This is a genomic window from Microcystis ichthyoblabe FBCC-A1114 (genome assembly GCF_050500245.1).
GTDB classification, from domain to species: Bacteria; Cyanobacteriota; Cyanobacteriia; order Cyanobacteriales; family Microcystaceae; genus Microcystis; species Microcystis ichthyoblabe_A.
In genome coordinates, this window is sequence record NZ_CP191408.1 from 1,675,119 (window position 1) to 1,732,789 (window position 57,671).

Sequence of the window (57,671 nt, forward strand, 5' to 3'; positions counted from 1 at the left end):
CCCGTTGGCAAGGATTCCAAGAAACTGCTAATCATACCACCCCTTTCGCTAACGAGTTACAAGCCAGTTTAGCCAAAGCAGTGAGCGCCGGCAATGAAATCGCCGTCATGGAAGTTAGTTCCCATGCACTGGCCCAGGGACGGGTACAGGGTTGTACTTTTCCTGTGACGGTGTTTACCAATCTCACCCGGGACCATCTCGATTATCACCTCGACATGGAGGATTATTTTGCCGCTAAAGCTAAATTATTTAGTCCCGATTATCTGCAAGGTAAGGCGATTATTAACCTTGATGATGCCTACGGTCAACGTTTAGCGGCCTCCCTCTCTCCTCAACAGGTTTTAACCTATAGTGTGTGCGATGCTCGTGCCGATTTTTATACTAAAGATTTACACTATCAACCCACGGGAGTGGAAGGGGTGATGGTGACTCCCCAAGGGGAAATAGCCTTTGCTTCTCCTCTGGTGGGTCAATATAATCTGGCTAATCTCTTAGCGGCGGTGGCGGCAGTGTTAGAATGTGGTGTAGATTTAGAGACAGTAATCGGTCAAATTCCCCAGTTTTCAGGAGTACCGGGGCGGATGGAACGGGTTAGCATCGCTCCCGACCAAGATATCAGCGTCATTGTCGATTATGCCCATACTCCCGACAGTTTAGAGAATGTTTTAAAAGCAACACGTCCCTTTATTTCTGGTCGGATGATTTGTGTTTTTGGTTGCGGCGGCGATCGAGATCGGACAAAACGGCCGTTAATGGGGAAAATAGCGGCAGAATTAGCAGATTTAGCCATAGTTACCTCCGATAATCCCCGCACAGAAGCTCCCGAACGAATCCTTGAGGATATTATCGCTGGCATTCCCCCAGAAATTACTGTTCAGGTAATTAGCGATCGCGCTTTGGCCATTGACACGGCTATTCAAGCAGCACAACCGGGAGACGGAGTAATTATTGCCGGTAAAGGTCACGAAGATTATCAAATTTTGGGGACGGAAAAAATCCATTTCGATGACCGCGAACAGGCCCGGGCCGCTTTGATGAAAGGGAAAAAGTGATTAGGGGTGTTGAATTATCAAGAAAAGCTAAGATTAGTTGACAATTAGCAGAGGTAGCCAATTTTAAAATCTGTGGTAAGCTAAAAGAGTTAAGGAAAAAATCCCAGTTAACAAGCAAACGCCATCTTGATAAGTTGCCCCTGCGTTAACTAAGCAATGACACAAAAAAGCGTTACAGGCGCTTTGAATGTCTCATATCTCTGGTTTTGGACTTTCGGAGATACCTCCTCTTGAGGAGAATCTCTGAGGGTGCATTGTTGAACTGTCTTAGCAAAAAAGTATCGGTCAACTGGTGACTCTATATGACCTACTCCTACTGCCTTAATCCCGACTGTCCTCAACCGAAAAACGCCGCAACAGCGTTAATCTGCGAGAGTTGCGGTTCAAAACTGCTTCTGCACAACCGCTATCGAATTCTAGGCATTTTAGGGAAAGGAGGGTTTGGGGCAACCTTTGTCTCATCGGATTTGTCCCTACCAGGTACCCCCCTATGTGTGGTCAAACAACTGCGACCTTGCACTGATGATGCTAATGTTTTTAAGATGTCCAAGGAACTTTTTGAGCGAGAAGCGGAAACCCTAGGAAAACTGGGGGTTCATCCGCAGGTTCCCCGATTATTGGACTATTTTGAAGATAATCAACAGTTTTATCTAGTTCAGGAATACGTTAAAGGTCATAACCTCTACCAAGAGGTAAAAAAACGTGGCCCGTTTAGCGAAGCGGGAGTCAAACAAGTTTTAAGTGAACTTTTGCCGATTTTGAAATATATCCACAAACAAAGGGTAATTCATCGGGATATCAAACCCGCTAACCTAATTCTTCGGCACACGGATCGAAAATTGGTTCTGATTGACTTTGGGGCTGTCAAAAATCAAGTTAACACTGTTATTGCCAATGTCAATTCTCAAGACGCTTTGACTAATTTTGCCGTGGGTACCCAAGGTTATGCCCCTCCCGAACAGATGGCCATGCGTCCGGTCTATGCCAGTGATATCTATGCCGTGGGAGTTACCTGTATCTATCTACTCACGGGCATATCTCCTAAGACTATCGAAGTTGATGTCAATACAGGTGAATTACTCTGGGAAAAATTAGTCAAGGTGAGTCCTCAGTTTGCTAAAGTCCTGAAAACAATGCTGCAAGTCTCCATCCGTCATCGCTACAAATCCGCCCAAGAGGTAATGGATGCTTTAGACATGACCGCTTATGCCGATAGTCTAGCCCAAAGTTTAATCGCGGCTCCAATGGTTACTTCCCCGAAACCACCACAAGATTCAGGTCAAATAGCCACTTCTTCCGTTTCTAGCTCTCTCAACTCTAAATTTCGCTCCAAAAATAAAAATCCAGAGACCTCTCCAGATAATCTGCCGGGGGCGCAGATGGCCTTTTCAATAACTAATACAAATATACTGCCGAAAAACAAAGACCACAGCAGCCCAGATATAACCTTACCGAAGAGAAAACGCCGCTTAGATGAAAAAGCGATTCTCTATGCTTACAATAACGGCCGGCGCAATTTCGCCCAGGAGGAATTATCGAATCTCAATCTGTCTAAAGTACAACTTTTGCGGGTAAATTTCTTTCAATGCAAATTAACAGGAACTAATTTACAAGGGGCGGATCTGTCCAATGCGGATTTGGGCCAGGCTAATCTCAGTCAAGCGATTCTCAAAAATACCAATTTAAATAATGCCTATCTCGGTTATGCAGACCTGGAAGAGTCCGATTTACGCGGGGCTAATCTCACCTGCGCCCGTCTTCGCTACGCTAATCTCAAAGATGCTAATCTTTGCGGGGCTAATCTCTCTGATGCCCAAGTAACTCGAGAACAAATCGCTATGGCAAAAACCAATTGGTTAACAGTTATGCCCAATGGTAAACGCGGTTGCTGGTAATCTTTTTTCAGTGATCAATAATCAGCAATCAGTAAAAAGACAAGGAAACTTCGATTTAATACTGTCACTTAAAACTCAAATCTGATAGCTGATAACTTACCCACTGATAACTGATCACTGATCACTGATTTAACCGCGGCTTTCCTTAAAGGTTTTGTAGGCGGTTTCGGAGTCGAAAATATGGCAATAATCAACGATTCGCTTCATTAATGCCCAAGAAAACTGGGTTTCTTTCAGGTGACTACCCCAATTTTCTTGGAGACTAGCGTGAACTTTGCGGAGGTTATAGGAAGGAATCGCCGTCGAGATATGATGGGGGATATGGACATTAATATCGTGACAGAGAATTTCTACCCAACGGGGATAGCTACAGTGAACTGTTCCTTCTAGTTGCGCTAAAGCTTGATTCCAGTCTTCAGGATGGAAAAATTGAATATCGGGGTCTGTGTGATGGACAAGGGTAAAGGTACTCATCCAAAAATGATAGACAAACCAAGGTACCACCCAAAATTTAACCAATCCCCAGACACCAGTGTAGAAAATGAGGGTTGGGAAAAAAATAGCGGCAAAAACTAGGACGACAATCATCGAAAAGCGGGCTTTTTCCCGTTCGTTCTCCTTGAATTGTTCGATATTAAAGTGTAGAATAGCCCAGTGGGCGATCGAACCGAGCCACCAGAAACGTCCGCGAATGCCGCGATAAAAGAGACGCACTAGGGGATTGGCCGAGTTAAAAGCTTCTAATTCCCACGGATCCCAAGCATTATCTATCGTTACCATGTTAGTTTTAGCATGATGGCGATCATGGAGGAAACGCCAGCAGTGGAAGGGATAGATAAGGGGTAAGAGGAAAATATGACCGACAAGATCATTAACCCAGGGTCGATTAGAAAAAGACCGATGACCGCCATCATGGGCGATCACAAAGAATCCCGTTAAAGCTGTACCCGTGAAAATCCAAGCTAAAGGCAGTAAATACCAGGGAGAATAAACTAGCATTGCATAACCGGCAATGACCGCCAAAATATTCGTAATTACACCAAACCAAGCTTTAAGCGGGTCTTTCTGGAAATATTCTTTGGGAATGCTTTGAATAATATCTTTCAGTTTAAAGTCTGGCTCGATCGAGGTGATCAACTCCCCATGCAATTTATCCGTCGTTGCCGTCATGAAATCTCCAATTACACTTAGGTGAACCCTTGACAATAAATCAGCTAGGAGGTTTAGCCAAATTCTGCTCTATACCACAAGCCAATTTTTTTGTCAATATATTTTTAACTTTAATTAATAAACTTCCGGGAAGCTTAATAATCCTTTACTTTATATAACATAAGAGGGGATTTTCTGTTTTGGCAAAATTTGACGGCGGGTACATCTCATTTTTGTAAATCTACCAATTGGGATTTTTACGGAGAAACCCCCCTGCTAAAATCGGGCGTTGTTTCTGATTTTACCACTCAATCCCAGCTTTTGGGGGGTTCTACCCCCCAAACCCCCCGTTGGGGGCGTGGCGCCGCCCCCAAACCCCGGAGCGCATTAGTTTTTCGGTGGGATGCTTACACGCAGCTGCTGATACATTTGTTATCATCTAAGAGTCACTGATAATTGCTGATTGTCGGTATTCCTGCAAATCTGCGATGCACTCTTGACGGCTGCCTTTTGCCCTTTGCCTCTTGCCTCCTGCCTTCAAAAACTGATAACTGATAAAAAAACAAATATTGACTATTTTTAGACGTTTTTTAACGACTAGCTGTGTTTTCTAGGGATTTAATCTCCTCCTGTACCTTACGGTGTTCGCGATTTAACTGTTTTTTGACCGATTCGGGGAGTTGTTCCTGTTTTTTCAGGGCATTATTAAAGTAATCTAATGCCAGTTTCAAAGAGCCAGTATTTTTATCCGTATTGCCTTGAATTCTCAGGATTTGACCCTTAAGATACATTAATTCCGGATTCTCGGGGGTCGCTTTCAGAGCGTTATCGATAAACCGCAAAGCCTGATCATACTGCTTTAAATCCCGGTAAGCTAGAGCGATACCTCGATCGACCAAGTAATCAGGACTCCCATAGGTTTCTAGCCGTTGAATTGCCTCTTGAGGACTAGAAAAGGGCAAATTAACCGCTAAAATCAAATCCATATAACCCTTTAACAGGTTCAATTCCGGATCCGTAGGATTAACCTTTTCTGCGGTTTCCAAATACTGAAACACCTGTTGTAATCTGGGGATGGCCGATACTGCACCTTCGGTTTGAAAAACGTAGGTTCCCTCCAAAAAACTCCCCACCGCGAGATACAAATTTCCCCTTAAAGGGTCGCTGTCCTGCATTTGTTTGGCCGCTGCCTTAGTTTTCTCGGAGTAGGTTTTGAGGGTGTTCCAATCCTGGTCGGTAAAAGCAAGAGAGGCACGCATAGCATGAGACAAAGGTTCTTGGGGTTCCTTTTCTGTGGCCTCAACAATTAATTTTTTTGCCTCTAGATAATTACCTTGTTTAAAAATAGCGTTAAAAGCGGCCTCGGTCTTATCACCAATCGGTCGGGGATTGGTTTTGCGGAAAGGATCTCCAGCTAACCCTGGACTAATCCAGTTAACCACTACCATAACAGCCAGCGAAGCACCGATCGCCATTTTTTTCGTTAAACCTAACCTCAGCACCATGGTCAAAAGTCTCCTTGAGCGAATGAAAAAATCTGTCACAATAGAAACGGGTTTCTAGACTTAATTTCCAGTTATTTTCCTGTCAATGCTTTATCTCAAAGATGTGGTTTATCATCCTCCCGCTGCCCTCAATCCCATTTTACAGGGGATTAATCTCGAATTAGCATCCCAAGAATTAGGTCTGATTGTCGGGCCCAGTGGTTCCGGAAAAACGACTCTTTTGGAAATTCTAGCAGGCTTTGCCGATAAAACGGCAGGGACGATTCACTGGCGCGACCAAGAATTAACGGTGCTGCACCTGCAACAATTAGGAGGAATCGTTTTTCAGTTTCCTGAACGTCATTTTTGCGGTAAAACCATCCTTGAGGAGTTGCGTCTCGGTCATCCGGAGATTAAAAGCGATCGCCTAACGGCGGCCTTAAAGGAGGTAGGATTAGAAAACATTCCCCTGGATACTTCTCCCCACAATCTTAGTGGTGGTCAACAGCGTCGTTTATCCCTCGCTGTCCAGTTAATCCGGCAGCCTAATCTGTTACTTCTCGATGAACCTACGGCCGGTTTAGATTGGTCTATGCGTCGTCAATTGGCTAAACTTCTCGCTAGTCTCAAACAACACTGGACTTTATTAGTAGTTAGTCACGATGCTGGGGAATTATTGCCTATTGCTGACCGTCACTGGAAAATTGAACAAGGACATTTGAGGGAAGTAATAAAGTAAAAAAACAGATAGTTGAGGTTTTGGGGTTTTGAGGTTTTGGGGTTTTGGAGTATTAGTTGAAATTTCCCCACTTCCCTATCTCCCCATTCCCCCATCTCCTATCTCCTGACTTGAAAGAGTATGAATTGTCTCCTAGGCACTTCTTAAAACTGGGGAACAGGCGTTCGTTATGTATGTATTATACATATAGGTTATGTATATATTGATTGTATATATAAGCTTGGGCATAATATAGTTAGTTATAAATAGTTGACTAGACAAAAAATGTCCATATAATGAATGGTTATGCGGTAACTCTCGCTATTTTTAGCCTTGATTGTAAATTCTAGATAGTTTAAGCGATCGCCCCTTAAGAAAATGGCAATACAAACAACCTTTGCAGAGATTCTAGAAGCAGCCGAGCAACTTCCCCTTGAAGATCAAGAAAATCTCATTCATATTTTACAGAATCGTCTTCGAGATCAAAAAAGAACAGAGTTGGTTAGAGATGTTCAAGAAGCTCAACAAGAATTTGCACAAGGTCAATGTCAACCCCTGACACCTGAACAAATCATGGAGGAAATCCTTTCGTGAATTTTGTTTTATTACGCTCGAATATATTTATTAGAAATGCTCGAAAAGTTGTGAAAAAACAGGCTTTTTTAGTTCAAAATATCCAAGAAACTTTAGCTTTATTATCCGTAGATCCATTTCAACCTCGATTAAGAACACACAAATTAAAAGGGGAGCTTAAAGACTCTTATGCTTGTAGTGTGGGCTGTGATTTAAGAATTGTCTTTAAATTCGTTGAATATGAGCAGAAACAGGCAATTCTTTTGGAGTCAATTGGGACTCACGATGAAGTTTATTAGTGCGGATGATTATTACACTCAGTTTGCAGAAACCGAACCAGAATCAAGATAAAAAACCCTAAGATGCCTCATTAACAGATATTTCAGCTTTTTTGAGGGCAATTTGCCATTCTAAGTCGGCTATTTCTCGATCGAGTTCGGCAATTTCACTAAGTAGTCATGCAAAATAAATTTCCTAGTGAAGACAGGCAAGAGGCAATAGGCAAGAGGCAAAAGCTTTATCGAAATGTGTAATTAATTTTGCTTAGGTACTTATTAACTTGCTTTAAATCGGCGATAATTTCTTGTTTACTGCGTTTTCTACCGTAGATAGCCAGTTCATCCTCTTGTAATTTCTCAAGGATAGAGTCTAGGGAAGCGGTTAAATCGGCCGAGGGACTATCCATAATACCTAGACGCATCAATACCTGTACCGCTTTGACAACGTCTTGCTGATAAGCTTCTCTAGAAGGGTAATCTTGGGGGTTTTTGAGATTTAAAGCGTCAATGATATTCATATTCCATACTGTGATTATGTCACATTTACATACCTCAAGTTTCTAATAAATTCCCTAACAGGGATTGCAATATCTTTTATTCTAGAGTAGAAATGCTCGACCGAGAAAATATTGATAGAGTATTGATAGGAGACTGGGGAAAAATTCAACTTTAAGAGGATTGTCACTGATGACAGCAGTTACCGAGAATGATCTGAAAAGGTTAGAAGATTTAATCGTTAGCGGACAGAAAGCGATCGAATCCCGACTGACAGCGATCGAGTCCCGACTGACAAACCTAGAAAATGGACAGAAGGCGATCGAAAACAGTTTAGGAGAAATTAAAGGGGATATTAAGGCCTTAGATGCCAAAGTTACATTTTGGTGACAGGAATGCTGACTATTGCCAGCAAAACAGTCTTTTTCCCCTAGTCCCTAGAATAACTTATTCGATCTGCGCCACCCTGTCTAAGGGAGCATCGAGACTGGTAAGACGGCCTAAATAAGTCAGTATATGCTTCTGCTCGCTGTCTATCCCGGGGAGAAATCCCTGTGGCGTTTCTCCAGTGCGAAATCTGGGCTAAAAATTGGCCTAGTCAGGAAATCTTGATCTTAAATTCCCCAACAATTGCGCTAGGATCGGCTCAATAGCACAGGAAAGGCGATCGAGTGGGATAACCGATCCTGTGGCTTGAGAAGGTGACTGTATAATTGTTAGAGTGTCAATAGATCAATTCCAGAGGAATCATGAGCAATATCCAAGATAAAATTCAAGAAGAGCTAGAAAATGCCAGAGCCGTCTGTAGTACGGAAGGTGCTACCTCTGGTGAATGTGCCGCCGCTTGGGATGCGGTGGAAGAATTACAAGCAGAAGCCGCTCACCAACGTCAAGACCACCCCCAAAAAACCAACTTCGAACAGTATTGTGATGATAATCCCGGTGCCGCCGAGTGTCGCATTTATGAAGATTAATGGAATCGGGCAGCGGTTTTTTCTCTCCTCACAGTAGAATCCTAGCTTTAGGGCGATCTCAACTATAAAGAGATCGCCCCTCGTTTTCTTGTTTGTTGGTCAAGCTGTGGCCGATTTTAGCTGCTGCGTCCGAAGACAGTAAAATGTTGACAGTGTAATTATGTCTGAATAGTTTATGAATCAACTTTGGTTTCGTCCTCTCGTTTGGATAGATTATCGTTTAGCCGTCCTATTTACGGTGATTATTCCGGCAATTTTGTTGATTTGGTCTTTATTTGCAAAAATCGAATCATTACAGAAATTGTTGATTATCTATTGGCGAGTGGCTAGTCTTTTATTAATTACTGTATATTTAATGATCGCTTCCTGGCCAATTGGTTTTGTTACCAGTTTTTTAGCTAAGATTTTAATCCCGATTTCCCTCTGGTTTTGGGTGGATATTAACGATGAAATTAAAGATTTACCCGCTAGTCCGATTAAATTTGTCACCACTGCTTGGCGTTGGGCAGTAACTATCTATTCTCCTCTGGGCGCGATTTCTACCTTACCTTTTCTCTCCTGTGCTATGTCAGGGGAATTGCTAAATTCTCCCTATTGTCAAGTTTGGCAGGAAGCACCTTGGCAGTTTCGCGAGATTTTTCATTCAGAAGCTACCGCTAATGTTTTGGGCTTTTTTGGTTTGGTTGGTCTCTCTTTTTATACTCTCTATTTTGCCCATTTTATTCTTATTCGCCTTGGCAAACAGGGACGTTCAGCTTTACAACAGTAAGTCTTTAGCTATCGATAATTAGCCATTTTTCTATGAATATTGGTCAACAACTCGAACAATACACCCTCAAAAATCCCCACGAGGTTTTATTGGTGACTATTGCTGTGGATGGGGAGGAGGAAGAAATCTCTATTTTTAAGGGTTTTTCTAGTTCTCTTACTCGCAGCACCCCCTACGATCCCGATATTCCGATCATTCCTGAAACGGCGACAATTATTAGGATAGATCGTCTTGCTAGTCCTTATCATCCCCTTAATCCTCGCTATATCCAAGAAAACCTTAGCTTAGAGGAAATGCAATTTTTACTGATTAATTGAACGGGTAATTTTGCTTGGATAATATCAGCACCCATCTCGATGGATTTAACAGCTTTTATTTACCTTCCACAAACCTTGTCTATCTAGACAAGAGGTAAATTTTGTGGCGTTTTATGGTAAAATTACCGGGGAACGATAATCTCTGCCAGCATTCAAGCTGTCAAAGTGGATTTCATCCTCGGTATCGATCGAGAACAATCAAAAAACTGGAGAATAATCTGGAGAATCTATGCAACTTAAACCATCTAAACAAGAACTATTACAAATTGAGTATTTAGCCACCACTGCCACCGGTAAAAATATAGTTAAAGATCAGGGAAAAGATGTGATTGAAGGATTAACTAAAACCCCCAAAAGTTTACCATCTAAATATTTTTATGATCGGCAAGGTTCCCAACTTTTTGAAGAAATCTGTCAATTGCCAGAATACTATCCCACTAGGACAGAAGCGGCTATTCTCCAAGAATATGCTCAAGAAATTGTCGCCTATACAGGTCCCTGCGAATTGATAGAATTAGGTAGTGGTAGTTCCACTAAAACTCGTCTGTTATTGGACGCTTATTATCGGCAACAAAAATCCTCTAAATATGTACCTATCGATGTTAGTGAAACTATTCTCCAAGCTAGTGCCATAGAATTACAAAAAGAATATCCTAATTTACCGATTCAGGGGTTAATTGGAACCTATGAACAGGCCTTAGCTTATTATCAAAATGCTTCCGATAATACCAGAATGATTTTTTTCTTGGGAAGTTCGATCGGTAATTTTTCTGCGGCTGAATGTGATAAATTTTTAGGAAAAATTGGCACTGTCTTAAAAGCTGGAGATTATTTTTTATTGGGGATTGATCTCCAAAAACCGTCGGCAATATTAGAAGCCGCTTATAATGATGCTCAAGGGGTGACAGCCGCTTTTAATTTAAATATGCTTTCCCATTTAAATTGGCGTTTTCAAGCTGATTTTAACCTTGATTTATTTAGTCATCAAGCTATCTATAATCAAGATAAATCTCAAATTGAAATGTATTTAATTTGTCAAAAAACTCACCCTGTTCATCTCAAAAAACTCGATTTAACAGTTAATTTTCAAGCATCGGAGAGTATTTTAACAGAAATCTCGCGTAAATTCAACCTAGAAACTATGCAAAAAGACCTGGAATCAAAGGGATTAAACCCGCTCAAGGTTTTCACCGATCCTGAAAATTTATTCGGTTTAATTCTCTGTCAGTTATCCCTATAAATAACGAAAACATTATCATTAGTAATAGAGGCATAAAAACATGGAAAAGATTCAGGCACAGGCTCCTATATCTCTAAATAAATGTAGTCGAGAAAATCTACTGGACTATTTTGAAAATGCTTGGCAATTAGAAGATATGCTGTTAAAAAGCATCATCAAAGAAGAAGCTTTTTATTGTAACCCTGACGATTTAAGAAATCCCCTAATTTTTTATTTAGGTCATGCTGCCGCTTTTTATCTGAATAAATTGCAGCTGGTTAACCTATTAAAAAAAAGCCCTAATCCTGACTATGAATTATTGTTTGGAGTGGGAGTAGATCCAGCAACTCCTGAAGAATTAAACTCTGCTATCGCCCAAATTCAGTGGCCCAGGGTGGCTAAGGTTTGGGAATATCGGCAACAAGTCTATGAAATTGTGGTCGAAATAATTAAAAATATCCCCCTCAATCTTCCTATTCATCCGCAGCATTCTCTCTGGTCATTAATGATGGGAATTGAGCATCAGCGTGTTCACTTTGAAACATCTTCAATGTTACTCAGACAACTGCCCTTAGATTGTCTGCAACGTCCTTCCGGTTGGCATTATGCCCCTTCTTTTGGTCAAGCTAGTCCTAATCAAATGGTGGAGGTTTCTGGGGGAATAGTAGAAATTGGTAAACCCCAGGATTCTCCTGTTTATGGTTGGGACAACGAGTATGGTTATCGTCAAATTCAAGTTAACAATTTTCTGGTGAGTAAATATATGATTACCAACGGAGAATTTAAAGAATTTGTCCATAATGGTGGCTACGAAAATCCCAGTTATTGGGATGAGGAAGCTTGGCAATGGAAAAATCATTATCGAGTCAAGTATCCTAAATTTTGGCTGGTAGATGAGGGAGGAAATTATCAATATCGAGCCATGTTTGATGCTCTCGATTTACCTCTGGATTGGCCAGTAGAAGTGAACTATTATGAAGCGATCGCCTACTGTCGTTTTCAAGGTCAAGGAATACGTTTAATGACGGAAGCTGAGTGGAATTTAGCCACCTATGGCAGTCAAAAAAATCGATGTTATACCCTAGAAAACGATAACTTTGATGACTATAACCTCAATTTAAAATTCTGTTCTCCCACTCCCGTAGGAATGTTAAAAAATTCTGGTAATAACTCAGAAATTTATGACTTACGCGGTAACGTCTGGGAATGGCTAGAAGATGATTTTAATCCCTTAACTGACTTTCAACCCCATTACCTCTATGCTGACAATTCCACTCCTTTCTTTAATAGTCAACATAAAATGATGTTAGGAGGAGCTTGGGTGACTAACGGCACAGAAATCCTACCCTACTATCGCAATTGGTTTCGCCGGAATTTTTATCAACACGCTGGTTTTAGAATCGCACAAAGTCTTTAGGTGGGGTGTGGGGTGTGGGGTTTTACCCATTTTCAGGGGGTCAATTACCTAATTTTCAGGGAAAAAGTGCCTAATTTTCTCCCCCGATTACTGCAAAGGCCAGCACTTTTTGATATCTTGAGATTTATCGGGCCAATTCTAGGTAATTGCCAATTAAAAAAAAATTCCCGGAAGGGTCGCCCCTCGATCGCTACAATAGAACCTAGTAGAATGCGGATAAACTCGATCGCCATGAATCAACCTGCAATTTTTCATCTCGCTATTCCGATTACCGATGTGTCCACAGCTAAAAGCTTTTACTGTGATGGTTTAGGTTGTTTAGCAGGAAGGGAAACCGAGAAAGCGATAATCTTAAATTTCTATGGTCATCAGGTAGTCGCTCACGTCACCGAAATGCCTCTTACTCCCCAAAATAGCATTTATCCTCGCCATTTTGGTCTAATTCTGCCGGATGCCAGGGATTGGGACAATCTTCTCGAAAAAGCACGAGTCAATCAACTAAAATTTTATCTAGAACCAAAAACTCGCTTTAATGGGGAGATAACCGAACATAAAACCTTTTTTCTAGAGGATCCTTTCTATAATCTCCTCGAATTTAAACATTATCGCCACTACGAAGCTATTTTTGCCAGTCGGCAATTAACAGCGATCGGCGATCGAGCTTAAAATAAACAACAGGTGACTTTTTTGTAACTGGTTAGTCCTATCTTTAACTGCGACAAAAATAGGGGAACTTCCCTCGGATTCTCTCATCGAAACTAAAAGAACCTTGGCTGGCAATGATCAATTCTTAGGAAATCTATGAAAAAACTCTTATTGTTAACCCTATTTATTATCGGTCTAGGATTTGCGCTCTTTCACTTTACTGGATTAGCAAATCGGGGCGAATATCAATCAATTTTAATCGACTTTAAGGACGATATACCGGTCAGCGTCCTCGATGAGCAGTTAAATACTGTCAATAAAAAAGCGGGAAAAACCACCAGTTTAAATAGTATTTTTTCCATCGATGAACATCTTTACATTATCGATGGAGATAGCAAACTCCTGAAAACTCTCCGCAATTCCGAGCTAAAAAAACACACCGAGTCGATCGAACCAGATTATATATATCATGCTTTTATCGCCCCCAATGACCCCGACTATAGCAAACAGTGGAACCTGCGGGGAATTAACATCGAACGCGCTTGGGAAGAAAATCACGGTGAGGGGATCACCGTCGCTGTTATTGATACAGGTGTATCAAAAGTCCCCGATCTGCGAGAAACCGAGTTTGTGGAAGGCTACGACTTCGTCAATGATCGCAGCAATGCCGAGGACGATAACGGTCACGGAACCCATGTAGCGGGAACAATTGCCCAATCGACCAATAATAACTACGGGGTGGCCGGCATCGCCTACAAAGCCAAAATTATGCCCCTCAAGGTGCTTTCCGGGACGGGTGGGGGAACCGTGGGCGATATTGCCGAAGCGATCCGTTTTGCCGTCGATAATAAAGCCGATGTCATCAATATGAGTTTAGGGGGTGGAGGCGAAACCCAAGTAATGAAAGAGGCGATCGAATATGCCTATAGTAAAGGTGTGGTAATCGTCGCCGCTGCCGGTAATGCCGATGATAATTCCGCCGCCTATCCTGCCCGTTTTCCCCACGTTATCGGCGTTTCTGCGGTAGATGCCTCCGGAAATAAAGCCCCCTATTCTAATTTCGGGGCTGGAATCGATATTGCTGCCCCCGGCGGCTCCGATACGGGTAAAATTATCCAAGAAACCATCGATCCCGCTAAGGGAGGGGAACCGGCGTTCCTCGGTTTTCAGGGAACCAGCATGGCAGCCCCTCACGTTGCCGGGGTGGTAGCTTTAATCAAGGCTGCGGGAATTAAAGAACCCAATGCAGTTTTAGAGGTTTTGCAACAGTCGGCCCGTAAGATCAATGATGATCCCTTTAATCATTTTGGGGCCGGACAATTAGACGCGGGCAGTGCCGTACAATTGGCCCTGAAAGGACAGATTACTTTCCAAGATTTTTGGCGTTGGTTGCGCGATAACGGTTATCTCAATCCCCGTTTCTGGATTGATGGCGGTGCGGTGGCGGTTTTGCCCAAAATGGCTATGGTTTTGGGTTCTTATCTCCTCGCTTGGTGGCTGAGAAATTATTTTCCCTTCCCCTGGAACGGATTTTTGAATGCTGGTCTAATTTTTGGCAGTTCTGGCTTATTTTTCCTCAGAGGTCTTTATATCTTCGATTTACCCCAATGGCCTTTCCGAGTGATGGGGAGTTCTCTTTCCGACCTAGGAGGCGTTATTCAGGGAAGTTCTGCCCTTAATCCGCTTTTTGCCAGTGTTATCCTGCCCTTTGTCCTGATTGCTCTGCTTTTGGGTCATCCCCAGGCAAAATGGTTAGCGGTGGGGGTATCTTTAGCCATGGCGGTGAGTTTAGGTATCAGTGCCGTTATCGATCCTACTCTGGTCTGGTTAGGTTCTGGTAGGATCGCTCAGGCATTTTTGGGCATAAATGCGCTTTTATGTCTCGGTTTAGGTTATTTAGCCCTGAAAAGTGCTACTTCATCCCGATACGCTTAAACAGGGGTTACAATGGGACAACAAAGGTGATTTACCGTTCAAAACCTTTTTGGTTTTGGTATCTTCCTTTTGTTTTGCATTGAGTTCTCCTACAACAGCAGCCTCGGACATTAACCGAGGTTTTTTCTTTATGGTGTATCTTAGTTTCTAAGGGTTTTTTGGGAATTCTCAATGCCTATGCCGAAAGTTTTCGCCAATATCCCCTCGAATCATCGAGTTTATCCATTGTCTCTTTTCTCAGGTGTCTATCGTGTCAAATCATAAAATTCTCGTTATCGATGACAGTAAAGTGATTAGGATGCGCGTTCGCGATATGTTACCGGAGGGTAACTTTGAATTCCTCGAAGCTAAAGACGGATTAGAGGGCTATAATCTCATTCGTACCGAAAACCCAAATTTGATTATTTTGGACTTCCTTCTCCCAAAAATGAGCGGTTGGGAGGTGTTTCAGCAAATCCAAAGCGAAGATAATCTCAAAAGTATTCCCCTAGTGTTAATGTCAGGAAGGAAAGAGGAGGTAGTAGAGAAAATACCCGAACCTTTCCAATATTTTGCCTTTATTGAAAAGCCTTTCGACCAAAAACAATTGCTACAGGCGATTAAAGAAGCGATGGCCAAGGCAAAACAGTATTCTGCCAAACCAACAGTTTCTAACCCGAAACTAGAGGAACTCTCCGGGGATTATAGCACTGATATTCAGAATCTCCATGGCCAAATTGCCCAAATGCAAACAGAAATGGAAACTATCAAAAAACAAATGTCTCAATTAGTGGCTTTTATTAAGAAAAAACTAGCCTAGAACTATTCATCCCGATCTTTGATGATTTGGGTAAGCAGTTATCCTTATCCGGTGTCGCTAATCTCTGGCTAATCTCCTATCCCTTTTCAACAGGATTTAGTATAATAGGAAGTGGTATTTATTTAGTGAGTGACTAAGAAGTTATTAATTCACTGATAACTAATTATGAATTGGCAAGAAATAGCAGGTAATTGGGTTTTTCTCCCCCGTCGTCCCCGGGGTATCATTCACTTTTTAGGTGGGGCATTTGTGGCGGCGGCACCGAATATTACCTATCGTTGGTTATTAGAAAGTCTTGGGAATTCAGGATACGCTATTGTCGCTACTCCCTTTGTTAATACCCTCGATCACAAATCGATCGCCCGCACAGTTTTAAACCGTTTTGATAATATTATTGAACGTCTGCGCTGGAATCATAGTCTGCGCCAAGGTTATCTCCCCATCTACGGATTGGGTCACAGTATGGGGTGTAAACTACATTTATTAATCGGTAGTCTCTACGAAGTGGAACGGGAGGGAAATATCCTCATTTCCTTTAATAATTATCCGATTCGTCGGGCTATTCCCTTCATCGAACCTTTGCAAATTGACACCACTTTTAACCTCGAATTTACCCCTTCCCCCGAAGAAACAAACGAGTTAATTTTCCAAGATTATGCCATTCGTCGCAATCTTTTAATCCGTTTTCAAGACGACACGATCGATCAATCTCTGGTATTAAATCCCCTGCTAAAAAAACGCTTTAATGATTTAATTGCCCTGCGAACTCTCCCGGGTAATCATCTCACTCCCTTGGGTCAAGATGTCAGTTGGCAAACCGGAGAAGTATTTACTCCCCTCGATGCGATCGGCCAATGGTTAAAACAGGGACTTGCCCGGGATAATTCCCGTCTCAAAGATGAGATTCTCCAGTGGTTAAATCCCGTCCTTCCCGCCTCTCGTTAGCTTTCCCCTAGATTAATCCCCAGGGCCTGTAATTGCGCCTCTAAGCGGGCTAATTTTGCCTCAGCTTCCTGGGCCCGTTGTCGTTCCTGTTGGGCTTGCTGTTCGGCGGTCCTGGCCCTTTGTTCGGCTAATTCCGCTTTTTGCTTGATTTCTAGGGTGGTCAAAAACCGGGAGCCATCGGGATAAAAAATAGCTAACTGGGGACTCTCCAGTTGAAAACGAATCTGTAGAAGCGGACTCTGCCAATTATCGATCGCGGCAATCATCTCCAATTGATCACCCCTGCGCCACCAACCCTGTAGATAATTAGCATCGGGATCGTAGAGATAATATTCTTCTACGCCAAAACGCTGATAAAATTGCCATTTTCGGCGCATTTCCGCTTTAGTGTTGCCCGGAGAGAGAATTTCAAAGACCACCTGCGGCGCAATCTGGTTTTCTAACCATTGCTTATAGGAACCTCGATCGCCCTTGGGTCTGCCAAACACCACCATAGCATCCGGCGCTTGACAGATTTTATTATCCCCCTCGACCGGATACCACAACAGATCGCCGGCGATAAACACATTGTCATTGTCTGCGAATAAACATTCGAGATTTTCCTTAATCGTCACAATCCAGCGAAACTGTTTGGTATGATCGGCCATCGGTTTACCATCACTATCGGCATAGATAATCTCCGACTCAGAGAAAGATTGGGCTTTTACCATCGTTCTACTCCCTAGCGTACTAACTATTTAGTATAACATTAAATTCCCTGACGAAAGAGGGCAAAGGCCGAGGTATAACCGTGTAAAAAAGTGCGCCCAGCCACCGGCCCGATTTCTCCATTGCAAAAGAAACCGGCAAGGGGAACATTGGCGAAATAACGCTGAAAAAGACCCGAATCAAAGTCCGGTTTTTCGTAGAGATTTTCCCCGCGACCGAGACAGGAAAAGATTAAAGCACCTAGTACCTCTGAGCTATTAGGTTTGTCTCGGGGAAAAGCTTGCAGAAGTAATTCTAAATCTAGAGCGGAAGTGTCGGCATCGCGCAGGTGAAATTGTACCCGCTGCCCCGGACGAACTCGATCGCCAATTGCGATCGCACCTTGACGAGGATCTACTCCCAAAACACTGCGAATTAAGAAATCCCCGGGCCGCAACTGCATTTTAAACTCATCCCTAGCAATACCGATAAAAAGGGAGTTTTGCACTAATTCTCGGTCTTTTTCCCTTAAGGAGGGGATTAAATCCCGCAGTAGGTTTAAGGGTGGTTGCGGAGTCCCATCGGCCCCTTTACCAGTCATGGAGATGATAATATTGCGTTCTCCCTCACTCACCTGATAAATCGGTCCGATGGGACGACAACCCTGGGCGACGATAGTTTCGACGATAATATTGCCAGAAAGGGCGATTCCTACGGTTCCCTGACGATAGAGATAGCTATTACGCGGTTTTTGTTGATCGTGGTAGAATAGACCCCCAGAACGTTCGATCATGCCACCACTGACTAAACCGCCGATTTTGGCCGAACCGGGGTAGGCAAAATCCAAACCCTCTAACAGATCATTGATGCGACTGGAAAAAGGATCGGCTAAAAGGATAAATTGGGGATTTTTGGCCGCTTCTACCCCTAATAATTCTGTCCAACTAGAGGGGGAACTGTCGAGATCGGGCATTTCCGCCGCTTCGATATAGAAGGGCTGCACTTCCACATTAGGCAAATGGGCGACGGTGAGACTTAAAGCCGGACTCGCTTCGATTTCTCGCGCTTTTTCCCTGTCACCCATACCGACAATCCCCGCCCCACCGCAGCCGATCAGGACAGGAACGGGGAGTTTATCCAAGATTAAGGGAACTAAACGGGGATAGTCGCTGGCATAGGCAGAAGAAATAAAAATTATGGCTAGATCTGCCGATCCGACTAACTTATCTTGCACTTTTTCCACTACTTCCGTCACCGCTGCTTCTAGGGAGGGACGGGTTGACAGGGCATTAATCCACTCGATGCGATCGCTCATGTTTCTTGACCCCAAATTTGGTCTCAATGGTCAAAGATGATCATCTTAACAATAAATTAACCTAAAAATCCTATCCGCGCCCCTAGATGGCGCAATAAATTGTAGAATTGTCATGACGTGAGCCAATAGGGCCGCAAGAGATTGTCAGTTATTTTAATCATATTTAATCTTAAAATAGAGAATTGTCCCCGCTAAGATAAAAGTAACAAAATTAGCAATAATAATCGGTTTACTGTTCATATAAAGGCCGTAGATGAGCCAAAGAAAAACCCCCAGACAAAAGCAAATAAACATAGTTAAGGACAAGTCCTTAGCCGAACGATAACGCCAAGTTTTAATCACTTGGGGTAAAAAGGAGACAGTGGTTAATATTCCCGCCACGATCCCGATTAGTTCAATAATATTCACCGATTATCCTCTTGGCTCAGTTTCTCTCATTTTAAACTGTTGACTATCTAAATTGCTGGTTAAGACGGATCTCTCGACATCATCGGGTAAAGTGTTGGTAAATGTGACATTTTTTCCCATTGTTTCTATTGAGCGACTACTATCACCGAAGTGCCGATTTTTACCTTTTCAAATAAAGCTTTTATATCTCGATCGCGCATCCTAACGCAACCGTGGGAGACGGCCCGGCCGATGAGATTTTCTTGGGGTGTACCGTGAAAACCGATAAAATTCGCGCCATCGGTCCAAAATCCAATCCAACGGGCCCCTAAGGGGTTGTTTTTTCCCGATGGCACCAGTTGACCGGTGAAAGGATGTTCCCAGACTGGTTCCCGCACCATCTGAATCACCCTAAATTGTCCCGTCGGGGTTTCCCAACCCGGACGACCGATCGCCACTGGGTAAGAAGCGATTATTTTCTGTCCTTGGTAAACAAAAACCCGTCTTTTTTTTAAATTCAGCAGCAAACGGGTTTCCGTTCGAGTTACCGTGGTTGCGGGAAAGGAATTGACGGGACTAATGGGGGGATTGAGGAAAAATTCCCCTATTCCTAGACATAAACAGAGAATTGGCAGAAAAACTCGCATCTGATAGCAGCAAAGTCAAGATTTTTTATCTGCATTCTAATCTGATTGTGATGAGATAAAACCAAAGTCGATAGGACGATCCCGAGGGGGAAGGATAAAATCGCCGTCGAGTTGGGCTAATTCGGTTACACTAATCCATAGCTAGAATATTAACTTTTGTAACTATGACCGCCGCTATTGCTCTCGATCGCGTTTCTAAAATCTATAATAATCTCCCGGTAGTTAACGAGCTTTCCTTTGCCATCGAAAAAGGGGAAATCTTTGGTTTACTCGGTCCCAACGGTGCGGGAAAATCGACGACAATCCGCATGATTATCACTCTAACCGAAGCAAGTCAAGGAGAAATCGAAGTGGCGGGGTATGATGTGAAAAAATACCGCGATCAGGTGAAGAAAAATATTGGGGTAGTCTTACAACAGATTAGCGTTGATGGGGAATTAACCGTCTGGGAAAATATGGAATTTCACGGCCGGATGCACCATATCCCCAATCCCCAGAGACAGGAATTAATTGATCGCTATTTAGATTATGTCAGTTTAAGCGATCGAAAATCTGCCCTGGCCAAAACTCTTTCCGGTGGGATGAAACGACGTTTACAGATTGCTCGCGCTCTTCTTCACGAACCAAAAATCCTCTTTCTCGATGAACCGACTGTCGGTTTAGACCCCCAAAATCGTCGTCGTTTGTGGGAAGTAATTCGCGATTTAAACCAGCAAGGAATGACAATTTTGTTAACCACTCACTACATGGAAGAAGTGGAATTTCTCTGTCAGGATAACGCCGCAGGAAAACCGGGCAGAATTGGCATTATGGATGCGGGCAAATTAATCGAATTAGGAACTCTAACGGATTTTCGTAGTAAGTATGGCGAGGGTTTAGTTATCAAACAAGTTGGCGATAAAATCGATTATAAATTCTTCCCCACCGTGGCTGATGCTAATGCCTATCTCGACACTTTGAGCGATAAAACTGGAGTAATGTGTCGCCCTTCCAACCTCGAAGATATCTTTGTGGAACTGACGGGACATCAATTAGATTAAATTCTTAGTTTGTCCCTTAGGAAATTGTTAAGTTATCGGTTTTTGACTCCAGTTTTTCTGAGATTAGCTCTGTTTAAATCGGCATTTCTTGGCTTTGATCTGGTGTCAATTTTATGGGCCAACCTGCTAGAGTCTAGGTCAATTAGCTGAGGCTGTCCCTAAAAACCGAATTCAACCCTAAAAAAAGAGGCTTTTAGCAATTTTTAAGCTTTTTGAGCCAGATAAATCGACCAAGAAGGGAACTTTTTCCGGAGAGGGAGAGTCGTCGGGGACTGGATAAAAACTAGAGTACTCCCTCGATCGATAGACAAAATTGACGGTAATCGTTTAGAATAAGGCACTGAATACTGACGAGATGACAATTATCCCTATGACCGATCTCCAAGCAAAAACTAGATGGTCAACAGCGCGGCGATATTACGAATTGCTTAGTGTTTTAGTGGAACGTAATCTCAAGGGACGCTATCGGGGTTCTTTTCTGGGGGTTTACTGGTCTTTGTTAAATCCCGTGATTATGACTGCACTATACACGGCAATTTTCGGCACGGTTTTCGCCTCTTATTTTGATAATTCTATAGTTAACTATGTCCTAGCGGCTTTCACTGGTTTAGTCGTCATAAATTTCTTTAATGCTTCCACTAACCAAGCTTTACCTAGTATTGTTGGTAATGGCAGTATTTTAAATAAAATTCGTCTGCCAGTTAGCATTTTTCCCGTTTCCATGGTGGTGGCAAATATTTTTCAATTTGCTATTAGTATCTTTCCCCTTTTGGCTATAGTAACTCTCTGGAAGTCTCAAAGTTTAATTAATGTAATTGCTCTGATTTTTCCCGTTATCGGTCTTTCTCTGGTTTGCACGGGAGTGGGTTTCTTTGTTAGTACCCTCTACGTTTTCTTCAGAGACTTACCCTATTTTTACGAAATTGTTTGTTTTGTCGCTTGGATTAGCAGCCCGATTTTCTATCCTCCAGAAATTATTCCTCCCTCCGTACAACCATTCCTGCTATTAAACCCATTATTACCGGTAATTGAAAGTATTCGCCAATTGTCCCTTTCCCCCGGATTACCGGATTTTGGTTTGATTTTTCAATCTCTACTCGGTGGGATCATTATCTTAGGAATTGGTTGGACTTGCTTCCGACTATGGCGACATTTATTTATGGATTTATTATAAATGACAGAAGTAATTCGACTCGATCAAGTGTCTCTCGAAAGACGCACTCAAGAAGAATTTTCCTACGATCTAAAAAGGACAATCTTCTCTCTTCTTGAAGGTAAATATCGTCAACCTGCCAAAAAATTAGTTCTAGATGATATAGATTTAGTAATTAATTCTGGAGCAAAATTAGGTATCATTGGAGCTAATGGCGCAGGAAAATCTACTCTCCTAAAAGTTATTTGTGGTATTCTGGAACCGACAAAGGGACAGGTGAGAGTCAGGGGACAAATTGCTTCTTTAATTGAATTAGGAGCGGGTTTTGATCCAGATTTACCAGTAAAAGATAATATTATTCTCTATGGGGTAATGCTGGGATTTTCGCGTCAGGAAATGAAGGAAAAAACCAAAGATATCCTTGACTTTGCTGAGTTAGAAGAATATATGGGAGCGCCGGTGAAATCTCTTTCTTCTGGGATGGTGGCTCGTTTAGGATTTGCGATCGCAACAGAGGTTCACCCCGATATTCTTATTCTTGATGAAGTCCTTTCCGTCGGGGATGAAAGTTTTAAAAATAAGTGTAAACGACGTTTAAAAAAATTCTGGAATTCTAACGCTACTATTTTAGTAGTTTCCCACGATTTGACTTTAATTCAAGAGTCCTGTGACCAAGCAATTTGGCTGAATAAAGGACAGTTGCAATGTCAGGGTACACCAGAAGATGTAATCAAGTTTTATTTGGATTCCGTGCATCAAAATGAAGTTAATTTTTAATTAAGTAGGTAATCTCAATTAATTTATCTACGTTTGGCTCTCTTGGGTTTGGTGGGTAAAATGTATTATAGGATACATTCCTGCTGGCAATCAACTGGAACGAACCACAAAGACACAAAGAACACAAAGATTGATCGCTTCTAGATAATCTAAACTTATCACACAAAGAATAAGAGAGCCTACGTTTTACTTAGTCGAAAACGCTGTCACAAAATAAAAAACCTCGGTGTCCAGCCGAGGTAGCGCTAAGTTATGTAGGAGAACTCAAGCAAATCTGTCAATGGGGTAAACCCAAACCCCGAAAACTTTTTTAAGCTAGTAGGCCAAGTTTTTTGCCGTTGTCTCGGACTCAAGGAATCATCTTCTGTCCTATACTCTTCGAGACAATCTAAACCGGCTTGCTGTCTTGGCTGTTTTGCTTTAACTTTTAGTTCATGTAAATAAATGTAACAATATTTTTACGAATTGTAAAGAAGGATTGACAAAATAAAACTTATAGGATGTATAAGCTAAGTTAATATTTTTCGCCGATCGAAGCTAGGGAGGTAATATATAGGGAGATTGGTTCACTAGCATGACAAGGTGTACCCAGAATGTCCTATTTGTTTTTGTTGCCACTATTCACCGCTGCTCTGGCTGCCTATTTCTGGCAGAAGTCCAGCGATGAAATTGCTTATCTCGCCAGTGCCGCCACGGTAATTAGTTTAGTGTTGAGTCTGGTTTTAGCTCCTTGGCAGATTCAGCTATTAATTCTCTTGACAGTTGTGATTGTCGTCACCTTTTTATGGCAAGGACGAGAAGAGCAGAAGAATATCCCCGTCCCCACTCCAGAAACCGCCGGCGAGAAAAAGTACCGTGGGGCCACCTATAGGGAGCCAACAGTCGCCGAGGCTCCTGTCAAGGAGCGAGGGGGTAAATATCGCGGTGCGGAGGTTAAAATCACCAATAATACCACGGTGGCTAACCCAATTCGCTCCTCATCTCTCAAATATCGCGGCGCTGGTTCGGCAAACAAGGACCAGTAAGTGAGTTATCAGTTATCAGTTATCAGCTTCTGAAGGCAAAAGGCAAAAGGCAAAAGGCAAAAGAAAGAATCTGGCAATTCTCTTACCTAAAAAGAAGGTTAGAAACTAAGCACATCAAAGCTTTTGGCTTAACCAATTAGGTCTTAGATTCGGTCGAGTTATCAGATTTGAGTTTTAAGTTCACTGATTGGGTGCATCTTATATTTGTGATTTTGGTGAGCAGCAGAAGTTATTAAAAGAGGGCGAATGCAATTCGCCCCTACAATAATATTATTGAGATGCCCCCACTTCCTACTTCCCACTTATCTACTGGTCTTGAATATAAGGCTGATTATTCTTGAGACAGTTGTATGCCTTTTGTAACTCGATTCCTAGATAACCGATATGTTCGGGAATAATTGCGGGATTGGTAGCGGCAAGCTCGCGGATTAATTTCAGGGGATTTTTGCCTTGATAACAGGCGACAATTTCCCCACTGCCGGGGGTAGTTTGTTGGACGAGAATTTGTTCTTTTTCCACGGAAATCAAAAAGTTACCGCTAGGGTCAAAAAAATCGCGCTGATTGACAATTTTATCGTACTGGGTAGCGATTAATCGTTCGACATTCTCCCAAGTATCATCGTATATATGGGCCGATTGACTAATAGTAATTAATGGACCCATTGATAAATTGTATTCGGAGCGCTTGCTAATCTCATCCCTAATATGTTGCTGTAAAGCACGCAATCCCATGGCATTTGCTGGCCAAGCGGCAAACATATCATTACTTCTAAATATTGCGGTGAGAGATAATTCATTTTCTACCACTCGCACCCAAATATGATTTAAACAGGGACTACCTCCCTTTTCGTGGTCTTTCACATCCCAGAGGGACATAACTGCACTGGCTGCGTCAATTTCTGAGATTAATTTATTGATAACCTGTGCAATTTGGTCTCGGCCAAACCAAGAGCGCAATCTTTGACCATAGGTGTATTTAACTCCTTCTGTACAGGGGGAATCATCAAGAATTTGTCCGATATATTCGGTGAGAAAAGGTCTATTTATAGGCAAATAATTAGGTTCGGGAAAGTAAAAGTCTGGAGGTTCATCGGTGACGACGGCCATTAGGTCAATTAATTCTTGCCATTTACCATCATATCCTGTGGGTCTAATTGTGCCGGTGGTTTTAATCTTTTGGAGAATTTTTACCCAGGTTTCGGCAATAGTTTTTCCTTCAATGCGATGACCGTATCTTGTCCCAGGTAGCAGAGAAGGAAGATTTTCTAAGAGGGGAAAGATTAAGGGTTCTCCCCAAGTTGGTAAGGGAGATTGTTCTGCATAACTTTTGACGATTTCAATCGCTTCTGGGATGGATTTAACCGGTTGATATTGAATTGATTGACGTAATTTTTCGAGAGTTTTTCGGTCAATTTCCTTGTCAATATATCCCGTGATAGGAGAATTAATTAGCCAACATTCTCTACCTGTGTCACTTTTTCCTAACTGGAATCCTTGACTAAAAAAATCTAGCAAACACTGACAGCTACCAGAGTTCTTATCTTCCTTAGTTGCGTTGAGAATAACTAAATATCTAACGTGGGGATTTGCGATTAAGTTTCTCAGCAGGGGACTAATTCCTCTGGTGGGACTATAAAGATTGCCAATTACTGCGTATTGGTCGGGATTTAAATGTTTAGCAAGGGACTGTTTTACTGTCCATCCCGTGATAATTGCCGTTTGTCCGTGACCGCAGATTAATTGATTAGGTTTATAGTGGGGTTGGTAGATGAATTTAGGGGTGGTTTCTGTACTGAGCATGGATTTAAATTAATTGTTCAAGATAATTAATAATATTTCGGTGAAGGTGTTCTATTGTATCATTGCCATCCAGTTGTAAACAATTATCTTTATATTCTTTAAATATCTCGATAAACATCTGACGAACTTTCATTAATTTTTCTTGTTTTTCGTACACTTCTGTGATGGCTCTGTTTTTAATTCTCGCTAGAGAAATATCGGGAATAACATCGATATAAATAACTATATCTGGATTGGGAAAATGTTGATTTAACTGCCGAACAAAAGCAAATTCTTCGGGATTATTGCAATTGTAGGCCAGGGAAGAAAAATAATAACGAGTAGTGATAACGTGGGTTTGTTCTTGGTGAATAAGTTTAAAAACGCCATCATGATCATTATATAAGTGATAATGGCGATCAGCTGCAAATAAATAAGCCATTTGTCGGTCAAATTGATTTTGATCTTGGATAGAAATAAGATTAGTTTGCATTATTTCTCGAATCAAACGACCGATGACTCCCTCGGAAGGTTCCGGACTTAAAACTGCTTTTTCCCCTCGCTTGAAAAAATATTCTTGTAGGAGTTTTGCTTGGGTACTTGTTCCAGATCCGTCAATACCTTCAAAGACAATAAATTTCGGTTTCATAATTTAATCTTCTTTTTTTATATCTAATTATCTGAATAATTTTTTTAGCCAAGTTAACCAAGATTTTTTTGGGGGGATTAATTGGGTCATTTCTCCGATAATCTCTCCCATACTTCCCCAAATATAAATATTTTTATTGAGGGATTGTATGGTTAAATTTTCTTGTAAAGCTAAACTGATGATACCGATCATTTCTGCCGCTTGATTACCGACTATTTGCGCTCCCAGTATTTTACCATCTTGTCGGTAGATTAATTGACAAAATCCGGTGGTTTCTCCCCAGATTTGCTGTGCCACTATATTTTTGATGGGATAGTTAATCATCTTTACCTCCTCACCATAGCTCTCCCGGGCTGCTTTTCCAGTTAAACCCACCCAAGCAATAGCCGGATCAAAAGCAATAAATGAGGGAATTTGATCGGGATTAAAGTTAAATTTTTCTCCCGTGAGCAGATGCTTGACTAACCCAAAAGCAGCCCGGTGATTTAAAGTAGGATCGGGATAATTATTTCTGAGCAAATTTAGGGCATAAATGCGGGAATTATCGGTTTGTAATTGCTGATTAACCTTGATTAATCCTTGTTCTAGTTTAACTCCCACCCCAGCCAAATTTAATCCCTGTTCATCGACTTGATAATTACCAGCAAAAATGATATCATCAACTTCGATAACACGATTGCCTAATTGTAGCCATTTTTGACCCTCGATCGCTTTCACTTGACTAGGACAATAGCCTGGTAAAATCTTAATTCCTTCCGCTTCTAAAATGGCAGTAACTAAATGGCAGATTTCCCGATCAATATCCGGCAGTAGATAATTATCCTCGATAATTAAGCTAATTTCTTTCCCCAAACGTCGGAGAATTTGGGACAAACTCACAGCCATGCTGCTGTTACCAATAATCGCTAAATGTTGTCCTAAATTGTCTAAATTTGGCTCTTGCCAAAGGGTTTGAGCGGTAAAATAATTAACCTCATCTAAGCCGAAAATTTTCGGGACTTGCAGATAAAAACCCGGGGCGATAAGATAGTGTTTAGCCAACAATTGCCGACCGTTAACCACGAATCCTAAATGGGGCAGCCGGACAAATTCCCCCCCACCCGGGATCACATCTATTCCTTCCGTGGCTAATCTTGCCAAAGAATGATATTTATTAATAGTTTTATCCACTTCCTCTAACCATTGCCGCAACCGTTGCCACTGGGGATAAACGGCCGTTTCTTGCCAATGATTCAGCAGTTTATAGAGATGGATAATTTGGCTGTAGCCCTTGCTAAAAATGTCCTCAGATGCCTCTAAATTGCCGCTATAAGGCTGTTGCACTAAAGCCACCCTTTTTTTGAGGTGAACAGCCAAGAAAGCCGCTTCTATCCCCGCAGGAGTGGCACCGATAATTACTAAGTCGTAAACCACAAATATTCGGTCGTCAGGAATCGGAAACTTAACACTTAAAACTCAAATCTGATAACTGATAACTGATAACTGATTACCGGCGCCGGTCTTGCAGTTTTTTATAGACATCTCGCAGGGGGACTTGATGATAGGCGAGAGCGACGAGAGTATGATAAAAAAGATCGGCCACTTCTGAGGCAATAGCATCGCCATCATTATCTTTGCAGGCCATGACCACTTCTGCCGATTCTTCGCCGATTTTCTTGAGAATTTTGTTATCTCCCCCGGCCAAAAGTTTACAGGTGTAGGATTCCGGATGAGGATCGTCTCTGCGATCGCAAATTACCTTAAACAATTCCGAGAGGGTGTCGGCCGCTGGCGGTGATTTTTGCCAATTTACTTGATGAAAACAGCTTCTTTCGCCGGTATGACAGGCGATATCACCGATTTGCTCAATAGTCAGCAAGATAGCATCACTATCGCAATCGTAGCGAATTTGACGCACTTTTTGGATATGGCCCGAGGTGGCTCCTTTGTGCCATAATTCTTGACGAGAACGACTCCAATACCACGCTTCCCCGGTGGTGAGGGTTTTTTCGAGGGATTCCCGATTCATCCAGGCCATCATTAACACTGTAGCATCAAGATAGTCTTGAGCGATCGCTGGTACTAAACCCTGGGAATTATAAGCGATCGCGTCGAGGGGAATAGCGGAGAGTAAAGAGGACATCAGTTTTTCGCGGTCAAGAATTATGCTGGGATAAATTACCCAAAGCTCAATTATATAGCCTTGAGGAATTCCCCTAAATGGCCGCACAGAATTACACTTTACGGTACTCTAATTTTTCCCACCCTAGGGGCGAATTGCCTTCGCCGGACAATGCTTGAGCTTGTTCAGAAAAAATTATCGAAGGGAGGGCAAAAATTATCGAAGGGAGGGCGTACGCGATACGCCCCTACAGAAGTTGATTAATACCATTTCTCTAAATGAAAACTACACATCGAATTTAAGTCACCCTTTTTAAGGGGGATTTAGGGGGATTAAACTTCTGTAGTCAGACTTTGGAGAATTGGTATAAAAACAAAAATCAGGTCAAGACCTGGGTTAGAATCAATACTTAAGAAAAAGCTAAAAGCTAGAAAACCAAACAGGGCATCTAACCTTTAGCTATTCTTGTTCAACGTCACAGTTATCAATGTGTGCAAGACATTGGTAACTGTTATTTTTGTCTCTTCAAGCGGGAAACCAATCCTAAACCACCCACAGTCAGAAGTCCGAGGATAGTACCCGGTTCGGGAACGGCGACACTCACTGAGCCATTATAGGTGCCAGGAGCAGGAAGTGAACCATCACCAAACTGAAGGACATCTGTGGGAAGAACATAATCGTAGGGTTGTATTCCAGTAACAAGTGGAACATTATCCGGGTCATCTCCCAACTGGAACTGTACACTTCCAGGTTCATCGAAAAGATACTCAAATATAGTACCAGCTTCCCAAGTCACCGTTGCTCCATTAGAGAAGGCAAAAGCTAGGTCGTTGGTAAGTTTGTATTCACCAGAATTGGCATTAAAAGCCGTGACAAATTCAAAGTTTCCTACGGCTGGGGTTAGGTTTGTTGTATAGGGTGGGTTAGCTATTGTGTTGTCGGTGAAAGTAAAAGGAGGTACAAACTCTCCATTGGCAGTAGAAACGAAAGCTTGACCCGCACCGCTAAAAGTGACCGAGAAAGTATCACCAGCACCAGGGTTAACATCACTGAAGAAGTCGGAGGTTCCGTTAGACCAACCGAGAGTACCGGCTTGAGCGGGAGCGGCGATAGCGGAGGCAATACCGAGGACCGCTACACCGGAAAGAATTTTGGTTAATTTGTTGGTTGTCATCATAACTGAATTATCCAGCCTTAATTGTGTGTACTATAGCCATCAAAAGAGGTCAGGCAAGCGTTAAGCTCGCTGATAACTTTTTTATTTAACCTGACAGAACTATAGCGAAACTATTCAAAAAAAACAAGTGTTTTAGAGATTTGTTTGGCAATATTTATCTATTTTTTTGTCCAATTTATAGGGCTCTTCGTTACTTGTTATGGTTCGATAGGGGGGCATAAATTGACTAAATCCTTCTCTGGCAAGAGACTCAATTGATGAGTTCGCTGTAGATCGAAAACAATTGACAAAAATCGCCAAATGCCTTTCTAAATAAGGGTTCTATCCCTTATAACTCCAGTCCATTGCATAACACAAACCGAAGAACCATTTATAGGAGTTTTTCTTGATAAGGGACTTGCGTAGGAATAATATCCCAGCCAGAAAATCGCTCTGTAGAAGAACCAGACCAGCCAGATGGTACATTATCAAAGCGCAAGTCCCTAACTACCCAAAAACTGACAAATATACCCAAGCTTTTTGGTGAAAGCTGGATAAATAAACAGGCTCTAGTTTTAAGAAATATCTCAAACTGTTATAAAACTTAATCAAGAGAGGGATCATATACAAAACTTAACATTGTTTAACGTCAAAACTTCAGTTCAAAGCCAATCAATTCCCTAACCAGGCAGCTGCGTTAAAATGGGGATAAGGTTAAGAATACAACTAATCCCTACAGCAGAGTCTTTTGGATTGGCACCTATAACAAGTTATCCCGTGCGATGATCGGGGAAACTCAGGTTTTAGGAGAACAAAGAATTTTTTTCCAAATCTCTGTGGAAAGATGTATTATGAGCCATCATAAATCTTCTTCAATCAGCATTGGGAGCTAATCACAGTATGAAAGTGGACAAACACCTGTCTTAAGTTAGACAATTCTACCCTCAGGAATTTCTTTGATTTAAAACCGAGTCCTGTCGATAGAATTATGTATATAGTAATTTCAATTAAGCTTGAGAATATCAATACCAGATTTCCTAAGAGTTTTGTCGATCTAGACTATATTAAACCTATCTGAAATGACTATTATTCCTACTCGAGGTAATCACAGGGTGAAGGTGGACAACTACACTGTCTCAGGTTGAACGATTCTCCTACAATAAATTTTTCTAATTTAAAACCAAGTTACTATGTATGGATAACCTAATCACGATTAGAGAAGCCTCGGGCTTGCTCGGAGTTAGCATTAAAACCCTCCGGCGCTGGGAACAACAGGGGAAAATTTCCTCAATTCGTACCCCTGGTGGTCATCGGCGCTACCGACGGCAAGATATATTACAATCTGTTCAATCAACCCCATTTATCATTGGCTATGCTCGTGTTAACCGACCTGAACAAAAACAACAACTAGAGGATCAGATAAAAGCCTTAGAAGACTTTTGTCATCAGCAGGGTCAACCCTTTGAAATTCTCAGCGATATCGGCAACGGAGTCAGTCACAATCGCCCTAATCTTATGCGTCTAGTAGAGATGATGTGTAACGGTGGGTTGGAATGTCTAGTTTTAACCCATCCAGAAAGTGTTGGCCGCTTTTGTCATGATTTTATTTTGGGTTTGTGCAGTTTCTTTAAAATCCAAGTCATTCTCCTCAATCAACCCCAGAAATCCATTGCAGCTGAGGATTTAGTGGACGATCTGCAAGCCCTCGTCACCATCTGTTACAATCGTCTCTACCCGCTACATAATCCAGATCATCGGCAATTGGTGGAATACCTAGGGGCGCTTAAGAATCTCCCCTCGGCTTAAAATTATCCTTGGACTGGGTTTCTCCTCCCTCTTTGTTGCCTGTCTGATGCCGACTCGGCTATTCCCCGAACAAGGGCCAAGAATAGTAATATTTTAGCTGACGACTAACGGCTATCATAACTCTACATTGACGGCAAATGAAACTAGAAACCACGGCGATTAAACGGATTCTCGATGCTAACCTTGACCGCGCTAGAGAAGGACTGCGAATTATCGAAGAATGGTGTCGTTTTGGCTTAGATAATCCCAATTTAGCCCAAGAATGTAAAGAAATGCGCCATCAGTTGGCTAGTTGGCACTCGATCGATCTTAAACGACATCGGGACACAGCCGGCGATATCGGCAGGGATTTAAGCCATCCCAGGGAAGAAATCCGGGAGACTGTCGAGGGACTGCTGCAGGCAAATCTGGCTCGCGTACAGGAGGCTTTTAGGGTTTTAGAAGAATACGGTAAGCTCTATGATCTAGAGCTAGGGATAGCCTGTAAACAGCTGCGCTATCGGGTTTATCAGCTAGAGAGTAAACTATTAATCTCGCCACCTCTGGAAAAACTAAAAGCATCTCCCCTCTATCTAGTCACTTCTCCCGCCGAAAATCTGTTAGAAATCGTCGAATTAGCCCTAAAAGCAGGTTTAAAATTGGTGCAGTACCGCCATAAAACCGCCGCTGATACGATTCGTTTAGAAGAAGCTGCTAAACTCTGTGAGTTATGCCACCGTTACGATGCTTTATTTATTATGAACGATCGCATCGATATTGCTCAGGCCGTTCATGCTGATGGTGTTCATCTCGGTCAACAGGATCTACCGATTTCCCTAGCGCGGCAATTTCTCGGCCCGACGGCAATTATCGGCCGGTCCACCACTAATCCCCAAGAGATGGCCAAAGCAATCCAAGAAAAGGCCGATTATGTGGGAGTTGGTCCAGTTTATGCCACCCCCACCAAAGCGGGAAAAACCCCCGCAGGATTGGAATACGTCCGTTATGCGCGGGAAAATTGCCCTTTACCCTGGTTTGCGATCGGTGGTATTGATAGTAATAACATTAAAGAGGTTTTAGAGGCAGGAGCGCAACAGGTAGCTGTAGTCCGGGCCATCATGGAAGCGCAGCACCCCGATGTGGTGACACAAGAATTATTAACCCAATTAAAGTAGGGTGTGGGGTGTGGGGTGTAGGGTGTGGGGAGAAAAAAGCTGTCTCCTGTCTCGACTAGGAAATTAATTTTGCACGACTACTTATCCAAATCCATGTCAGAAATAACCTTGCAAATTAACGGCAAAACTCAAACCTGTTTACCCGCAACTAAACTACCGCAAATGCTAGAAAATTTGGGCATGAATCCTCGGTTAGTTGCAGTGGAATATAACGGGGAAATCCTCCATCGTCAGTATTGGGAAAACACGGAAATCAAGGAGGGGGATAAATTAGAAATTGTTACTATTGTCGGAGGGGGATAAAATAATCAACAATCGACAGTTGAGGGAAAAAACTTGTTAGTTATCGGTTTAATCAGTGGCACATCGGTGGATGGCATCGATACCGCTTTAGTGGAGATTAGCGGTACAGTGGAGTCTCCACAGGTGCAGTTATTAGCAGGGGAAACCTATCCCTATTCCCCCCGATTACGAGAGACAATTTTGCAAGTCTGTGGGGGAGAAAAGCTATCTATTGAAGCTTTAGCCAGCTTAGATGATAACATCGCCGCAGAATTCGCCCAAGCCGCCTTAAATATCCAAAAAGAAGCCCCAAAAGCCCAATTAATCGGCAGTCACGGTCAAACCGTTTTTCATCGACCCCCCGAAAACGATCGCCTCGGTTACACGGTACAATTAGGACGGGGAGCAGCGATCGCAAAAATCACCAGTATTCCCACCATTAGTAATTTTCGCGCTGCCGATATCGCCCAAGCTGGTCACGGTGCGCCCCTAGTGCCGAAAATTGACGCTTATCTGCTTTCTCACCCCACCAAAGCCCGCTGCGTCCAAAATATCGGCGGTATTGGCAATTTAACCTATTTACCCCCCCGACAAACGGAAAATTGGCAGCAAAAAATTTTCGGTTGGGATACCGGCCCCGGCAATGTCCTCATCGATTTGGCCGTACAATTTTTGAGCCAAGGCCAACAAACCTACGACCATAACGGTCAATGGTCGGCCCAGGGTCAACCCTGCTCCGAATTAGTTCATAAATGGCTACAGGAGCCTTATTTTCAACAATATCCCCCTAAATCCACCGGCAGAGAGTTATTTAGTCCCGCCTATCTAGCCCAATTGCACCGGGATGCCCAAGCTTATTCCCTCAGTGATGCCGACTGGTTGGCCAGTTTAACCGATTTAACCGCCATTTCGATCGCCCACAGCTATCAAACCTTTTTGCCGGAAATGCCTGCAGAAGTGCTGCTCTGCGGTGGTGGCGCTCATAATGCCTACCTGCGCCAAAGACTACTAGCACATTTGGGGTCAAATGTCAAGCTTTTGACCACCGATGAGGTAGGATTAAATAGCGATTTTAAAGAAGCGATCGCTTTTGCCCTTTTGGCCTATTGGCGCTGGCACAATTTCCCCAGTAATTTACCGAAAGTCACGGGAGCAAAAGAGGAGGTTTTATTAGGAGAAATTTATCTATGAGCAGTATATATGAAATATTTTCAACAATTCAACGCCAAAGAGTCAGCGATGGGCAAATAGTGCCAATTTTAAGCGATTGTGCCGACTATAAACGTCTTTTAATTCTTGTTTGGCCGCAATTGGGAGATTTTGACAGTCTCGAATACGCTTGGTGGTTAGAAAAAGAGGCAGCCCTTTGGCAAAATGCCGGGATTACCATTCGTGCCATCGGTATCGGCGATCGCAATTCAGGTTTAAAATTCGCTGAATATACGAAATTTCGGCAAGATTGGCTGTTTGTTGACCCGAAAGCTGAATTACACGATTTATTAGGACTGTATCGCGGTTTATCGTTAAAATTACCGAGATTTTCCCCCGGACAAAATGCCTGGTTAAATCTAATTTTGATGTGTGTGGGTGTGGGTAGTCCGGGGACTCTGGCCGAAGTGCTGCGGGGTTATCGTGGCGATCGCAAAGCCCCCCAATTAATTGCCGAGGAGGAAACAATACAAGCGCGGCCTTTACCAGCTTTCCGGGGTTCCCTATTCAATCTTGCTGGGGGTCAAGGTTTTCAGCGACCTTTTGAATTAGCCACCCTGAGACTGCGTAATATGACTCAAGTTTTGGGCAATTGGTCAACCTATGTCCCCGATAGTAGTTATCTCACCCAACGGGGAGGGACTTTTTTATTTGATAGTCAAGGAAAGTTACTCTATGAGCATCGAGATGGAGGTATCTTGGGATTTGCTGAGAATATGAGTTATCCTCTCGCTTTTTTGCGGGATTAAGCTTTTTTCTTCTCTATATAGAGAGTTTCGATTAAATGATACCAGTCCAAAATTTTAATCCTTTCCTGTTTCTCACCGATTTCAGGGAATAATAATCACAATAACCCTTTTGTAGGGCTTTTTGTTTCCCCATCGGGAATTATCATCTTACCTTGGCAGACTAGAACTGATGCACCACCCACAGAAACTTCCGTAATTTTACGGTTGTTTTTCTGAAACTTTAATTGTAAACTGCTGGGTCTGCCCATTTCCACTCCTTGGATTATTGTCCATTGATTCATCCCTTCCCTAGAAGATTCTAAGGCCCCTAGGTAGCCCGCTAAAGCGGCCACAGCCGAACCAGTGGCGGGATCTTCCATAACTCCTAAACCGGGGGCAAACATTCGGCCATAGAGACGAGATAGGGGAGATTCTGGGTCAAAACAGCAGACAAAAAGGGAATTAGCGGGGGATTGACCTAATAATGATGACCAAAGAGTTAGATTTAGTTTTATTTTCCCTAAAATATCTCGATTTTTGACGGGGATGAATAAAAAAGGGAGACCACAGGAAAAAGCGCGGGGGGGATAACCGGGTAAGAAATCGGCAACGCGTAGGGAAAGAATCGCCGCTAAATCATCGAGAGCATAAGTATCCGTCACTAATTCCGGCAATTGTGCCACTTTTAACTCACTATAGACCGGTTTTTCCCCCTCCATGATAATTTTCACCGGTACTAAACCGACTCCTTCCTCCAGATAAATCGTGGTTTCTTGGTAGGGGGGAATAGCGCCGATTAGGGCTAAAATATAGGCTGTGCCGACGGTAGGATGACCAGCAAAGGGTAATTCGGTACTGGGGGTGAAAATCCGGACTTTTTTAGTGCCTTGGGGCGTTTCTGGCGCAAAAACGAAGACTGTCTCCGAGAAGTTAAATTCGGCGGCGATTTTTTGCATCTGGGTGCGGGTTAATCCAGACGCTTCCGGAAAAACCGCCAGGGGATTACCACCAAAAATGCGATCGCTAAAAACATCGGCGGTATAGTAGGAATAGGTAGGCACGCGGGGGATAGGGCAACATTTATCGGAGAATTTTTTGATCTTACAACTATTTTCACCCATGACCGCTGGGCGCACGCGGTGCGCCCCTACTTTTGGCGCGATAATAAATATTATTGTAGGGGCGAATTGCCTTCGCCCTCTTTTAATAACTTCTGCTGCTCACCATCAGTCCTGTTAGTCTTTATTAAGAAATAATTAAAATACAGAGTTTTTCCTAAAGATAAGGTATGTCTTGAATCATCTCGGAGTCTCCTAATAACTCTACTACTTATCTGCTTCTAATCTGGCTAATAAACTGACTAACTTATCTCTGACGGAATTGTGGGTGTATTCGTCTTCAGGGTGAGGTTTTTGATGGGGTTGTTGAAAATAGGGACGTTCCCCGTATAATTGTCCCCATTTCACATCGACTCGGTGTACTAATTCATAGAGTAATTCTTGATTGTCTAAAATTTCTTCTAGGATTAACTGTAAAGCTTGAACGGGATTATCTAAATTTTGACTGACTTTGGTTAATTCTTCATCGACAATAAGCTGTAAAATTATCTGCAAAGCTCCCGAAGAATCCCCTAAATTAGCGGCAATAAATTGTTTAATCTCTGTGGTAACTTGCACTAATTTGGGGACAGGAGATTCTCCTTTGAGGAAATCCGCCCCCTCTTGAGCGATAAAATCTGCTAGGGTAAACTCGCGCCTTTCGATGATATCTTGGGAAAAATCCAGTTCTTCAGGGGTCATAAATTAAAAATATTAGCGATAATAGACTCTAGGACTTATTGTGACATTTTTAGGAATATCTATGGGCATCGATCGCAGAGAGTTTCAGCAGCGTCGTCAGCAGGTAATGGAAAAAATCGGCAATGGAACGGCAATTTTTCGCAGTGCGCCCATGGTGGTCATGCACAATGACGTAGAATACACCTATCGTCAGGATAGTGACTTTTTTTACCTGACAGGATTTAATGAACCGGAGGCGGTGGCGGTTTTAGCACCCCATCACCCCGAACATCAGTTTATCCTGTTCGTGCAGCCAAAAGACCCGGAAAAAGAAACCTGGACAGGCTATCTCCACGGTGTGGAAGGAGCAAAGGAAATTTTTGCTGCTGATGAGGCCTATTCTATCGAAGAATTGGACGAAAAATTACCCCAATATCTCGAAAAAGCCGAACGAATTTATTATCATCTCGGCCGGGACAAAACTTTTAATACAAATGTTCTAAAGCACTGGCAAAAATTAATCGCCACTTTTCCCCGTCGCGGCACTGGACCGACTGCTTTAGAGGATACTAATTTTATTCTCCATCCTTTGCGCTTACTGAAAACCGAGGCCGAATTGGACAATATTCGCCAAGCAACTGCTATTTCAGCACAGGCACATAATCGGGCCAGAGAATTTACCAAAGTTGGTCACTACGAGTATCAAATTCAAGCGGAAATTGAGCATACTTTTCGCCTGGAAGGGGGTATGGGTCCTGCTTATCCTTCTATTGTTGCTAGTGGTGCTAATGCCTGTATTCTGCACTATATCAACAATAATCGCCAAGTACAAGAAAATGAGCTTTTATTAATTGATGCTGGTTGTGCCTACAATTACTATAACGGTGATATTACCCGCACTTTTCCCGTTAATGGTAAATTTACCCCCGAACAAAAAATTATCTATGAAATTGTTCTGGAAGCTCAATTAAAGGCGATTGAAGTGGTAAAAACTGGTAATCCTTATAATCTTTTTCATGACACAGCCGTGAGGACAATTGTGGAGGGATTAGTGGATTTAGGGCTATTGGTCGGCGACATTGATGAGATAATTAAAGAGGAAAAATATAAGCCTTTTTATATGCACAGAACTGGCCATTGGTTAGGATTAGATGTCCATGATGCGGGAGGTTATAAAGTTAACGAAGAAACTTGGCAAACTTTGCAGCCTGGTCATGTTTTAACCGTGGAACCGGGGATTTATATCTCCCCCGATATTAAACCTGCTGAAGGACAGCCGGAAGTGCCAGAAAAATGGCGGGGTATCGGTATCCGTATCGAAGATGATGTGTTAGTTACTGCCACAGGAAATGAGGTTTTAACTGCAACAGTTCCCAAAAAAGTTGAGGATATCGAATCTTAAGTAAAAAGCTAGGTGTTAAAAATTGTCAGATTCCCCCTAACCCTAGGGTTGATTAATAGTAGGGTTGATTCATGAATCAACCCTACCCCCCTTAAGGAGATTCAATTAAGTTTTTTCTAGAGGTTATCATGATTGCTACCAAAGAAAAATTATATACCTTTGCGGAATATTTAAATTATCAGGACTGCACGGATGATAAATACGAATTATTTAACGGAGAATTAATTTCCATGCCTCCCGCTAGTGGCTTTCATTCTTTGATACTTAGATATATATTTAAGGTGTTAGAAAGGGAAATAGAGAGGCTACAATTAGACTGGCAAGTTATGCCCGCTACCGTGGGAATTCGCACCGATAAAGCTAAATCGAGAATCCCAGACTTAATGATTTTAACTGCCGAACAATGTCAAGAGATTAGAAATATGACCACAGCAGTGATTGAATTTCCTCCCCTGTTAGTTGTAGAAATTGTTAGCCCCAATAATGCCGATGATGACTACCGTTATAAACGTTCAGAATACGCAGTGAGAGGCATTCCTGAATACTGGATTATCGATCCTATGTCCCTAAAAATATCGGTTTTAAACCTAATTTCGGGATTTTATGAACTGGCAGAATTTAACAACGAAGATAGGATAATATCGGTGACATTTCCCGATTTACAATTAACTCCTCAAATGGTCTTTGCACAGTAAAATCTTAGCTAGAGACTTTTATGATTGCTACCCAACAAAAAATATATACCTTTGCGGAATATTTAAATTATCAGGACTGCACGGATGATAAATACGAATTATTTAACGGAGAATTAATTTCCATGCCTCCCGCTAGTGGCTTTCATGCTTTAATTATTGCCTTTCTTTATGATTATTTAATGGCAGAAATTAAAAGATTAAATCTAACTTGGAAAGTCATGCCTGCTACCGTGGGAATTCGCACCGATAAAGCTAAATCGAGAATTCCAGACTTAATGATTTTAACTGCCGAACAATGTCAAGAGATTAGAAATATGACCATAGCAGTGATTGAATTTCCTCCCCTGTTAGTTGTAGAAATTGTTAGCCACGGTAATGCTGATGATGACTACCGTTATAAACGTTCAGAATACGCAGTGAGAGGCATTCCTGAATACTGGATTATCGATCCTATTGCTGTAAAAATATCGGTTTTAACCCTGATTTCGGGATTTTATGAACTGGCAGAATTTAACAACGAAGATAGAATAATATCGGTAACATTTCCCGATTTAAAATTAACTCCTCAAATGGTCTTTGCACAGTAGCATTATTAACGATTATGACTATCCCCTTAGAAATCCAACAACGCTGCCAACAATTAAAAACAGAACTACAAAGAGCCAGTTATGCTTATTATGTTCTTGATGATCCTTTTATATCCGATAGCGTTTATGATCAACTTTATCGGGAATTAGAAGACATAGAAAAGCGTTATCCCCAATTAATCACCCCCGATAGTCCCACCCAAAGAGTTGGGGATAAAATCTCTAGTCAATTTGTTTCTGTTCGTCATAATATTCCCCTGTATAGTCTCGAAAATGCCTTTAACCTCGAAGAATTAAATAAATGGGGCAACCGTTGGCAAAGATATGTAAATGAAACCCAAGAAACGGAATATGTGTGTGAATTAAAAATCGATGGTTCTGCGTTAGCTTTAACCTACGAAAACGGCTTTTTAGTCAGAGGTGTTACTAGAGGGGATGGAGTCACCGGCGAAGATATTACCCCCAATGTGCGGACAATTCGCTCTATTCCTTTACGCTTAAATATAGATAATCCCCCAGCAATTGTGGAAGTGCGCGGCGAAGCCTTTTTACCCCTCGATACCTTCGATAAAATCAATCAAGAAAGAGAAGAAAAAGGGGAATCTCTCTTTGCTAATCCCCGCAATGCGGCAGCAGGAACCCTACGACAATTAGATCCGAAAATAGTTGATAAAAGACGCTTACAATTTTTTGCCTATACCCTGCATTTAGACGATAACCATATCACTACTCAATGGCAATCCTTAGATAGATTAGAAACCATGGGATTTCTGGTTAATCCCCACCGTCAACTCTGTCCATCCCTGCAACAAGTGGCGCAATACTATCAAGATTGGCAAGAAAAACGTCATCAATTAGCCTACATGACCGATGGTGTCGTAGTCAAAATCAACGATTTACAGCGACAAAATCGCTTAGGATTCACTCAAAAATTCCCCCGGTGGGCCATCGCTTTAAAATATCCCGCCGAAGAAGTCCCCACGGTAGTTAAAGATATTATCGTCAATGTGGGACGCACCGGCGCAGTCACACCCATGGCGGTGATGGAACCGGTACAGGTAGCAGGAACCACCGTACAAAGGGCTACTTTACATAATAGCGATCGAGTGGCCGAATTAGATATCCGCGTCGGTGACACGGTAATTATCCGCAAAGCGGGGGAAATTATCCCAGAAGTGGTGAGAATCCTACCAGAATTGCGTCCTAGCCAGACTTTACCTTTCCAGATGCCCACTAATTGCCCTGAATGTCAATCTCCCCTAGTCCGTCCGGTGGGGGAAGCGGTGACACGCTGTGTTAATAGTTCCTGTCCGGCGATTTTGCGGGGAAGTGTAGTACATTGGGCTAGTCGCGATGCTCTCGATATCCGGGGATTAGGGGAAAAAGTGGTAATTTTGCTGATTGAACAGGGATTAGTTACCGCTATTTCTGACCTCTACAGCCTCGAAAAAACGGAAATTGCCAAATTAGACCGAATGGGCGATAAATCCGCCTTAAATTTGATTACAGCTATGGCTCAGAGCAAAAATCAAAGCTGGTCGAGGGTACTTTATGGGCTAGGAATTCGCTATGTGGGCAGCGTTAACGCCAAAATTCTCGCCGAAAGTTTTCGGACAGTGGAGGAGTTAGCTAACGCCAGCGTGACTAATTTAGCTTCTGTGTATGGTATCGGTGAAGAAATCGCTCAATCGGTCTATGATTGGTTTAAAATCGCCGCTAATCGGGATTTAGTCGCTAAATTACAGGCAGCGGGTTTACAATTTGCCGCAGCAGCAAAAACCACCACCACAAAAGCCACCTTAGCAGGGAAAACCTTTGTCATTACTGGCACTTTACCAACTCTCAAACGGGAGGAAGCGAAAGAATTAATCGAAAAAGCTGGGGGTAAAGTGACGGGTTCTGTCAGCAAAAAAACTGATTATTTAGTGCTAGGAGAAGCGGCGGGTTCTAAGCTAGAAAAAGCCCTAGAATTGGGCATTACTCAGCTAACCGAAGCACAATTACTCGAATTAATCAAGGGTTAAAAGCTTAAGATTGGAGCAAATCTACTGAAGTATTATCGATTAACTGAGCAACAGCATCAAGATAATCATTAAGTTCCATTTTGTGAGCTTGGGCAAACAAATTAAGGGTTTCTACCTTTGTTCCTTCTCCCTGTTCAATGCGTCTCACTTGACGCTCGGATACTCCTATAATATCTGATTGTCGCAGTTGATGCTGTTTGCGTAAAGAGGCAATCGCTCGACCAAAAATCTGATCATGTTTTAATTTAATCGCTGCAAACTTTTGTTTTGCTTTTGGTTCAATCACACTCAAAAAAGCCTCTATATCAAGATGAATATCCACGACTGGCCAATGAATATAACTACCATCTTCTGCTATAATAAACTTCTCTCTTTCTTCTAGAGGAATACGCTGTAAAGCTGGCATAGATGCAAAGGGAATTTCTAGCTCATTGAGATCACAGCGACTGATTAATAAACTTTCCTCAATAACTAAAGCTCTGGCGATTAAATGCTCTTGCGCTCCCCAACTCCAAGCATTAATCACCCTTGTCGGTAAAATAAAATCTCGATAAACGAGGGTATTTCGCAGGGTGCGTAAATTGGCCTGTTTAAATAGTTGCGGCAACCAGATAGAATCAATGTCTGCTCGGATAAAAAGACCTCGCAGATGATGTTTATCATTAGCATTTCTGGCAATATCTGACACTGCTTTTAAACTGGTCAAAGAAGTACAAATAAAGATGTTTTTTAAAGAATCAATATTCTTTAAATCTGGTAAGGAAAGAATCTGCACAGATTGAAACTCTGGCAAGAAATTATAAATTTCTTTATCCTCAATTATAACAGTAATTTCTGGCTTATTTAACATGATTAATTCTCCCGGGTACAGACTTTTGCCTCCCATTCAATCAGGAGCGCAGAACGATTCGCTAAAACGTGGTCAAGAATTTGCTTTTTTCCTTACTAGATATTTTGGCATTGGCGGGCCATTTCACCTGAAAATTTAGACCATTGTCTTGATTACAAAGTAAGAAAAAAACTCTAATTTCCCATTGGCCCGGTTTACGAACATGAAAATGAGGTGGCAAATGATCGTGAGAATTGAAAAACAGATCTAAGCCATCTAAATTAAAGGATTCCACCTTGCCCAAATGTTCACCTCGCCTACCTCAACTCTGGTCACTTAATGCTATTATACACTTAACCAGACATTTTGTCCTTAAATTCTGAAATATAATGTCTGCTTAACCTAGAACGATCAAAGCGTTAGATTAGAAAGAGTCCTTTTTTGAGAGATATTTAAACCTGATGGTCTGGCCTTTTAAACCGAAAACCCGCAAACAAATCGCTCGAATAGAAATTACAGGTGCAATTGCCTCCGATACCCGCAAAAGAGTCTTAAAAGCCCTAGAAATCGTCAAAGAAAGGCAATATCCCGCCCTACTTCTCCGCATTGACTCCCCCGGGGGAACCGTGGGGGATTCCCAAGAAATTTATGAAGCATTGAAGCGGTTACAAAAAAACACGAAAATAATCGCTAGTTTTGGCAATATTTCCGCCTCTGGCGGCGTTTATATCGGTATGGGGGCTAATTATATTATGGCTAACCCCGGCACGATTACCGGCTCGATCGGTGTTATCCTGAGGGGGAACAATCTAGAAAGATTGTTGGATAAGGTGGGAGTTTCGTTTAAAGTGATTAAATCAGGCCCCTATAAAGATATTCTCTCCTTCGATCGAGAATTAACTGATGAAGAAGAAAGAATTCTTCAGGATATGATCGATACCAGTTATCAGCAATTTCTGCAAACCGTCGCCGGAGCGAGAAATTTAGATGTCAATCAGGTGAAAAGTTTTGCCGATGGGCGCATTTTTACCGGCCAACAGGCGTTAGAATTAGGAGTGGTCGATCGCTTAGGAACCGAGGAAGATGCCCGACTTTGGGCGCTAGAATTGGCAGGATTACCCCCAGATAAAACTAAATGTCAGACTATCGAAGAACCGAAACCCCTGCTCAGTCGTCTGACGGGCAATCGTTCCCAAATACCCCTAGGATTACAAAAAACCCTACAGCGTCTAGAATTTGAATTAGAAGTTAACGGACAACTATTGTGGTTATACCGACCCTGATGACCAGATTAAAGTCGAGAAAAAGGGCGCGTTAACCCCTAAAATTGACTCATCAGGATTATCGGAGGATAACAATCGTGCAGTGGAAGGTTCGAGCCATTCGGGGAGCAACGACGGTAACGGTTAATACTATTGAAGCTATACGAGAAGCAGTGACAGAACTCCTCGAAGCGATCGAAATTCACAATAGTCTCGATCCCGATGATATTGTTAGTATTATCTTTACGGCAACTCAGGATTTAGACGCGATTTTCCCCGCTGCTATCGCTCGCGAACGTCCCCACTGGCAAAATGTCCCCCTCCTCGATGTGCAACAGATGCAGGTCGCTAGTAGTCTAGAAAAGTGTATTCGCGTAATTCTCCACGTTAATACTCCCAAACTACAAGGGGAAATGCAGCACGTCTATCTCCGGGGGGCGAAAAATCTTCGCCCCGATTGGCAGATTTCTCCAGTAACTATTAATCGCTAAAATCTTCCATAACTGACTAAATCCCCATTTCCGACAGCCAACTCAAAATTAATTGATTAACTTTTTCGGGATGTTCATCGTGGGGACAGTGACCAGCTTTGGCAATCGGATAAAATTGGGTATTATTGCCCATTTTAGCTCTTTCTTGGTAAATTACCGAACCAGCGATCGGTGTCCAAGGGTCATCCTCTCCCCAGAGTACCAATAAAGGGCGATCGATTGGCGGTAATAATTCCTGGGGAGAAGGTCCAGGGGGTGCTGTCAACACCGATGCGAACACTCCCCACGCACCCGCATCACAGGAGGGTTGATAGAGAATTTCGACTAATTCCTCGGTAATCGCAGTATGGTCGCGATAAACCTGTTTTAAGGTGTTCCGGATGCGATTTTTCTGTCTTACCTGTTCAAAAATAAACTTTCCTGTCACCGGAGAACTAACTAAACCGGTAAAGGCAGCCATGATTAAACGCAAGGGGAAATTTAATTCTTCGGGACGATGGTTTAATCCTCCCGCACAGTTGATAATTACTCCTGCGGCAGTGATTTCGGGAGATTCTGCCATCAGCATTAAGGCAATCAGTCCCCCGATGGAATTACCGACAAATACCGTCGGTTTTGCGATTTTTTCCCGCCAAAAGTCTTGTATTTGCCGCATCCAAAGGTTGAGACTATAATCTAAAGCGGGCTTATCCGCACCCCCAAATCCCAAGAGATCTAGGGCATAGACTTGATAGCCATTTTCCGCTAAAACGGGGATATTTTTGCGCCAATGACCGATAGATGCCCCAAAACCGTGAATTAATACTAGGGGTTGTCCTTCTCCCCGCACGGTGTAGGGGATGGTGTGACCTTGCCATGTCCAAGACAATTGCTCTAAGCTAGTGGCAGTGAGGGGCGATTGTAGTGCCATTGTATGAAGTTTTATTAAGTGATATTTAAATTATAGAATAAAAATCGGTCGAGAATTTATGCCACAACGCCAGACTTTTACCAATAACTCGATGGCAATTTCCTATTTACAATGGAGCGATCGAGGTATGCCTCTACTATTATTGCACGGCATGGCGGATCATGCTCTGGTTTGGTCAAGTTTGGGCGATTATTTACGCTCAAATTATCAAGTTATTGCCCCAGATTTGCGGGGACATGGGGAAAGCGGTAAACCAACAACCGGTTATCACTTTCAGGATTATATCGGCGATTTAAGGGCTTTAATTAATCATTTAGGTTGGACGCAAGCACATATTTTAGGTCATTCTTGGAGTGCTAAAATAGCGGCGATTTGGGCAACTCAACAGCCGGAAGTATTTAAGAGTTTAATTTTAGTCGATCCCTTTTTTATCGATAAAATGCCTAGTTGGATTAGGATAACTTTTCCAATTCTCTATCAAGTTTTGCCCTTTTTAAAGATTACTCGTTCCTTTGATAGTTATCAGAGCATAGAAGCGATCGCTCGTCAATTAAAACAATATAAAGGTTGGTCAAATTTACAGCAAGAGGTGTTTAAAAATGCCATTGAACAAAAAGCGGATGGCAGTTGGAGCAGTAAATTTACTTTATCGGCACGCGGGGAAATTTTTGAGGATGTCATGGGGTTTGCTGGATTAACTAAAGCTTTAGATATTCCCAGTTTATTAATCCTTCCTCAACAAGGATTAAATCGCACTACTTGGCAAATTCAATCCTATAAAAAGTATTTAACTTCTCTAGAGATTAAAAAGATACCGGGTAATCATTGGGCATTTTTAGGGGAACCTGAAACTTTTAATCAAGCGGTGGCTGAGTTTTTATCTGTTCGGGAAAATGACGATGTTTAATTAGAAGGTAATTGAGCTCATTTTAAGCTGGATTACGCTGCCCTAAGTAGGTAGGTATTAAAAACTTTCAGGCGCCCCCCTTATCAAGGGGGGATTAAGGGGGGATCGGCGCCCCCCTTATCAAGGGGGGTAGGGGGGATCGGCGCCCCCTTATCAAGGGGGGATTAAGGGGTAATCGGCACCCCCCTTATCAAGGGGGGTAGGGGGGATCGAACCTAAAATCCATTTTTAATTTAATTATAACTAGCTACTTAACACCCTAAGTTTATATAAATTTCTTCGGCAATATTCCTGCTACCTCCAGATTCTCCCACTCTAATTTTACCGTTCTCTAAACATCTATGTAAATACTGAGAATCTGCCAAAATATCGACAATTTTAACCGCAGCATTTTTAAATAAATTCACCTCCGTGGGTTTCTTTCCAATAGTTATCACCGATTCCCCTAATAAGCGCATTTGTGCCTCAGCAAAAGGGTAGGTAAATTGGGGTCCAAATCCGGGTATTTGTAGGACGGGTTTTCCTAATCCTACCGCTTGTTCTACTGCTGTCCCCGCCATGGCTAAACAAGCGTCACAATGGTGTAGAATATCGGCAAAAGCATCACGATAACAGCACAATAAAGCCCCATTTTTCTCTAGTTTTCCCGCTCCTAAATAATGCCATCCCTCTTGTTTAGCCAAATTTTCTAAGTCGGTTTCTCTGATGCTAGGAATGATAGCAGCCCGAAACTGCATCGGTTTAATTTTAACTATTTCCTCACAGACTTGTAACTGTAAAGCTAAATTACTCAAAGCTTCGGGTAAACGACTCCCCGCTAATAAAGCAATCATGGGAATTTGACTATCTAATTCTAAATCTTTACCCGTTGGTGTTAAGACATCCATAATCGGATAACCAGCAAAAATCGCTTTTTTAATACCCCGATTTTGTAGGTCTGTTGCTGTATATTTATCTCTGGTAAAAACCCTTAAACACTTGTCTGATCTTAAACATAATTCTGTCAGTAAAGGTAATTTAATTGTACCTTCGTAATAACTGGAAGTAGAAACAATAAAAGCCACAAAAGGACGACCAGTTGAACGAGCGATCGCAATCGGCACAATATCCCCCACTGCTATCAATAAATCACAATTCTTGCTAACTTTAAAAGCTGCCTGAATTTGTTTAATAGTTAGACCGATTAATCCCGCGCCAATATCTTTAATCCAATTAAAAGGATTGGTATAAATAATTCCCCCCGATGGCATAGTGGCAGTGGGGGCAATAATTGGTACTGGCAATTTTTGATAAGCTTTTCCCTCTCCCACTAAAGGCAAAGCAGCTATAGATAATTGGGGCTGAATTTTTTGTAATTTCCCCACAATTAAACTAGCATTTAAATCCTCACCATGACCATTACTAAGAAATAAAACCTGTTTAAGCATCGATTTCGTATCCTCTATATTCCCTTGCCGCCAAAGAAACTGCCACCGTCACCGATTTTGCTTCTATTTGCTTGCTGACTAGCAAAATCTCGCCCATTTTTAAAGCGGCAGCCTCAGCAACGCTAGGAGTTCCCCCTTGCTTGTTGACAATGGCTGAGGGATTGGGGACATTAATATCTCTCAACTCCTCGGCAGTAAAGGTTTTTAGGGGCAATCCTTTCTCCTGACAGTAGGTAATTAAACCCCGTTCATCAGCTTTGATATTAAGGGTGGCGATACCGGCAATAGCGGCTAAAGAGAGGTGATAACGCTGAAAAACAGCCCTAATTGCCCTATCTATGACCGCTTTCTCCGTGCCCTGGATGCAACCTATGCCTAGCCATAATACTCGTCCATGGCACTGCACTTTTACCCCGGAAGAATCGGCGGGTGGGTGGAAAGCAGGGGAAGCGCCAGTCATCATCGGTGTTGCCTCTAATTGTTGCGGGATTAGGGTTGCCAACGGGGAGAATCACCTTGGGGCTGTTTGGTAAGCTAAAAAACAGTTAAGAGAACGTTCGTAAATTAATGTAAAGAAGATGGATTGTTTTTCGCCGCTCCCCGATACCTTTTTAACAGGATTTAGTTTAATACACTTGTGCTAATAGGGCGCAGATTCTGCGCCCTAGATAGCTTACTATCCTAGCGGGTTAAGGCCGCGCCTCTTGCGTATAAAGTGCGGGCATAATCGGTCCAAGTACCCTGGCCCCAATAACGGAAACAACTGGTTTGCACGAGCAAATTATAAAGTAGTGCCTCCAGATAATCCGGTCGTCGGGTGAAGCTAGGATCCGCCTGTACTAAAGGATCATATTTCTCGTGGAATTGAGCGCTTAATTGGTTCATCGGTTCGAGGACATTTTCGTAACCGCGCACCCAACTGAGATCATTTGTCCAAGAGGCCCCATCCATGCTAAAACGGTGGTCGGTCTGTTTTAACTCAACGATCGCCTGTTCTACCGCTTCCGGGGTAGCGGCATCCGGATTAACTCGCTGCCAGATTTTATGCTGGTGTACGGCTTGAATTGGGGGATAATCTTGGGGATTAACGCCAGCAGCCTCGATTAACTCCAGATATTCCGTACCGTTAAATCCTGCCACACTGGAACCCCCCTGCATTTCCCGCCAAGGATTGGGAAAATCGCGAGGAAATTCATTCATCATCACGCCACCATTTTCACCATCGGCAATCTGGGAACCTAGGGAAGGAACCCAAACGCCGCCGATTTGCTGTTTACCTCGGCATTTAGCCTCGTGGTAGGGTTGCATTTGGGCAACTAATTTGGTGTCGGAACCCTGGGTTTTAATCAAAGCAGTAATCGCAATCACTTCACCCCGAGAATTGCGGGCCACCAGGCGATTAGGAATATATTTTTGTTCCTGACTCAATCCCGAACCGTCGAGATTTTCCACCGAGTGTTCCTGTACCAATAACCAACGATAGCCGCATTCTTTCAGAGCTTTAATATACTCGTAGAGGGTATCGGGATGGTTAGGAAGGTGCATTTCCGGGGGAGAGAACCCTTTGACTCGTTTTAGAGCATCCACGCCAAAAATCGAGGCAAAATAGGTTTGCCATGCTTGCATCTGTAATTTTAGATCAGGAATCGGTGTGGAAGGAGCCACCGCGTGACTCCACATCGTCCCCAACCATTCCACATAGGGTTGATATTGACTGTTACAGGTGATTAATTTGAGTTTATCGAGGATATCCTGCCGTCCCATCTGCACCAAACCCCAGAGGAGATTGCCGGAATAATCGAGCATAATTCGGGGATTACAGCCTTCCGCCACCAATTCCGGGATAAAATCGCCCATGCGACTGTAACACCAGGCAAAAACGCTGGCATTATGATTATCGCCATCCCCAAGATTTTCGAACATATGCTGGAGATTGCAGATTAATTCCCCGTTAACACCCGCCGGGATAGTGGGTTGGTGCATATGCAAGGCACAGGCAAAACCAGCCTTAATATTGTCTAATTTGAGATTTGTTGTCGGTAAAAAGATCGGATCATCGTGATTGACAATCGCTGCGATTTCCTGTTCCCAACCGCAAATAGTTGGTAGTCCGGGGCGTATTTCCGTGATAGGGTTCGATTTCGATGATACGGGTGTAGCGATCATAATTTTTCAGGCGAATAGATTGAGAGAGTTTGTCCCCACTCTCCCAGGGACAACTTTTTTTTACTGGCAACAGGTCACTCCTGACTGTTCACTGCTAACTGAGCTAAGAGTGCGGACTTGATCCTATCCCATTTATACTGGGAGTAACCCCCTCCAGACACAAGCCTTCGTAACTCGTTAAAAATCAAGATGATTCTTTACTGAACTTAACCGATCCTCGCACTATGATACAAACAACTATCCGCCCTTTTACCTGTAACTTTTAACCATGTTCTCGGCGACTACCGAAATTCTTGTTATCTTCTTCCTCATCCTCCTCAATGGAGTCTTTGCTCTCTCGGAAATTGCCATTGTCTCGGCCCGCAAAGTCCGTTTGGAACAATTAGCCAGAGATGATCGACGGGCGGCGGTGGCCTTAAAATTGGCCAATGATCCCAATCAAATTTTATCGACGGTGCAGATTGGCATTACCCTAGTGGGTATCTTTGCTGGGGCCTACGGAGGGGCTAATTTATCGGTCAGTGTGGCGCAATTATTGGCCCAAGTTCCCGTTTTAGCCCCCTATAGTCAAGCTTTGGGATTAGGATTAGTGGTGTTAATTATTACCTATCTATCCCTAGTGGTGGGGGAATTGGTTCCGAAACGGTTGGGTTTAAGTAATCCTGAAAAAATCGCTATCCTCGTTGCTAGTCCTCTCGATAGGTTATCAAAAATTGTTTCGCCTGTTGTCCATCTTTTGAGTCAATCAACTAATCTGATTCTCGGTTTGTTGGGGATTAGCGGTAATAATAATGATTCCCCAATTACGGAAGAAGAATTGAAAATTATGCTTAAACAGGGAACCGAAGCGGGAACCTTTGAGGAAGCAGAACAGGATATGGTGGAAAGGGTGTTAGGATTGAGCGATCGCCGAGTAAGTCAGATTATGACCACGCGTCCGGATGTTGTTTGGTTAGATTTGGAAGATAGTGCCGAAATTAATCGCCAGAAGCTAATTGAGAGCAATCATACCCGTTTTCCTGTGTGTCAGGGCAGTTTAGATGAGGTTTTGGGGGTAATTGAAGTCACAGACTTATTGGCCGATTGTTTAACCGGTGAAAGTTTCGACCTAACGAAGGATTTACAGCAGCCGCTTTTTGTGCCGGAAAGCACTAGGGGTTTAAAAGTTTTAGAATTAGTGCAGCAAAGTGGTCATCATATTGCCTTGGTAGTGGATGAGTACGGGGTGATTCAAGGATTGGTGACGCGCCAGGATATTTTAGAGGCAATTGTCGGCGATTTACCCCAATTAGATAATATTGAAGATGCACAGATCGTGCAGCGGGAAGATGGTTCTTGGTTGATTGATGGCACAGTGGCGATCGAAGATTTTAAAGAATTATTTGAAATCAGTGAATTACCGGGGGAAAAACAGGGCAATTATCACACTTTAGGGGGTTTTATTATTACCCATCTTGGTAGGATTCCGGGGGCTGCCGATCATTTTGAATGGCAAAGGTTGCGTTTGGAAGTGGTGGATATGGACGGTAATCGCGTCGATAAGGTGTTAGTAACGCTCTTGTTGGATGATTTGTAAGTAAGTAGCTGGTTATATAGCGTTTCCTAAGCTGGTGAGGTACGCCTATTTTTCTTCCCCTTTGCCTAAAACCCATAACTTTTGTACCTCAGCAGACGGAAAAACGCTATATAACACCTAACAGCTGATGAGATGCACCCGAAGGGACTATTTTTGAAAGCTTGAGCGGTCAAGTCATTAGCCACTTTTGCCACAAACCCTAAGTAGCATCATGCTCAACGGATTTAGGATGATTATTTTTCTAGTCCGAAAAGCTCGCTCTTGAAAAAGGGGACAATTGTTAATTATTATTAAAAGTATATTTACTAATTAACCAAAATACCAGTGAAACTAGCTCAAGCTCAGACGATATTAACAGACACTTTAACCGTATTTTGGGGAGAATGGCTAGATTTACGGGCGAGAGTCCTTCAGATCGCCGCCACCGGTCTAGTTTCTCCCCTAATCTATATTATCGGTTTCGGGTTGGGGTTGGGAAGCGCCCTCGATCGCTCGATGAAACCCTCGATCGGCGATTCTTATCTAGAATTTATTTTACCCGGAATGGTAGCCCTGTCCTCAATGGCGATCAGTTTCGGGGGAACCACCTTTTCCATCTGTGGCGATCGCTTATTTAGTAAAACCTTCGAGGAATTATTATTACTTCCCGTCCATCCTCTCTCATTATTTTTAGGCAAAGTTTTCGCGGGAATTTTGCGCGGTGTAATGACTTCTGCATCGGTGATTCTCATTGCTATCTTATTTACAGGAAAATTTGCCAGTTTTCTCAATCCCCTCTTTTTATTAGTTTTAATCTTAAATTGTGCCGTCTTTGCCGGTTTAGGGGCAATTGTTGGATTGCGAGTTACATCCCTCGAAAGTGTCAGTCTGTATAATAACTTTTTAATCGTGCCGATGTCTTTTTTAGGAGCAACTTTTTTCGATCCCCAAACCTTACCCTGGCCATTAAAAATTATTGTTTATGCCTTGCCCCTCACCTATGCTAGTCTGGGATTAAGAGCCGCAGCCTACGATATTAATCAATTTCCTTGGTTCGCTATCCCCATTTTGTTAATCGTCGCTCTTCTTCTCTCGATTGTCGGCGCTTATCAATTCTCCCATCAACGGGATTAAATCAGTAATCAGTTATCAGTTATCAGTTATCAGTTAAGTACCCAGGCAAAATTAATTAAACATATCTAACTACCTCTTGCCTTTTGCCTCTTGCCTTTTGCCTATCTTCACTAGGAAATTTATTTTACACGACTACTTATCTCCTGACTCCTGACTCCTATCTCCTGACTCCTTTTTCCCTTGAATAAATATATCCTTTTTTATAAACCCTACGATGTATTATGTCAGTTTACTGATGAAAATGGGCGCTCGACTTTAAAAGATTATATTCCCATCCCGAATATCTATTCTGTCGGTCGTTTAGATAGGGATAGCGAGGGATTATTATTACTCACAGATAACGGTCAATTACAGCATCGTTTAGGTCATCGTCAATTTGCTCATCCGCGCACCTATTGGGTACAAGTCGAAAGAATTCCAGACCTAAACGCTTTAGAAAAATTGCGTCAAGGTCTTCCTATTCAGGATTATCGCACTCGACCGGCAATAGTTAATTTACTAGATTTTGAACCAGATTTACCCCCCAGAGAGCCACCGATTCGTTATCGAAAATCTGTCCCCACCGCTTGGTTAGAAATTACCTTAACTGAGGGAAGAAATCGTCAGGTAAGAAGGATGACGGCAGCCGTTGGTTATCCCACTTTAAGATTAATTAGAACAGCCATTACTATTGATAAAAACAATAAATTATGCTTAACAGGATTACAACCTGGTCAATGGCGAGAAGTAACTGAAAAAGAGAGAAAAGCCTTAGAAAGGTTATAATTTCTGTAAGTAACCTTGATAACCAAAGTTGAATGTATAGTTTGGGACTTGATCAAATTACCCACAATTATCTATAATCGTGAATATTAAACCGAAAGACAAATATGAAAGTTAAAATTAAAAATCTTGGCATTTTAAAACAGGCAGAATTCAGTCTAGGCGACCTCACAATTATCTGTGGTCGTAATAATACAGGTAAAACTTATGCTACATATTCTTTATTCGGTTTTTTAGACACTTGGCGAAGACTATTAACGGGGCCAAGATTTGGCCTCAAAGAAAAAATTGAGCAACTACTTTCTGATGGTGTAATTAGTCTCGATCTACAGGAGTATGTTCAACAGTGTGAAAGTATTCTTACTACAGGTTGTCAAAGATATATTCAACAAATACCTGAAGTTTTTGCTGCCAACGAGGAGAGGTTTAAAAATGTTGATTTTCAGATAGAATTAAATTTTGATAATATTCAATTTAAAAAGAAGTATGAAAAGAAAATTAGTACAGCAACATGGGAAATTATCTCGATTAGCAAACATGAAAATGAGCCTTATTTATCCATTACATTATTAACAGAAAAAGAAAAAATAAATCTGCCAGTGCATTTTCTTGAGGATATCATTTACGACAGCATCCAAGATATAATTTTCTCTCAGTTTTTTCCTAGGCCATTTATTGCCAGTGCAGAAAGAACAGGAGCGGCAATTTTTCGCAAAGAGTTAAATTTTGCTCGTAATCGTTTACTGGAAGAAATTAGCAAAAATAGCAATTTTGATCCTAGGGAACTGTTATTTAATGTTTCTCAGGATTATGCGCTACCGGTCAAAAAAAATGTAGATTTTACTAGACAAATAGAAACAATTGTCAAAAAAACTAGCTTTATTGCCGAAAATCATCCCAGTATTTTAGAAGATTTTGCCGATATTATTGGTGGTCAATATATGATTACTAGCAATGATGAACTTTATTACATTCCTAAAGGAAAAAAACTTAGACTATCGATGGATGAAAGTTCTAGTGCTGTACGTTCTCTTTTAGACATTGGCTTTTATTTAAGACACGAAGCTCGAATCGGAGATTTGTTGATAGTAGATGAACCTGAATTAAATCTCCATCCAGAAAATCAACGCCGTATCGCTAAACTTTTCGCTCGACTGATCAACATTGGTATTAAAGTTTTTATCACTACTCACAGTGATTATATTATCAAAGAAATAAACACATTAATTATGCTCAACCATGATCAACCACACCTGAAACAAATTGCCGCAGAAGAAGGCTATAGACAAGAGGAATTATTATCGGCTAATCAAGTTAAAGTCTATATTGCTGAAGAAGATTCAAAGATGTTAAAAGGACAAAAAAGAAAAACCAAATTTCACACTTTAAACCCCGCTAAAATTGATCCAAAAATGGGTATTGAGGCGCGTAGTTTTGATACTACTATCGAAAATATGAATCGTATTCAAACGGCTATTATTTGGGGTGAGGAGTAATGTCTGATATTGCTATCCTCAAAGAAATGATTAGGGATTGTGCGATAGTAGAGTTGGAATACAAAAAAGAGTACAAACGAGATAGTTATTTACTGAAACTGACAGAAAATCAAGATAACTATTCGTTTGTGATTAGTGGAATGCCTAAACCCGATCGAGGTATTGTGATTAAGCTAGATGAGTTTTTTGATGTCCGCACAATTTTTACTGGTAGTAAAGGTGAGTGTAAGCGTGCAGACTTTATAATTATTGCTAATACCAATTCTGAAAAAGTTATCCTTTGTCTGGAAATGAAGAAAAGCAGAGATTCTAATTCATCGATAACTAAACAATTAAAAGGAGCCAAATGCTTTGTCTCCTATTGTCGTGAAATCGGACGCTTATTTTGGAATCAACCCGATTTTCTTCGGGACTATCAATATCGCTTTGTTAGTATTAAAAATATCAGTATGTCTAAAACAACCACGAGCAGCCGTAAACCTTCTCAAAAAAGTGAGATTCACGATCAACCAGAAAAAATGTTAAAAATTTCCGCTCAAGCGAAGCACTTTCAAGAATTAATTTAGTCCTATAGCTTGACATTATGACCGATTTAATCTCGATCGAATAACGATCTTTTGCCGAGAGTGCCGAAAGAGCCTTATCGATGCTCATTTTTAAAAACTTCAAACACCTGCCGGCTGAAATATTTTAACTTATCAGCCACCTTAGGAGAGGGTTGATAATTGCCGACTAATTGCCAATTTTCCACCGTAGATAGTCGCCAAGCGGTTCCTTGATGGTTAAAAGCCTGCATTTCTAAGCCAATCAAACGCTGATGCTGATCCTCGCTATCGAGATGAAAACGAATTTGTACCAGAATACTGCGCCCTTGAATTCTGGGACTCCAACCCGGAAAATGGAAAGCGATATCGATCGAGTCGGGATCCGTTAACTCCCTTGTGTGGGGATCATTGCGCCAAGGTTTCAGATCTGCCTTTGCATCGGGGAATTGTTGTTTAAACAGGTTGACGAGTGTGGCGATCTTCGCCGTTAATTCTAATCCTTTTGCCTGTTCCGACGCATTCATGCTCACCTCTGATAATTGCTTATAAAGTAACTATTTATACAGTTTAGCCCTGCTTTTTGCGACTATTGGGACAATTATAACGATATTTTCTCGATCGAGTCCAAAATGCCGCACCTGTCAATCCAGATAGCCGCTGCCAAAAAGACAAAATCAAAACTACACTAGAAAATAGGATAATCGAGAGGAACAGTATTTTCTATGAATCCCCAAGAGTCTCTATTACAATCGATCGAAAAATTAGGCTATCGGGTTACGGTGGGTGATGTGGCGGCAAAATCAGGTTTAGAGATTAACGCTGCACAACAGGGATTATTAGCTTTAGCTGCGGAAGCGGGGGGACATTTACAGGTAGCAGATACGGGGGAGATTATCTATCTTTTCCCCGAAAATTTTCGGTCGATTCTTCTGAATAAATATTGGCAATTGCAGTTAAAAGCTTTCGGGAGTAAAATCTGGAAAGTAGTTTTTTATGTTATTCGCATTTCCTTCGGCATTGTTTTAATTATTTCGATTTTAATCCTGTTGCTGGCTATCCTAGCGATCCTGATCGGCTTAATGTTTAAAGATAGTGACTCGGATAACAATTCGGGAAATAATAACATTAATATTAACTTCTTTCCCACGGACTTTTTCTGGATTTTTTATCCCGATTTTGGTAATAACTACTACGAAAGAAGAGATCGGGAAGTTAAGGCAGACAAACCCCCTAGTAAGATGAATTTTCTCGAGGCAGTTTTTTCTTTTCTTTTTGGCGATGGCGATCCTAATTTTAATTTAGAGGAGAGACGCTGGCAAATTATCGGTAAAGTAATTCAAAATAATCGTGGCTCGATTATCGCTCCACAAATTGCCCCCTATCTCGATAGTATTACCCCCAGTCATGAGGAGACAGAAGATTATATACTACCAGTTTTAACTCGCTTTAATGGATTGCCGCAAGTATCCGATCGAGGCGATATTATCTATTATTTTCCTGATCTACAGGTGACAACCAAAGAGAGAAAATTACAAACAGTTTCCCCCTATCTAAAGGAAAAACGCTGGAAGTTTAGCGAAGCAGATAGCGGTCAAATTATCCTAGCTTTAGGTTTAGGGGTGGTTAACTTTATCCTCGCTTTAGTTTTAGGATCTTTGCTCAACAGTGATAGTGTGGATTTGAGCGGTTCTCTGGGGTCAATAGTCACAGGAATCTACGGTTTTCTCCTCAGTTATGCCGGTGCTTTTTTGGGGATTCCCCTCGGTCGTTATTTCTTTTTACAGTGGAGAAATGAGCGGGTTAATCAACGCAATCAACAGCGAGAAAAAAGAGCAGACCTATTAGCACAAAATAATCCTGAATTAGAGCAAAAACTGGACTACTCTCGTCAATTTGCTGACCAAAAAGTGATTACAGATGCTGATATTAGTTATTCTACCGATCAAGACTATCTCGAACAAGAGATCGAGCGCTCCGATAAAATCGATCAAGAATGGCAAAAACGCTTAGAATCCCCCGATTCTTGACTCCTGACTTGAAAGAGGGTGTAGGGTGTGGGGTGTGGGGTGTGGGGAAAGAAACCTCTTTCATCTGTGGTGGTGAAAATTTTTTCATCAGCACTGACTCCCCAGACTCCTGACTCCTAACCCCACCAACAAACTTTTTGCCGCAAACCCTAACTTAAACGATCGAGAGTGCGATACTGAATTGCTTCGGCAACGTGGGAACTTTTCAGCATTTCACTATCTCCTAAATCGGCAATGGTGCGGGCAACTTTGAGAATACGATCCATTGCTCGGGCCGATAAACCCAATTTTCGGATTGCCCCTTCTAAAATATGGCGACTACTATCATCCAGAGCGCAAAAACGCCGCAAATGCTCGGAATTCATCTCCGCATTAGAGCGAATCCCCGTATTCTGAAAGCGATCGCTGGCCTTTTGCCGGGCCCCTTGTACCCGTTGCCGCACTTGCTCAGAAGCTTCTCCCCGACTCTCTTGGGTCATTTCTTCCGGTTTCAGGCGATTTACCGTCACTTGTAGGTCAATACGGTCTAAAAGCGGCCCCGATAATTTCGCCCAATATTGTTCCCGTTGTCGCGGGGAACAGCTGCAGGGTTGCACCGAATCGCCGTAATAACCACAGGGACAGGGATTGGTACTGGCCACCAAGGTAAAACGGGCCGGAAAAGCGACGGAAAGACGAGTGCGAGAAATGCTCACATAACCATCCTCTAGGGGTTGTCGGAGATATTCCAAGACACTGCGCTTAAATTCCGTTAATTCGTCCAAAAATAAAATACCACGGTGGGAAAGGGAGATTTCCCCCGGTCGGGGATAAGTGCCACCTCCCACCAGCGCCGCTCCGGAAGCGGAGTGATGGGGACTGCGAAAAGGACGCTCGCGCACCAGGGAACCTCGATCTTTCAGTAATCCAGCGACGGAATGAATCTGGGAGACTTCTAGGGATTCGGCAAAGGTAAGCTGGGGCAGAATACCGGGTAAACGTCGCGCTAACATGGTTTTACCGCTGCCCGGTGGCCCGACAAAAATTAGGTTATGACCTCCAGCTGCGGCAATTTCCAGGGCCCGACGGCCAATGGCTTGACCTTTAACATCCTTGAGATCGGGGAGATTTACTCG

At 42.3% G+C, this 57,671-nt stretch carries 57 protein-coding genes and 1 pseudogene (2 of these 58 cut by a window edge); 37 read left to right on the forward strand and 21 right to left on the reverse strand.

The window, feature by feature from the left end; genetic code table 11:
• Positions 1-1,052, forward strand: the 3' portion of a protein-coding gene (locus tag ACQY1Y_RS08140; protein ID WP_430014340.1) for a UDP-N-acetylmuramoyl-L-alanyl-D-glutamate--2,6-diaminopimelate ligase. 439 nt of this gene lie to the left of the window's left edge; 1,052 of the gene's 1,491 nt are visible here — the last part of the coding sequence; its start codon lies off the left edge, out of view; it ends in the stop codon at positions 1,050-1,052.
• Between the two features lie 302 nt (positions 1,053-1,354).
• Positions 1,355-2,947 (forward strand): protein kinase domain-containing protein, encoded by a 1,593-nt coding sequence (locus ACQY1Y_RS08145; RefSeq protein ID WP_430014341.1) that lies wholly within the window; start codon positions 1,355-1,357, stop codon positions 2,945-2,947.
• Positions 2,948-3,076: 129 nt separating this feature from the next.
• Here the strand turns inward: ACQY1Y_RS08145 and ACQY1Y_RS08150 are convergent, their stop codons facing one another.
• Both ACQY1Y_RS08150 and ACQY1Y_RS08155 read right to left on the reverse strand, forming a co-directional pair.
• Entirely contained in the window at positions 3,077-4,117 is a 1,041-nt protein-coding gene (locus ACQY1Y_RS08150) for a fatty acid desaturase (protein WP_002739807.1), read from the reverse strand.
• A gap of 569 nt (positions 4,118-4,686) precedes the next feature.
• Positions 4,687-5,601, reverse strand: coding sequence for a Sll0314/Alr1548 family TPR repeat-containing protein (locus ACQY1Y_RS08155; RefSeq protein WP_002739989.1), 915 nt, complete (start codon positions 5,599-5,601; stop codon positions 4,687-4,689).
• Between the two features lie 85 nt (positions 5,602-5,686).
• Here ACQY1Y_RS08155 and ACQY1Y_RS08160 point away from each other — a divergent pair, with 85 nt between their 5' ends.
• The 3 genes from ACQY1Y_RS08160 to ACQY1Y_RS08170 all read left to right on the forward strand — a co-directional run bounded on the left by ACQY1Y_RS08160 (position 5,687) and on the right by ACQY1Y_RS08170 (position 7,170).
• Entirely contained in the window at positions 5,687-6,319 is a 633-nt protein-coding gene (locus ACQY1Y_RS08160) for an ABC transporter ATP-binding protein (protein ID WP_002755019.1), read from the forward strand.
• A gap of 357 nt (positions 6,320-6,676) precedes the next feature.
• Complete coding sequence (locus ACQY1Y_RS08165; protein ID WP_002755017.1) at positions 6,677-6,892, forward strand: hypothetical protein; 216 nt, start codon at positions 6,677-6,679, stop codon at positions 6,890-6,892.
• Positions 6,889-7,170 carry a type II toxin-antitoxin system RelE/ParE family toxin gene (locus tag ACQY1Y_RS08170; RefSeq protein WP_430014342.1) on the forward strand — a complete coding sequence of 94 codons (282 nt, stop codon included), beginning with the start codon at positions 6,889-6,891 and terminating at the stop codon, positions 7,168-7,170. Before ACQY1Y_RS08165 ends, ACQY1Y_RS08170 begins: the two co-directional genes overlap by 4 nt.
• 218 nt (positions 7,171-7,388) lie before the next feature.
• On the opposite strand, the gene ACQY1Y_RS08175 is transcribed toward ACQY1Y_RS08170, so the two are convergent.
• On the reverse strand, positions 7,389-7,667 hold the full coding sequence (locus ACQY1Y_RS08175; RefSeq protein WP_430014343.1) for a hypothetical protein: 279 nt from the start codon (positions 7,665-7,667) through the stop codon (positions 7,389-7,391).
• A 169-nt stretch (positions 7,668-7,836) separates the two neighbouring features.
• On the opposite strand from ACQY1Y_RS08175, the pseudogene ACQY1Y_RS08180 reads away from it, so the two are divergent.
• The 10 genes and pseudogenes from ACQY1Y_RS08180 to ACQY1Y_RS08225 all read left to right on the forward strand — a co-directional run bounded on the left by ACQY1Y_RS08180 (position 7,837) and on the right by ACQY1Y_RS08225 (position 16,664).
• Positions 7,837-8,078: pseudogene (locus ACQY1Y_RS08180) on the forward strand (hypothetical protein).
• Between the two features lie 315 nt (positions 8,079-8,393).
• Positions 8,394-8,618, forward strand: a complete 225-nt coding sequence (locus tag ACQY1Y_RS08185; protein WP_430014344.1) for a Calvin cycle protein CP12 — start codon at positions 8,394-8,396, stop codon at positions 8,616-8,618.
• Between the two features lie 175 nt (positions 8,619-8,793).
• Complete coding sequence (locus ACQY1Y_RS08190; protein ID WP_430014345.1) at positions 8,794-9,387, forward strand: DUF3177 family protein; 594 nt, start codon at positions 8,794-8,796, stop codon at positions 9,385-9,387.
• Between the two features lie 32 nt (positions 9,388-9,419).
• The gene (locus tag ACQY1Y_RS08195; protein WP_430014346.1) at positions 9,420-9,704 is read left to right on the forward strand and encodes a hypothetical protein; all 285 of its coding nucleotides are present in this window, start codon (positions 9,420-9,422) and stop codon (positions 9,702-9,704) included.
• A 229-nt stretch (positions 9,705-9,933) separates the two neighbouring features.
• Positions 9,934-10,944 (forward strand): L-histidine N(alpha)-methyltransferase, encoded by a 1,011-nt coding sequence (gene egtD / locus ACQY1Y_RS08200; protein WP_430014347.1) that lies wholly within the window; start codon positions 9,934-9,936, stop codon positions 10,942-10,944.
• Between the two features lie 40 nt (positions 10,945-10,984).
• Positions 10,985-12,340 (forward strand): 5-histidylcysteine sulfoxide synthase, encoded by a 1,356-nt coding sequence (ovoA, locus tag ACQY1Y_RS08205; RefSeq protein WP_430014348.1) that lies wholly within the window; start codon positions 10,985-10,987, stop codon positions 12,338-12,340.
• 231 nt (positions 12,341-12,571) lie between these two features.
• Complete coding sequence (locus ACQY1Y_RS08210) at positions 12,572-13,006, forward strand: VOC family protein (RefSeq protein ID WP_002740177.1); 435 nt, start codon at positions 12,572-12,574, stop codon at positions 13,004-13,006.
• A 135-nt stretch (positions 13,007-13,141) separates the two neighbouring features.
• Positions 13,142-14,920: a S8 family peptidase gene (locus ACQY1Y_RS08215; protein WP_430014349.1), complete on the forward strand. Its 1,779-nt coding sequence runs from the start codon at positions 13,142-13,144 to the stop codon at positions 14,918-14,920.
• Positions 14,921-15,170: 250 nt separating this feature from the next.
• A complete protein-coding gene (locus ACQY1Y_RS08220) occupies positions 15,171-15,719 on the forward strand; it encodes a response regulator (RefSeq protein ID WP_002793002.1) in 549 nt (182 codons plus the stop codon).
• 165 nt (positions 15,720-15,884) lie between these two features.
• Positions 15,885-16,664: a DUF1350 family protein gene (locus tag ACQY1Y_RS08225; RefSeq protein ID WP_016516086.1), complete on the forward strand. Its 780-nt coding sequence runs from the start codon at positions 15,885-15,887 to the stop codon at positions 16,662-16,664.
• Here ACQY1Y_RS08225 and ACQY1Y_RS08230 read toward each other — a convergent pair.
• The 4 genes from ACQY1Y_RS08230 to ACQY1Y_RS08245 all read right to left on the reverse strand — a co-directional run bounded on the left by ACQY1Y_RS08230 (position 16,661) and on the right by ACQY1Y_RS08245 (position 19,700).
• Entirely contained in the window at positions 16,661-17,374 is a 714-nt protein-coding gene (locus tag ACQY1Y_RS08230; RefSeq protein WP_430014350.1) for a Uma2 family endonuclease, read from the reverse strand. The two genes, ACQY1Y_RS08225 and ACQY1Y_RS08230, sit on opposite strands and share 4 nt — an antisense overlap.
• A 38-nt stretch (positions 17,375-17,412) precedes the next feature.
• Entirely contained in the window at positions 17,413-18,666 is a 1,254-nt protein-coding gene (locus tag ACQY1Y_RS08235) for an FIST signal transduction protein (RefSeq protein WP_430014351.1), read from the reverse strand.
• Between the two features lie 153 nt (positions 18,667-18,819).
• Positions 18,820-19,074, reverse strand: a complete 255-nt coding sequence (locus tag ACQY1Y_RS08240) for a SemiSWEET transporter (RefSeq protein WP_002739519.1) — start codon at positions 19,072-19,074, stop codon at positions 18,820-18,822.
• A gap of 125 nt (positions 19,075-19,199) precedes the next feature.
• Positions 19,200-19,700, reverse strand: a complete 501-nt coding sequence (locus tag ACQY1Y_RS08245; RefSeq protein WP_016516089.1) for a L,D-transpeptidase — start codon at positions 19,698-19,700, stop codon at positions 19,200-19,202.
• Positions 19,701-19,864: 164 nt separating this feature from the next.
• Here ACQY1Y_RS08245 and ACQY1Y_RS08250 point away from each other — a divergent pair, with 164 nt between their 5' ends.
• The 4 genes from ACQY1Y_RS08250 (at position 19,865) to ACQY1Y_RS08265 (ending at position 23,695) form a co-directional block, all read left to right on the forward strand.
• Entirely contained in the window at positions 19,865-20,740 is an 876-nt protein-coding gene (locus ACQY1Y_RS08250; RefSeq protein WP_002740012.1) for an ABC transporter ATP-binding protein, read from the forward strand.
• Between the two features lie 370 nt (positions 20,741-21,110).
• Positions 21,111-21,914, forward strand: a complete 804-nt coding sequence (locus ACQY1Y_RS08255; protein ID WP_002776651.1) for an ABC transporter permease — start codon at positions 21,111-21,113, stop codon at positions 21,912-21,914.
• Positions 21,915-22,670: an ABC transporter ATP-binding protein gene (locus ACQY1Y_RS08260; RefSeq protein WP_002776645.1), complete on the forward strand. Its 756-nt coding sequence runs from the start codon at positions 21,915-21,917 to the stop codon at positions 22,668-22,670.
• A gap of 593 nt (positions 22,671-23,263) precedes the next feature.
• Positions 23,264-23,695, forward strand: a complete 432-nt coding sequence (locus ACQY1Y_RS08265; protein WP_287232025.1) for a DUF4278 domain-containing protein — start codon at positions 23,264-23,266, stop codon at positions 23,693-23,695.
• 306 nt (positions 23,696-24,001) lie between these two features.
• Here ACQY1Y_RS08265 and ACQY1Y_RS08270 read toward each other — a convergent pair whose 3' ends face one another.
• The 5 genes from ACQY1Y_RS08270 to ACQY1Y_RS08290 form a co-directional block, all read right to left on the reverse strand.
• A complete protein-coding gene (locus tag ACQY1Y_RS08270) occupies positions 24,002-25,495 on the reverse strand; it encodes a thymidylate synthase (RefSeq protein ID WP_430014352.1) in 1,494 nt (497 codons plus the stop codon).
• 4 nt (positions 25,496-25,499) lie between these two features.
• Entirely contained in the window at positions 25,500-26,123 is a 624-nt protein-coding gene (gene tmk, locus ACQY1Y_RS08275) for a dTMP kinase (RefSeq protein WP_016516093.1), read from the reverse strand.
• 27 nt (positions 26,124-26,150) lie between these two features.
• Complete coding sequence (locus tag ACQY1Y_RS08280) at positions 26,151-27,536, reverse strand: dihydrolipoyl dehydrogenase family protein (protein WP_430014353.1); 1,386 nt, start codon at positions 27,534-27,536, stop codon at positions 26,151-26,153.
• Between the two features lie 73 nt (positions 27,537-27,609).
• Positions 27,610-28,245, reverse strand: a complete 636-nt coding sequence (gene hisIE, locus ACQY1Y_RS08285) for a bifunctional phosphoribosyl-AMP cyclohydrolase/phosphoribosyl-ATP diphosphatase HisIE (RefSeq protein ID WP_002804335.1) — start codon at positions 28,243-28,245, stop codon at positions 27,610-27,612.
• 490 nt (positions 28,246-28,735) lie between these two features.
• Positions 28,736-29,401 carry a PEP-CTERM sorting domain-containing protein gene (locus ACQY1Y_RS08290; protein ID WP_430014354.1) on the reverse strand — a complete coding sequence of 222 codons (666 nt, stop codon included), beginning with the start codon at positions 29,399-29,401 and terminating at the stop codon, positions 28,736-28,738.
• 1,173 nt (positions 29,402-30,574) lie between these two features.
• On the opposite strand from ACQY1Y_RS08290, the gene ACQY1Y_RS08295 reads away from it, so the two are divergent.
• The 5 genes from ACQY1Y_RS08295 to ACQY1Y_RS08315 all read left to right on the forward strand — a co-directional run bounded on the left by ACQY1Y_RS08295 (position 30,575) and on the right by ACQY1Y_RS08315 (position 34,580).
• Positions 30,575-31,186 (forward strand): IS607 family transposase, encoded by a 612-nt coding sequence (locus ACQY1Y_RS08295; protein ID WP_002739943.1) that lies wholly within the window; start codon positions 30,575-30,577, stop codon positions 31,184-31,186.
• A gap of 137 nt (positions 31,187-31,323) precedes the next feature.
• Positions 31,324-32,340: a thiamine phosphate synthase gene (locus ACQY1Y_RS08300; protein WP_430014355.1), complete on the forward strand. Its 1,017-nt coding sequence runs from the start codon at positions 31,324-31,326 to the stop codon at positions 32,338-32,340.
• 93 nt (positions 32,341-32,433) lie between these two features.
• Complete coding sequence (thiS, locus tag ACQY1Y_RS08305) at positions 32,434-32,643, forward strand: sulfur carrier protein ThiS (RefSeq protein ID WP_002751314.1); 210 nt, start codon at positions 32,434-32,436, stop codon at positions 32,641-32,643.
• A gap of 33 nt (positions 32,644-32,676) precedes the next feature.
• Positions 32,677-33,813, forward strand: coding sequence for an anhydro-N-acetylmuramic acid kinase (locus tag ACQY1Y_RS08310; RefSeq protein ID WP_430014356.1), 1,137 nt, complete (start codon positions 32,677-32,679; stop codon positions 33,811-33,813).
• On the forward strand, positions 33,810-34,580 hold the full coding sequence (locus tag ACQY1Y_RS08315) for a peroxiredoxin-like family protein (protein WP_430014357.1): 771 nt from the start codon (positions 33,810-33,812) through the stop codon (positions 34,578-34,580). Before ACQY1Y_RS08310 ends, ACQY1Y_RS08315 begins: the two co-directional genes overlap by 4 nt.
• A gap of 95 nt (positions 34,581-34,675) precedes the next feature.
• On the opposite strand, the gene ACQY1Y_RS08320 is transcribed toward ACQY1Y_RS08315, so the two are convergent.
• A complete protein-coding gene (locus ACQY1Y_RS08320) occupies positions 34,676-35,620 on the reverse strand; it encodes a PhzF family phenazine biosynthesis protein (protein WP_002776634.1) in 945 nt (314 codons plus the stop codon).
• Between the two features lie 264 nt (positions 35,621-35,884).
• Positions 35,885-36,358 (reverse strand): hypothetical protein, encoded by a 474-nt coding sequence (locus tag ACQY1Y_RS08325; RefSeq protein WP_130757411.1) that lies wholly within the window; start codon positions 36,356-36,358, stop codon positions 35,885-35,887.
• Between the two features lie 61 nt (positions 36,359-36,419).
• Here ACQY1Y_RS08325 and ACQY1Y_RS08330 point away from each other — a divergent pair, with 61 nt between their 5' ends.
• The 4 genes from ACQY1Y_RS08330 to ligA all read left to right on the forward strand — a co-directional run bounded on the left by ACQY1Y_RS08330 (position 36,420) and on the right by ligA (position 41,045).
• The gene (locus tag ACQY1Y_RS08330) at positions 36,420-37,739 is read left to right on the forward strand and encodes an aminopeptidase P N-terminal domain-containing protein (protein ID WP_123231059.1); all 1,320 of its coding nucleotides are present in this window, start codon (positions 36,420-36,422) and stop codon (positions 37,737-37,739) included.
• Between the two features lie 128 nt (positions 37,740-37,867).
• A complete protein-coding gene (locus tag ACQY1Y_RS08335; RefSeq protein ID WP_430014358.1) occupies positions 37,868-38,434 on the forward strand; it encodes a Uma2 family endonuclease in 567 nt (188 codons plus the stop codon).
• A 20-nt stretch (positions 38,435-38,454) separates the two neighbouring features.
• On the forward strand, positions 38,455-39,021 hold the full coding sequence (locus ACQY1Y_RS08340; RefSeq protein WP_430014359.1) for a Uma2 family endonuclease: 567 nt from the start codon (positions 38,455-38,457) through the stop codon (positions 39,019-39,021).
• A 14-nt stretch (positions 39,022-39,035) separates the two neighbouring features.
• The gene (gene ligA / locus ACQY1Y_RS08345) at positions 39,036-41,045 is read left to right on the forward strand and encodes an NAD-dependent DNA ligase LigA (RefSeq protein WP_430014360.1); all 2,010 of its coding nucleotides are present in this window, start codon (positions 39,036-39,038) and stop codon (positions 41,043-41,045) included.
• A gap of 4 nt (positions 41,046-41,049) precedes the next feature.
• Here the strand turns inward: ligA and ACQY1Y_RS08350 are convergent, their stop codons facing one another.
• A complete protein-coding gene (locus tag ACQY1Y_RS08350) occupies positions 41,050-41,895 on the reverse strand; it encodes a DUF2442 domain-containing protein (RefSeq protein WP_430014361.1) in 846 nt (281 codons plus the stop codon).
• A 440-nt stretch (positions 41,896-42,335) separates the two neighbouring features.
• Between ACQY1Y_RS08350 and sppA the strand changes: the two genes are divergently transcribed.
• Complete coding sequence (sppA, locus tag ACQY1Y_RS08355) at positions 42,336-43,157, forward strand: signal peptide peptidase SppA (RefSeq protein WP_002781484.1); 822 nt, start codon at positions 42,336-42,338, stop codon at positions 43,155-43,157.
• A 68-nt stretch (positions 43,158-43,225) separates the two neighbouring features.
• Positions 43,226-43,627: a chorismate mutase gene (gene aroH, locus ACQY1Y_RS08360; protein ID WP_042791104.1), complete on the forward strand. Its 402-nt coding sequence runs from the start codon at positions 43,226-43,228 to the stop codon at positions 43,625-43,627.
• Positions 43,628-43,643: 16 nt separating this feature from the next.
• On the opposite strand, the gene ACQY1Y_RS08365 is transcribed toward aroH, so the two are convergent.
• Positions 43,644-44,537, reverse strand: coding sequence for an alpha/beta fold hydrolase (locus ACQY1Y_RS08365; protein WP_430014362.1), 894 nt, complete (start codon positions 44,535-44,537; stop codon positions 43,644-43,646).
• A gap of 58 nt (positions 44,538-44,595) precedes the next feature.
• Here ACQY1Y_RS08365 and ACQY1Y_RS08370 point away from each other — a divergent pair, with 58 nt between their 5' ends.
• Positions 44,596-45,444, forward strand: a complete 849-nt coding sequence (locus tag ACQY1Y_RS08370) for an alpha/beta fold hydrolase (RefSeq protein WP_069475407.1) — start codon at positions 44,596-44,598, stop codon at positions 45,442-45,444.
• A gap of 251 nt (positions 45,445-45,695) precedes the next feature.
• On the opposite strand, the gene ACQY1Y_RS08375 is transcribed toward ACQY1Y_RS08370, so the two are convergent.
• The 3 genes from ACQY1Y_RS08375 to ACQY1Y_RS08385 form a co-directional block, all read right to left on the reverse strand.
• The gene (locus tag ACQY1Y_RS08375) at positions 45,696-46,871 is read right to left on the reverse strand and encodes a lipid-A-disaccharide synthase-related protein (protein ID WP_430014363.1); all 1,176 of its coding nucleotides are present in this window, start codon (positions 46,869-46,871) and stop codon (positions 45,696-45,698) included.
• Positions 46,864-47,331, reverse strand: coding sequence for a cobalamin biosynthesis protein (locus ACQY1Y_RS08380; protein ID WP_430014656.1), 468 nt, complete (start codon positions 47,329-47,331; stop codon positions 46,864-46,866). The genes ACQY1Y_RS08375 and ACQY1Y_RS08380 overlap by 8 nt, the downstream gene beginning before the upstream one ends.
• Positions 47,332-47,552: 221 nt before the next feature.
• Entirely contained in the window at positions 47,553-49,037 is a 1,485-nt protein-coding gene (locus ACQY1Y_RS08385) for a glycosyl hydrolase family 57 (RefSeq protein WP_430014364.1), read from the reverse strand.
• 268 nt (positions 49,038-49,305) lie between these two features.
• Here ACQY1Y_RS08385 and ACQY1Y_RS08390 point away from each other — a divergent pair, with 268 nt between their 5' ends.
• From ACQY1Y_RS08390 to ACQY1Y_RS08410, 5 genes are all read left to right on the forward strand, one after another.
• Complete coding sequence (locus tag ACQY1Y_RS08390) at positions 49,306-50,613, forward strand: hemolysin family protein (protein WP_430014365.1); 1,308 nt, start codon at positions 49,306-49,308, stop codon at positions 50,611-50,613.
• A 324-nt stretch (positions 50,614-50,937) separates the two neighbouring features.
• Complete coding sequence (locus ACQY1Y_RS08395; RefSeq protein ID WP_002751275.1) at positions 50,938-51,726, forward strand: ABC transporter permease; 789 nt, start codon at positions 50,938-50,940, stop codon at positions 51,724-51,726.
• 180 nt (positions 51,727-51,906) lie between these two features.
• Positions 51,907-52,491, forward strand: a complete 585-nt coding sequence (locus ACQY1Y_RS08400) for a pseudouridine synthase (protein ID WP_002751273.1) — start codon at positions 51,907-51,909, stop codon at positions 52,489-52,491.
• A 104-nt stretch (positions 52,492-52,595) separates the two neighbouring features.
• The gene (locus tag ACQY1Y_RS08405; RefSeq protein ID WP_430014366.1) at positions 52,596-53,984 is read left to right on the forward strand and encodes an AAA family ATPase; all 1,389 of its coding nucleotides are present in this window, start codon (positions 52,596-52,598) and stop codon (positions 53,982-53,984) included.
• The gene (locus tag ACQY1Y_RS08410; RefSeq protein WP_430014367.1) at positions 53,984-54,550 is read left to right on the forward strand and encodes a hypothetical protein; all 567 of its coding nucleotides are present in this window, start codon (positions 53,984-53,986) and stop codon (positions 54,548-54,550) included. Before ACQY1Y_RS08405 ends, ACQY1Y_RS08410 begins: the two co-directional genes overlap by 1 nt.
• A 74-nt stretch (positions 54,551-54,624) precedes the next feature.
• On the opposite strand, the gene ACQY1Y_RS08415 is transcribed toward ACQY1Y_RS08410, so the two are convergent.
• Positions 54,625-55,053 carry a hypothetical protein gene (locus ACQY1Y_RS08415; RefSeq protein ID WP_002743840.1) on the reverse strand — a complete coding sequence of 143 codons (429 nt, stop codon included), beginning with the start codon at positions 55,051-55,053 and terminating at the stop codon, positions 54,625-54,627.
• 198 nt (positions 55,054-55,251) lie between these two features.
• Between ACQY1Y_RS08415 and ACQY1Y_RS08420 the strand changes: the two genes are divergently transcribed.
• Entirely contained in the window at positions 55,252-56,556 is a 1,305-nt protein-coding gene (locus ACQY1Y_RS08420; RefSeq protein ID WP_430014368.1) for a hypothetical protein, read from the forward strand.
• Positions 56,557-56,705: 149 nt separating this feature from the next.
• On the opposite strand, the gene ACQY1Y_RS08425 is transcribed toward ACQY1Y_RS08420, so the two are convergent.
• Positions 56,706-57,671, reverse strand: partial view of a YifB family Mg chelatase-like AAA ATPase gene (locus ACQY1Y_RS08425; RefSeq protein WP_430014369.1) — the 3' portion only. 561 nt of this gene lie beyond the right edge of the window; the window shows 966 of its 1,527 coding nt (coding positions 562-1,527); the start codon falls outside the window, past its right edge; the stop codon is at positions 56,706-56,708.

Excerpts from the sequence above, each read along its gene's own strand:
- ACQY1Y_RS08165 (WP_002755017.1), top strand. The coding sequence starts at position 6,677 with ATGGCAATACAAACAACCTTTGCAGAGATTCTAGAAGCAGCCGAGCAA.
- ACQY1Y_RS08380 (WP_430014656.1), bottom strand. The coding sequence starts at position 47,331 with ATGACTGGCGCTTCCCCTGCTTTCCACCCACCCGCCGATTCTTCCGGG.
- ACQY1Y_RS08340 (WP_430014359.1), top strand. The coding sequence starts at position 38,455 with ATGATTGCTACCCAACAAAAAATATATACCTTTGCGGAATATTTAAAT.
- ACQY1Y_RS08150 (WP_002739807.1), bottom strand. The coding sequence starts at position 4,117 with ATGACGGCAACGACGGATAAATTGCATGGGGAGTTGATCACCTCGATC.
- thiS (WP_002751314.1), top strand. The coding sequence starts at position 32,434 with ATGTCAGAAATAACCTTGCAAATTAACGGCAAAACTCAAACCTGTTTA.
- ACQY1Y_RS08215 (WP_430014349.1), top strand. The coding sequence starts at position 13,142 with ATGAAAAAACTCTTATTGTTAACCCTATTTATTATCGGTCTAGGATTT.
- ACQY1Y_RS08335 (WP_430014358.1), top strand. The coding sequence starts at position 37,868 with ATGATTGCTACCAAAGAAAAATTATATACCTTTGCGGAATATTTAAAT.
- ACQY1Y_RS08160 (WP_002755019.1), top strand. The coding sequence starts at position 5,687 with ATGCTTTATCTCAAAGATGTGGTTTATCATCCTCCCGCTGCCCTCAAT.
- ACQY1Y_RS08225 (WP_016516086.1), top strand. The coding sequence starts at position 15,885 with ATGAATTGGCAAGAAATAGCAGGTAATTGGGTTTTTCTCCCCCGTCGT.
- ACQY1Y_RS08415 (WP_002743840.1), bottom strand. The coding sequence starts at position 55,053 with ATGAATGCGTCGGAACAGGCAAAAGGATTAGAATTAACGGCGAAGATC.
- ovoA (WP_430014348.1), top strand. The coding sequence starts at position 10,985 with ATGGAAAAGATTCAGGCACAGGCTCCTATATCTCTAAATAAATGTAGT.
- ACQY1Y_RS08230 (WP_430014350.1), bottom strand. The coding sequence starts at position 17,374 with ATGGTAAAAGCCCAATCTTTCTCTGAGTCGGAGATTATCTATGCCGAT.
- ACQY1Y_RS08260 (WP_002776645.1), top strand. The coding sequence starts at position 21,915 with ATGACAGAAGTAATTCGACTCGATCAAGTGTCTCTCGAAAGACGCACT.
- ACQY1Y_RS08390 (WP_430014365.1), top strand. The coding sequence starts at position 49,306 with ATGTTCTCGGCGACTACCGAAATTCTTGTTATCTTCTTCCTCATCCTC.
- ACQY1Y_RS08365 (WP_430014362.1), bottom strand. The coding sequence starts at position 44,537 with ATGGCACTACAATCGCCCCTCACTGCCACTAGCTTAGAGCAATTGTCT.
- ACQY1Y_RS08195 (WP_430014346.1), top strand. The coding sequence starts at position 9,420 with ATGAATATTGGTCAACAACTCGAACAATACACCCTCAAAAATCCCCAC.
- ACQY1Y_RS08185 (WP_430014344.1), top strand. The coding sequence starts at position 8,394 with ATGAGCAATATCCAAGATAAAATTCAAGAAGAGCTAGAAAATGCCAGA.
- ACQY1Y_RS08255 (WP_002776651.1), top strand. The coding sequence starts at position 21,111 with ATGACCGATCTCCAAGCAAAAACTAGATGGTCAACAGCGCGGCGATAT.
- ACQY1Y_RS08190 (WP_430014345.1), top strand. The coding sequence starts at position 8,794 with ATGAATCAACTTTGGTTTCGTCCTCTCGTTTGGATAGATTATCGTTTA.
- ACQY1Y_RS08235 (WP_430014351.1), bottom strand. The coding sequence starts at position 18,666 with ATGAGCGATCGCATCGAGTGGATTAATGCCCTGTCAACCCGTCCCTCC.
- hisIE (WP_002804335.1), bottom strand. The coding sequence starts at position 28,245 with ATGTCCTCTTTACTCTCCGCTATTCCCCTCGACGCGATCGCTTATAAT.
- ACQY1Y_RS08155 (WP_002739989.1), bottom strand. The coding sequence starts at position 5,601 with ATGGTGCTGAGGTTAGGTTTAACGAAAAAAATGGCGATCGGTGCTTCG.
- egtD (WP_430014347.1), top strand. The coding sequence starts at position 9,934 with ATGCAACTTAAACCATCTAAACAAGAACTATTACAAATTGAGTATTTA.
- ACQY1Y_RS08315 (WP_430014357.1), top strand. The coding sequence starts at position 33,810 with ATGAGCAGTATATATGAAATATTTTCAACAATTCAACGCCAAAGAGTC.
- ACQY1Y_RS08385 (WP_430014364.1), bottom strand. The coding sequence starts at position 49,037 with ATGATCGCTACACCCGTATCATCGAAATCGAACCCTATCACGGAAATA.
- ACQY1Y_RS08350 (WP_430014361.1), bottom strand. The coding sequence starts at position 41,895 with ATGTTAAATAAGCCAGAAATTACTGTTATAATTGAGGATAAAGAAATT.
- ACQY1Y_RS08210 (WP_002740177.1), top strand. The coding sequence starts at position 12,572 with ATGAATCAACCTGCAATTTTTCATCTCGCTATTCCGATTACCGATGTG.
- ACQY1Y_RS08375 (WP_430014363.1), bottom strand. The coding sequence starts at position 46,871 with ATGCTTAAACAGGTTTTATTTCTTAGTAATGGTCATGGTGAGGATTTA.
- ACQY1Y_RS08250 (WP_002740012.1), top strand. The coding sequence starts at position 19,865 with ATGACCGCCGCTATTGCTCTCGATCGCGTTTCTAAAATCTATAATAAT.
- ligA (WP_430014360.1), top strand. The coding sequence starts at position 39,036 with ATGACTATCCCCTTAGAAATCCAACAACGCTGCCAACAATTAAAAACA.
- ACQY1Y_RS08420 (WP_430014368.1), top strand. The coding sequence starts at position 55,252 with ATGAATCCCCAAGAGTCTCTATTACAATCGATCGAAAAATTAGGCTAT.
- ACQY1Y_RS08295 (WP_002739943.1), top strand. The coding sequence starts at position 30,575 with ATGGATAACCTAATCACGATTAGAGAAGCCTCGGGCTTGCTCGGAGTT.
- ACQY1Y_RS08265 (WP_287232025.1), top strand. The coding sequence starts at position 23,264 with ATGTCCTATTTGTTTTTGTTGCCACTATTCACCGCTGCTCTGGCTGCC.
- ACQY1Y_RS08325 (WP_130757411.1), bottom strand. The coding sequence starts at position 36,358 with ATGACCCCTGAAGAACTGGATTTTTCCCAAGATATCATCGAAAGGCGC.
- ACQY1Y_RS08330 (WP_123231059.1), top strand. The coding sequence starts at position 36,420 with ATGGGCATCGATCGCAGAGAGTTTCAGCAGCGTCGTCAGCAGGTAATG.
- ACQY1Y_RS08245 (WP_016516089.1), bottom strand. The coding sequence starts at position 19,700 with ATGCGAGTTTTTCTGCCAATTCTCTGTTTATGTCTAGGAATAGGGGAA.
- ACQY1Y_RS08405 (WP_430014366.1), top strand. The coding sequence starts at position 52,596 with ATGAAAGTTAAAATTAAAAATCTTGGCATTTTAAAACAGGCAGAATTC.
- ACQY1Y_RS08410 (WP_430014367.1), top strand. The coding sequence starts at position 53,984 with ATGTCTGATATTGCTATCCTCAAAGAAATGATTAGGGATTGTGCGATA.
- ACQY1Y_RS08300 (WP_430014355.1), top strand. The coding sequence starts at position 31,324 with ATGAAACTAGAAACCACGGCGATTAAACGGATTCTCGATGCTAACCTT.
- ACQY1Y_RS08175 (WP_430014343.1), bottom strand. The coding sequence starts at position 7,667 with ATGAATATCATTGACGCTTTAAATCTCAAAAACCCCCAAGATTACCCT.
- ACQY1Y_RS08270 (WP_430014352.1), bottom strand. The coding sequence starts at position 25,495 with ATGCTCAGTACAGAAACCACCCCTAAATTCATCTACCAACCCCACTAT.
- ACQY1Y_RS08370 (WP_069475407.1), top strand. The coding sequence starts at position 44,596 with ATGCCACAACGCCAGACTTTTACCAATAACTCGATGGCAATTTCCTAT.
- ACQY1Y_RS08290 (WP_430014354.1), bottom strand. The coding sequence starts at position 29,401 with ATGATGACAACCAACAAATTAACCAAAATTCTTTCCGGTGTAGCGGTC.
- sppA (WP_002781484.1), top strand. The coding sequence starts at position 42,336 with ATGGTCTGGCCTTTTAAACCGAAAACCCGCAAACAAATCGCTCGAATA.
- tmk (WP_016516093.1), bottom strand. The coding sequence starts at position 26,123 with ATGAAACCGAAATTTATTGTCTTTGAAGGTATTGACGGATCTGGAACA.
- ACQY1Y_RS08145 (WP_430014341.1), top strand. The coding sequence starts at position 1,355 with ATGACCTACTCCTACTGCCTTAATCCCGACTGTCCTCAACCGAAAAAC.